This is a genomic window from Vibrio sp. T20 (assembly GCF_007858795.1).
GTDB classification, from domain to species: Bacteria; Pseudomonadota; Gammaproteobacteria; order Enterobacterales; family Vibrionaceae; genus Vibrio; species Vibrio satsumensis.
In genome coordinates this window covers 115,343-173,013 of the sequence record NZ_VFEB01000138.1, presented here as the reverse complement: position 1 = coordinate 173,013, position 57,671 = coordinate 115,343, and the positions used below count along the sequence as shown (strand labels likewise).

The following is a 57,671-nucleotide window of genomic DNA, read 5'->3' as shown; positions in this document are numbered from 1 at the left end:
ACGTTTTACGGATATCATTACATTGAAGAAAATTACTCATAACGGAGGGCCTCAGCAGGTTTCACAGACGATGCACGATAAGAAGGGAATACAGTGGCAATCAGGCTAAGTGCAATAGCCAAAACCACAACAACAGCGATTTGAATCGGATTAATCAAAATTGGTAGCTGGCCACCAAATGAGAACAGAGCAACCCCCATCGCCTCTAAAATAGTATTCAAGTTCATGGCTAATACAACGCCTAACACGCCACCCGATAGCGCGCCAATCACGCCGCTACTTGCACCTTGAACCATAAAGATCCCCATCACTTGACCATCGGTCATGCCTTGGGTCTTAAGAATCGCGACTTCAGATTGCTTCTCCATCACCACCATGATAAGCGCGGAAATAATATTGAAAGCAGCAACACCGATAATAAGCCCAAGCATTAAGCCCATCATGTTTTTTTCCATACGAACGGCTTGGAATAGCTCACCACGTTGGTCTCGCCAATCACTCCACAACCAACCTTCAGGTAATGGTTGAGTCGATAACTCCGCGACTTCAAACGGGTCTTCAAAAAACAGTCTCCAGCCTGAAATAGTGTCTGATTTGTAGCGCATCAAACGCCCAGCATCTTTAATATCGGTCACCATCAATTGAGCATCGATATCAGAGCCCGTATTGAAAATACCAGCAACGGTGAAATTTCGTTGGCTTGGAATACGTCCGAGCGGTGTGTATTGGCTAGCGCTGGTCACCATCAGGCGAACTTTATCCCCCATAGATACCTTTAGGTTTCTCGCCAAGGTATGACCGAGGAACAACTGGTATTGCCCCGCTTTAAGTGAAGACAATCGACCTGCAATTAGATGGTCTTGAAGAGGGTCATCAGAATTAGGTTCAATACCGATTAACAGCCCTGCAGATAACTGGGCAGGACTTTGAATTACCGCCTCACTGCGGACAATCGGTTCAACGTGGCCATTAAGCGAGATTTGCTCTGCAAAATTAGGCGCTTGAGCAGAAAGAGAGGTGGTACCGCCCTGTTCATAAACCACCGCTTGAGGAAGAACACCAAGAATTCGGTCTTTTAACTGCGCTTCGAATCCATTCATTACCGATAAAACAGTAACCAAAGACAAAACGCCAATGGTGATACCTGCCGTCGACATATAAGAAACAAAACGGCTAAAGCGATCACCTGAACGGCCTTTCAAATAACGTAGGCCAACAAACAACGAAATAGGATGAAACATACTTTGAACCATCTAAAAGGGATGCGGGTTAATGTAACGGGTATTGCTGTTACTGTGTAGGGGGTAATTGAAAATATAGAGTGAATTAACTCAATTAGTTAGGCTTGAAAAACAGAACCTTGTCAAATAGCCAAATTTCAAACAACTATTTGAGACTTTCAATTAACTGACCTTGATTACTGCGGCCACATAGCGATAATCAATAGATCACTTCAAGGAACTAACGCATGACAGAACAAGAGTTTTTCACCGTTCACCACAGCCTTACCGCGAATATTGAACCAATGGACAGCGGCTTCAGTTTACCTTCTCAAATTCAATTCGAATCTGAGATCCCAGCCCCGTTTGTAGTGGCAAGTGAATTTAGCCAATTGGATCTGCTAGCTGACAGTGCTCGTGCTGAACTGAAAAACAGCGACTTGAAGAATGTCACCAGTTTATTGGATGCACAGAACTCCAAATTAAACCTGCTGTTGAGCTTTATGTTATCGCAGCAAGATGATGAGAAGTTTCGAACTCACACCTACTCCTTCGGTGCGAGCCAATTTTCCTGTTTTTCTAAGACAGACATCGAGCCGGGTCGCTTAGTAAAAGCTAAGCTGTTCTTGGAGCATCCTGCCGCAGCGATTTACTGCTACGCGGAAGTGTTTGCAACCCAGCCTAAAGATTCAGGTTTCGAAATTAACTTCAAATACGCTCATCTTCGCGATACCGACCAAGACCTGCTGATCAAAGCGGCGCTTCATCAACAACAGAAACTTTTGCGTCAACGCTCTCTAGACCGAGATAACAAGTAAATTAACATGACCAAACAATCTATTTTTACCCTACCAACCCTCAAAGGAGCCGGTGACAAAAAGCACATTGGTAACCTTGTTGGTTCGTCTCTCGCTCTTGCTATCGCTAAACTCGCAGAGCAACACAACAGTCATACTGTACTTGCTGTGCCAGATCCACAAATCGCACTCAAGCTGCAATCTGAAATTGAACAGTTTACGGCGAGTGAAGTTGCACTATTCCCAGACTGGGAAACTTTGCCTTACGACAGCTTCTCACCACACCAAGAGATCATTTCTGATCGTATCGCGCGCCTTTATGCCTTGCCGACCTTAAAAGACGGCATCACGATCGTGCCGATCAGCACGCTACTCCAGCGCCAATCACCACGTGACTTCTTGCTACAGCACACTCTAATGGTGAAAACTGGTGATCTTTACTCACTAGAGAAACTGCGCCTGCAGCTTGAAAAATCTGGCTATCGTTACGTTGATCAGGTATTTGGCCCGGGCGAGTACGCAAGCCGAGGTTCGATTCTTGACCTGTTCCCGATGGGCAGTAAAGACCCATATCGTATCGACTTCTTCGATGATGAGATCGATACCATTCGTACCTTCGATCCTGAAAACCAACGTTCTATCGAAGATATCTCTGAGATCCGCCTGTTACCTGCTCACGAATTTCCAACCTCGGAAACGGCAATTGAAGATTTCCGTATTCGTTGGCGCCAACAGTTTGATGCCCGCCGCGAACCAGAATCGGTTTACATGCAGGTATCTAAAGGCACATGGCCGGCTGGTATTGAGTATTGGCAACCGCTATTCTTCGATCACACAGAAACGCTTTTTGACTATGTTGCCGATGAAGCGCAACTCTTGGTTCTTGGTGACGTAGAAACCGCTGTTGATTCGTTCCTTGCTGATGTCGCTCACCGATACGAGCAACGTGGCGTTGACCCACTACGACCACTACTGACACCTGAACAACTTTGGTTGAAAAAAGACGAGCTGTTCGCTCACTTCAAACAGAAGCCACAGGTCAACCTAAGCCTAGATTCGATTGAAGAGAAAGCAGGCCGCACTAACTTACCTGTCGTGTCATTACCTGACCTAAGCGTTCAGCATCAAAATAAAGAACCACTCGCAAACCTAAGAAAGTTCACAGAGGCCTTCGATGGCAAAGTGGTATTTTCGGTTGAATCAGAAGGTCGTCGTGAAGCATTGAGTGAACTGCTTCGTGGTATTAAAGTACGACCAAGCGAAGTTGAAAACCTCGATGCGGCCATTAAAGCGAAAGACAAGTTCAGCCTGATTCTCGGTTCCGCTGAACATGGTTTTATCCACGAAGAACAAAACATCACCCTTATCTGTGAAAGCGATCTATTAGGCGATCGTGTTATTCAACGCCGTAAGAAAGATAAGAAAAGCGTAAACAGCGATACTGTAATCCGTCACTTAGCGGAGCTTAAACCGGGTCAACCTGTTGTTCACATTGACCATGGTATTGGTCGCTACATCGGCCTGCAAACACTTGAAGCGGGTGGCATGAAAACCGAATACGTAACGCTTGAGTATCAAAATGATGCCAAGTTATACGTACCTGTTGCTTCTCTGAACTTAATCGGGCGCTACTCTGGCGGCGCTGAAGATTCTGCACCACTGCATAAGTTAGGTGGTGAAGCATGGCAGAAAGCTCGTAAGCGTGCCGCAGAGAAAGTCCGTGACGTTGCAGCCGAGCTGCTTGATGTTTACGCTAAACGTGAGCTTAAGCCTGGCTACAAGTTTGTATTGGATCGAGGCCAATACGCAACCTTCAAATCTGGCTTCCCTTTTGAAGAAACCGACGACCAAGCGATGGCAATCAATGCTGTTATGTCGGATATGTGCCAAGCAAAAGCCATGGATCGCTTAGTGTGTGGTGACGTTGGTTTTGGTAAAACCGAAGTCGCGATGCGCGCGGCATTCGTATGTACCGACAACAGCAAACAAGTGGCTGTGTTAGTACCAACGACGCTACTTGCTCAGCAACACTTTGAAAACTTCCGAGACCGTTTCGCGAACCAACCGATACGTGTCGAAGTTCTGTCGCGATTTAAATCAGCTAAAGAACAGAAATTGATCATGCAAGATGTCGCTGACGGTAAAGTCGATATCTTGGTGGGTACTCATAAGCTGCTTTCGAGTGAAATCAAATTCCAAGACCTTGGCTTGCTGGTTGTCGATGAGGAACACCGCTTTGGTGTACGTCAGAAAGAGAAAGTGAAAGCGATGCGTGCCGATGTGGATATCCTCACGCTAACCGCAACGCCTATCCCACGAACGCTGAATATGGCGATGAGTGGCATGCGTGATTTGTCTATCATCGCAACTCCACCAGCACGACGCTTGGCAATTAAAACCTTCGTTCGCGAGAGTGATGATGCGATCGTCAGAGAAGCGGTGCTGCGTGAAATTATGCGTGGTGGTCAGGTTTACTTCCTGCACAACCAAGTCGACACGATTGAGAAAACAGCAGAGTCACTACAGAAGCTGATTCCAGAAGCGCGCGTTACCGTGGCTCATGGCCAAATGCGAGAGCGCGAACTGGAACGCATCATGAATGACTTCTACCACCAGCGTTTTAACTTGCTAGTGTGTACAACCATCATCGAAACCGGTATCGACGTACCCACAGCCAATACCATCTTAATGGACAGAGCCGATAACCTTGGTTTAGCACAGTTGCACCAATTGCGTGGGCGTGTGGGGCGATCTCACCACCAAGCTTATGCCTACTTGCTAACACCTCCCCCGAAAGCAATGACAAAAGATGCCGTCAAGCGATTAGACGCGATAGCTTCACTTGAAGACTTAGGTGCAGGCTTTACGCTAGCAACCCATGACTTAGAGATTCGTGGTGCAGGTGAGCTGTTAGGCGATGAGCAAAGTGGTCAAATCCAGTCGGTTGGCTTCACCTTGTACATGGAAATGCTTGAACAAGCGGTTGAAGCATTGAAGGAAGGTCGAGAGCCATCACTTGATGACCTACTGCGTGAACAAACTGAAATTGAGATGCGCCTGCCTGCACTGTTGCCTGATGACTACATCCCAGACATCAATACACGTTTGTCTACCTATAAGCGTATTGCGAGTGTGAGTGACACCGACGAATTGGCCGAGTTGAAAGTCGAGCTGATTGATCGCTTCGGCCTTCTGCCTGATGCAACCAAGAACTTGTTGTCAGTTTCTGAGCTAAAATTAGCCGCGGCGTCAATCAAAGCGAAGAAAATTGAAGCGCACGATAAGGGTGGATTCTTAGAATTCTACCCAGATGCTGACATAAACCCGGCCTACCTTGTTAAACTGTTGCAATCTCAACCGCAAAAGTTTTCAATGGAAGGACCAACAAAGTTCAAGTTTACGATACCATTGGTCGACAGACGGAAACGAATTCAATTTGTTAGTGATTTATTGGGCGAATTCAAACAAAACTTGCTGCCTTCAGCATAAGACCCAATCCACTGCACATATAAATTATCCGGCCGGTAGTTCGGCTGGAAGACGGAGTAAAAATGAAAAGACTGATCCCACTGCTACTATTGTTCGTCTCACTGCCAAGTTTGGCGCAGAGACAATTTGATATAGAAGTGATCATTTTCAAGCGCGCAGTTGATGCAGAGAAAGTGAATGAGTCTTGGCCAAATACACAGCCAAAGATTTCGCTTGAACGCGTTGGTTCATTTCAAGACACCCAATACCGAGCAAAGAAAGGCGTAAAAATGCTTCCTTACTCGGAATACAAGTTAACACCTCAGAAAGACAAGCTACGTAAACACGCAGGCTTTGAAGTCCTGATGCATACGGCTTGGCGTCAAGGTGACCAAGGTAAGAGCTCAGCACCTGTTTTCCACATTCAAGCAGGTAAAGACTTCTCTAAACAGTTTAATGCTGACGGTTCTGAGAAAGGTGCAGTAACTACAGAAAATGCCGATGGCTTCCAAGAAGAGACTATTGATAAGCCACTCTACGAATTAGACGGTAAGCTGCAAATCTACGTACAGCACTACCTATATGCTGAAACGACCCTAGATTTAAAAGCACCAAGCGTTCGTGAAGTCACTCTACAAGAACAACAAATCGAGCTAGACTCACCAGTAAGCGGTGCCGAAAGCAATGTCCAGGTGGGTAATCTAACCGAAATATCTCCAACCGTTGAAGTGGAAGAGTTCCTTAAGAGCTACCGCATGGACCAAAAACGTCGTATGCGCAGTACAGAAACTCACTACCTTGACCACCCGCTTCTTGGCATGGTGATTCAAGTTCGTCGCGTCGCTCAGTAACCAGCCCAGAGATATAGCGACTGAACCAGTTACTCTGTTGGCGCCCAAGCTATACTCATATTAATCATTCAAAACGCCCTCCATTGTGAGGGCGTTTTATTAAGTGCTGGCTACTTTCAGCAGGTACTTATAAATTTAATTGGTACACCCTATGAGCCCTGAATTTCAGATCAACACACAAAACCTCAGTCTGAAGATTATTGAAGCTTCCGATGCTCAAAAGTTTTCACAGCTCATCAAGTCCTCCCCTAGCTTGCTGCCATGGGTCGACTGGTGCCACGATGAGTTTTCTATCGTCGAAGCAGAAAAATTCATTCTGGCAACTCGTTTAAATTGGGTCAAAGCCGACGCGTTTGGCTTTGGTATCTTTGAGCGAGAAAGCGATAAACTTGTCGGCATGGTGGCGATCAATGAGCTTTACCACACCTTTAATATGGCGAGTTTAGGTTATTGGGTTGGTGATGAATTTCAAAGAAAAGGGATCGCCAAAGAAGCGATGCTAGCCCTATTCGAATTTTGCTTCGCACAACTGAAGTTAACGCGTTTAGAGATTGTCTGTGATACCGAGAACTTACCCAGCCAAAAGCTGATAGAGAAGTGTGGAGCCGAAAGAGAAACCATTGCCAAGAATCGATTTCTGTTTAACGGTAAGCCAAAAGATGGCGTGGTTTATTCTGTGCTACCTCCAACCTCTTAACGCTTTAGTTAGTTTGCAACCAGCGATAGCACGTAATCGACACGATCAAAAAAGAGCTCCGAAGAGCTCTTTTTTATTATCAGCGTAAGCCCCTTAGAGGGCTTACCTGATTAGTGAAGCTTTAGGTTTGGACGAAGTACACGGTTAATACGACCAACCAACATCATCAGTGATGTTTTGATTAAGCCGTGAAGCGCCATCTGGTGCATGCGGTACAAAGAGATGTAAACCACACGAGCAATACGACCTTCAACCATCATCGAACCTTTGGTCAGGTTACCCATCAAGCTACCTACTGTAGAGAAACGGCTTAGTGAAACCAGCGAGCCTTTGTCTTTGTAGATGTAGTCTTTCAGGTCACGACCATTCAACTTAGCAATGATGTTGCTGAATGCACAACTTGCCATTTGGTGAGCCGCTTGTGCACGTGGTGGTACAAATGAACCATCAGCTTGGGTACATTGTGCCAAGTCACCGATAGCAAAAATGTTGTCATCCAGTGTCGTTTGCAGCGTATTTTTCACAACCAGTTGGTTGATACGGTTAGTCTCAAGACCACCGATATCTTTCATGAAGTCCGGCGCTTTAATGCCTGCCGCCCATACCATGATTTGAGCAGGGATCTTATCACCGTCTTTGGTTGTTAGACCATCAGCATCAGCTTGAGTCACCATAGTATTAGTACGAACGTTCACACCAAGCTTTGTTAGCTCAGAATGTGCAGCACTTGAAATTCGAGGAGGTAGCGCTGGAAGAATACGCTCACCTGCTTCAACAAGGTTAACATTCAGCTTGCTTGAATCTAGATCACCGAAGCCGTAGGTGCGAAGCTCTTTAACTGCGTTGTGTAGCTCTGCAGAAAGCTCAACACCTGTCGCACCTGCACCAACAATCGCGATGTCTACCGTACCTTGACCGTTCTTAGCATGAAGCTTTAAGAACTGGTTGTTCATTTCAGTACGGAAACGGTGCGCTTGTTCTGGGCTATCAAGGAAAATACAGTTGTCACGAACACCTGGAGTGTTGAAGTCGTTCGACGTTGAACCTAGCGCCATAACAAGAATATCGTATTCAAGTTCACGGCTTGGCATCAGCAGTTCACCGTGCTCGTCGGTCAACTCACTCAATGCAATCACTTTACGATCACGATCGATGTCGTTCAGGCTGCCCATTTGGAAATCGAAGTAATGGTTTTTTGCGTGCGCGCGGTAGCTTAATGCATCAACACCTTCATCCAGTGAGCCAGTTGCTACTTCATGAAGTAATGGCTTCCATAGGTGGCTTGCTTTACGGTCTACCAGAGTGATCTGGGCACGTTTCTTACGACCTAAAGTGCGGCCTAGCTTAGTTGCTAGTTCTAAACCACCAGCACCGCCGCCTACTACGATAATTTTTGTCACAATGACAATCCTCTACAAAATGAATAAATGGGGTTCGGTCCGATTACTCCAACCGATAAATTCTATGTATCTACTCGGCCTTGTTGATAAGGCTGTGACATATTGGATAACCGCGAAAAAGAATAACGACAGCTCACCGAGTAGTTAGAGGGATTACAAACAACAAACATTCGTTTGTCGCTTTGCTCACATGGATAAAAAAGGCGTCTAGCTGAGAGATAGAGCGCAAATAATGGGCAAGTTTTTCACTCGCTCTCAATTTTTTTTGATATTTGTCAAAATATTTTGCTTGGGAACATTATATATAGCAAAAAGATGACCGCAACAAAAATCCTTATCCACAATGAGGATTCGCCACAAAATAGTTAACGTTTGCGCAAGCTCGCTAACATAGCGGCTACGATAGCATCATCAATAGTAACCTTTGTTATCCAGATACAAAAAAGCAGCACCCAAATGAGTGCTGCTTTTATAAAATAACCAGAATAATTTAAGCGTTTTTAAATGCTTTCATTGCCTGAAGATGTTGAGAGATCTTTTTGAATTTATGACTCTCTTTATCGTCCCAGATTACGTCGTAGTAATCTTCTAGCGCTGCAGCCGTTTTGGAGTTATCGTGAATTTCGTCTTCACGAGAAAGCACCACTAGGCAACGACCTTTGTTTTTCATACGGTACTGCTCAACACACTTGGTCGCAATATCTTCGTACTCTTCAGGACGGTCAATTCGACCTACCATGTTGTTTTCAGGTTGCAAGTTTGGATTGAAAATCACCTGCTTAATACCACACAAGAAACCAATGCGCTCAGACCAAAAGCCACCTAAGCCTACACCACAAATAATTGGATGCGGATCGTCGGATTGCTCTATCACTTTATGCACTTCTTTAAGCAAATGTTGCATATCGTGTTTTGGATGCAAAGTACTGTAGTTGATGAAACGAACGTCATCATCAATGAATTGCAACTGCAGTATTTTTTCGTGATTGCCCGGGCTTGTTGAGTCGAAGCCATGTAGATAGATAATCATTGTACCTCCCCCATTGAATATTGGTACGTTTTGATCAATCTAACACGAAAAACAAGGTTTTAAAGGGAAGACCACCGAAATTATATTTTTCACTTCCTAAACGTGATCCTAGCTACATAAAGTGTGACTTAGAGCCTCTGCTTCCTGCAAATAACTTTCATCGCCCCAAAGCTGATGAGCAAGTAAATACCAAAGCATTGCCATCATTTGGCTTCTCGGTAACCACGCTTCTACACCATCTAGCCAAGGCTGAACATCATGGATGCCTCGCAGCTGGCAGTACTTCTCAACCGCTTCATTGGCCTGCACTCCAGTAACCGCAATGGTCAGGGTTAAGTCGAGCCTAGGGTCGGCTAGCGCGGCGTATTCCCAGTCGATAATCTTAATACCGTCACTGTTTCTCACTAGGTTATAACCACCTAAATCAAAATGGCACAAAGACAGGTCGACATTGGTAACACTCGGGGCCACGCGCCACTCTTGATAAATCTTAGTGCAGGTTTCGGTCTTATGAATCGCATCAAGCTGAAGCCAATAGTGGTCGACTCGCGCTGTGAAACTGAAAGGTTGCAGTGGCAATCGCGCAGTGTTAACCAGATGCACTGAGATCAACGTTTTCAACAGGTCTTCAATGTCTAACCCTTCATAAAGAGTCTCACCATCAATCCATTCAACCAATAACCCTTGCTCATTCACCACCATCGGGCTTGGGCCAATACCAAGACGCTCAATCGTCGAGAGCACTTGATACTCTTCATGACGAGAGATGAAGAACGCTTTGGTGATAGGTGTGGTTGGCCGCCAAACGTAAGCAGTGCCATCGGCAGCTACTAGCTTCCAACATCGATTGGTCAATCCACCAGTTAGTGTCTGCGCTCTGGCTGGAGGCTCAGAAAAGTAACCATCAAGCGAACTCAAACTGGTATCAAGAAGCTTAGCCTCAGACCAAGAAAAAATTGCCATTGTTTATTCCCTATAAACGTCTTCACTTCCCTACAAAAAAGACACTGACCAAAAGCCAGTGTCTCTTAATAAACAGCGCATCATGTACTGCATTGGCGTACGACCAACCTATATGCAGCCAAGATTGAACACTGTCAAGCTCATGGTCAGCCAAGACTAGACGCTGTCAAAACTGGCTGCGCATAGTTGGCGAGTAAGCGAGATTAAAGACCCAGTAGGCTCTTAGATTGTTGCTTACGGATTTCGGTCTCGTCAGCCCATTCAATCAAGCCAGACTCAAGATCCATTAGACGCATGGTCATTTTGTAGTATACGTCTTCATCGCTACCCGCTTTCTTAACAATGCTTGATAGATTGCCGTACAACATGTACTGAGCACCAACCATTTTACCAAACTGAATAGCTGAGCTTTGGTTCACTAGCTCATCGTTGTTTTGGAAATTCAATTGGTCACGAACAGACTCAACACGATCCATATCAACGAAACGGAACTTACCAGAATTCAGCATTTTAGTACTGATTGTGTCTGTGATTGACTCAGTATCGATGTGCTCGCTTGTTTTGTTCTTGATACGCTCAACGAACACGATTGGACGCTGTTCACGAGTAATGTAAGCCACTGAACCAGACGCCATCATGCTATCGACCATTTCACCCGCAATCGTTTGAAGGTCAGTTGAACCGAAATCGATTGTCGTGGTTTCTACTGCTTGTGCATCACCGTAGCTTACCTTGTTCGAACAACCGCCTAAAATAACCGCTAAACCTAGTAGCGCAATGACACTCTTTTTCATTTTGTTTCCTCAACTTATCACTGAGTGGGGTTACCCACACTCTTAAATTCTTGTATTTACGAATCATTAGACCCGTTTAATCTAACTTACTGCTCTCGGAACTGGACTCTGAACTGAGTCGCTTTTGGGTTTACCGACACTTCCGACAACGAAATACTTTCAAAACCACGAACAATCGCTTGCTTCCAAGGGCCTTGCTTTAGGTTGACCTCAAGCCCGGCATCGTCGTACCAGTAAAAACGATAAAGGATATGTTGATCGCCCTTATAGTTACTGTTTAAACGAACGATTCCTCGCGTATGACCGTCGACCAGATCAGTGCGGATATCTTCAACCTGTAAACGGCTGCCCAATACCTTGTCACCAAAGAAAACGTTCTGAGTCAGGCTATCGACCCTTACGCCAGCTGTATTATCTGCACAACCAGCCAGAGCCATCACCGCTGCTAAGCTCACTAACCACTTTTTCATTACAGCCTCCCTAGCTGTTTATGCCACATTGTTGCGTTGTTTCCTTGTCGAGAAATCCACACCAAGGTGGTTTGCCCTTCTCGAATATCAAAGTCATACGTTTTAGCGCCCGCTTCCAACGTATATTGACCGTTGTTTGCTACAAACGTGCTGCTCTTAATCTCTGCAGGTAATGATTGCCAACTACGTGTGTCTGGTTGCTCTGTCAGTGTGTTCCACACGTTGAACAAAATATTGCCGACATCATCGCCTTTGGTGGCTTCTTTACGAATGCGATCTTTCGCGACTACGCGTAGCGCTTGGCGAATAACAATGCTCGTCATACGCTCGGATAAATCATTCTGCGCCATTGCATTTACGTCAGTGATCAAGTGCTCTTGTAGCGGTTGCCCACTGATTCGCAACGCAGAAAAACGCTCTACGTTTTGGCTTGGGTAATATGGCAGCGCAAGAGAGTATATTGCTCCCTGATCGCGACTGTCATAAACAGGTAAATCTAGTCGCCAACTGTCCATAGCTTGCACAGCGCTCTGCTCTTGGAGAACAATTACTCGCCCTTCACCTGCACCAAGCTTAGATGATTGCTTGTAACGCTTTTCCAATGTCGCTAAATCTTGTCGCATCCCTAAACGAGCGGCTGTTGCCATGGTTCTATCTATAATTTCTTGGTTGTTTGGCATCACAGCCAAAGCACGACGATAGTCAACATAAGCGCTGTTTAGATCATTCGAAGCTTCATAAAGCAGACCAGACAAGAACATCAGATACGCATTTTGTACCGACTGCAGTTTTTTACCCGCATCAGGATAATTAGAAAGGATGCTACCCACATTGGCAGACAAACCCTGCTTCTTCGCATCGTTGGCTGCGCGATCTAACTCGGCTTCACGTTGCTTCTTTGCTTGTTCTTGAACTTGATTGGCGCGACGCATTTCGATCACCGCACCTTCTAAATCATTTTTCTTAAGGTAATTTAATCCGAGATATAGATGAAGAAAGCCCAACTCATAATCGGCTGGCACATACTCGGTAATATTGTCATTCACTGCCAACGCACCAACACTGGTTGCGCTGTCTGAGATTGAGATCACCGCTTTTCGTTGCTGCTCGGTTACTGCTTGATCAGCCACTTCAAACGAAGACTTACTCTCAGGGTATTTTTGATCCAGCAGATTAATTCTGCCTCTTTCAAAATTATCAAGGATGTCGCCTGCCGTGTAATCTGGTAGATCTTGCTGAGCCTTTGAATAATCTCCAGACTTAACGGCTTGGTAGATCGCTTTGTTTTGCGCACTGTAATGACTGAACAGGCTTCCTGCAGACATACTCGCACAACCCGCGGTCAACGCCGATAACAGGGCAATGGAAGCGAATCTAAACTGTTGCTTCACTTATCGTCTCCGTGCATGTTTAAAATGCCAACTTTGTTAGGGTCTGTTGACCCTAGTCTCATTATCAAAACGAAACGTGTTGTAAAAAGGATCTCAAGCCAGTTGAAACCCTACCGATTTAGCCTCGGCCTAGGCGATGCCGACATTCAGACAACAGATAGAACTTAAAGTTGGCATACAAACTACAAATTTTCCAACTAACTACTTGCGTTAGCCCGCTAATGAGCTCGCTTAAACTAGCTCATTAGCTTTCATTAACTCGTTAGCTTTTTATTAGCTCATTAATAGGGGACCAAGTGGACGACCACCAACCAAGTGCATGTGAATATGGTAAACCTCTTGGCCACCGTGAGAGTTACAGTTTACGATAAGACGATAGCCATCTTCTGCGATGCCTTCTTCTTTTGCTAACTTGCGTGCAACGGTAAACATACGCCCCATCATCGCTTCATCTTCTACTTCAACATCGTTAGTTGTTGGAATCAGCTTATTAGGAATAATTAGGATATGGCTTGGCGCGCGAGGGTTAATATCACGAAAGGCCGTTACTAAATCGTCTTGGTATAATAAATCTGCTGGAATTTCTTTATTGATGATCTTACTAAAAATGGTTTCTTCAGCCATGTTTCTCTCCGATAAAACATTTATTTTTTAATGCTTTGAGTATGCGCTATGCCGCATCAAACCACAATAAATCTGCTTTAAAGCATAATAAAAAACACCGTTCAAATCAAAGAAAACCAGTGTTAGCTCTCAAGAATGGCATGTTGGTTATAACTGAGGGTTATTTTTGACGTGTGCGTCATAAAATGCGTAAGCCGAGCTCAATAGAATGCTGATAATTTTGTTAGTTTTACTTTGACCTGACATTAGGTCTGCATTTTTATTTAGGGAGAAAGCCATGAAGGGATCTGTGATCAAGCGTATGTACGCTGGTTTCGCACTGATCATCATCATGTTCGCAGTCACGATAACCATCATGATGAACAGCATGAATCAGATACACAGCAATTTTGAGAGTGTCTCAGAAACCTCATTACCACTTGTCGCGCTTTCAAATCAAACAAGTGTTCAATTGCTTTCTGCCGATAAGTCATTCAAAGATTTCTTAACCACACAAAACGCTGAACGCATGTCTGCAATGCGTACAGAGTTTGCTGCATCACAAAACTCGTTTTCTGAAGTGCTAGGTAACTTAGAAGCAGCGAGCCAAGACAATGTTTCGCTCACCGAACGTATCGCGCAATTAAGAGCGATGGAAGAGCGCTACTTCGCCGAAGCAGACGAAGCGATGAACAACTACGTCGCAATGTTTGAAGCACAAGAGCAGGTACAAAAAGCCTCTCGTGACTTCCAACGTCTGCATTCAGAATTAACTGTTGGCATGAAAGAGTACGTTGCTGATCAAAAAAGCATCTCTGTAAAAGTGATGGCAAAGAGCTACTTCATTAAACTGCAAGACGCAGAAGTCATTACCTCTGATGCGCTTGCTAGCTCTGATGTTGCCTTCGTTCAGAAAGCCGTTAACCAAAACAAAAAGGCCGTTACTCACCTTAACTACGCTTATCGCGGTCTATCCACACAGCTACCGGCGCTTAAAAATGTCTTCGATGAGTCGGTTCAGAAATTCACCAAAGACGTCGGCCAAAAAGGCGGCGTGTTAGACAAACACAACAACTACCTACAAGCCAAGCAAGCGCTGTACGTGAACATCGCCAACCTAGCCGTAGAAGTTGACCAAGCGATGGCCGTTTTAGACTCATTCAACGTGACCGCTGAAGAGCAACTCAACTCGTCGTTAGCTGACGCAAGCAGCATCTACGACAAAGGCCTATTCAACGCAATCGCAATTGGCATCATTGTGACCGTATTCGCTGCAGCGATTGGTTACCACATTGCACATAGTGTAAGAGAACCACTAACTCGCATTCTCGGGACATTAGAAGGCCTGACTCAAGGCGATATGACTCAACGTATCGATATTCGATACGACAACGAATTCAGCCGTGTGAGCCGTCACATCAATACCTTGGCTGACAATTTGCACAATATTCTCGTGAAGCTAAATGACGCTTCAGATGACCTAACCAAGACCGCAAGCGTAAACCAGAAGACTTCTTCTGAAACGCAAGCTCAGCTGAACAGCCAACGTGAACAAACCGCTACCGTTGCGACCGCAATGACAGAGATGTCTCATTCTGTACAAGAAGTGGCAAACAGCGCGCAAAGCTCACTAACTATGGTTCAACAAGTAGAATCGGCTTCTGAATCTGGTCGTCAGATCATGAACACCAACATTAGCACCATTAATCAGCTTGAGGTTCGCCTTACTGAATCAGTGGGTGCGGTGGGCGAGCTACAGCAAATGAGTAGTCAGATTGGTTCAATCCTTGACGTTATTCGTGGCATTGCTGAACAGACCAACCTACTTGCACTCAATGCGGCAATCGAAGCAGCGCGTGCTGGCGAACAAGGTCGTGGCTTTGCAGTTGTTGCCGATGAAGTACGAGTGCTAGCGCAAAAAACTACTCAATCAACCTCTGAAATCGAGACCATGATCAGCAATCTGCAGTCAAGTTCGAAAACCGCAAGCAACGTAATTGAAAGTTGTATGAGCGATATGGACATGTCGGTTCAACAAGCTTCGAGTGCAAACAGTGCGATGGAAGAGATCCAAGCCTTGATTCTAGAGATCAGCCACATGAGCACGCACATCTCTCAAGCAGCCGCAGAGCAGAGTGAAACGTCTGGTGATATCGCACGTAATATCGAAGACATCAACCACATCGCAGATAAGAGTTACCAAGCGATGTCTTCAATTGCGGAAGCAAGCCAAAACCTAACAATTCTGGCAAATCAGCAAGGTGATTTAGTACATCAGTTCAAACTATAGATAAATAAAGAATCGATAGATATTTAGTGAGATTCTTGAGACTTCATACCCAATAGTGGTAACTAATTGAGCTAGGGCAACTTTTATCAAGGGTTGCCCTTGTTTTTTATGAGCTTTGTCATTATATGATTATTAAGGCTTGCTGCTTCCCGTTTTTTCTTTCACCTTTATGAGCGAGCCGCTATTAAGGAACTTATATGGCTGTTCATGTTGGCATTATCGATCAAGACCCCATTCGCTTGCTCACCCCTTTACTTGATAACCGAACGGTCAGCACTCATATAGTGTTTATCGGCGACAAAAATCAAGTCAGTATGTACAAACGTTTAGACAGCGTTTTGCAGAAGCGCGACATTACCAGTGAGTTTTTCGAAATTCCGACCATCGTAAATACGTCCGTCATTAAAGAATCTATCCAAACCCTTGCCGAAGACCTGAAAGCACGCGGTCAAGAAGTGAAACTCAACGCGAGTTGTGGCCTTCGTCATCGTCTACTTTCCGTCTACGAAGTATTCCGTACTTATCACTGGCCAATCTTTGTTGTCGAACCAAACAGTGACAAGCTGTGCTGGTTGTATCCAAATGGCAAAGAAGACGCACAAGTTCAAGACCGCATTACTATCGACGACTACCTAACGGTATTTGGTGCTCGTGGTGAATTCAGCGATGTACAACTATCGCCGCAACTTGATCAGAAGCTTTATGAGTTAGGTGAGCGCTGGGCAAGTAACGCACTCGAATTAGGCCCTGGCCTTGCGACATTGAACTACCTTGCAACGACCTGTCGTAAAGAACAGAAGCTTGATGTTGAGCTCTCTGAGAAGCAACAAGGCTATCGCGAACTGAACATGCTGCTGAGCGATTTGGTTGAAGCTAAGATTGCGACTTACAACAATGGTATTTTAACCTTTACCAATGAAGACGCGCGACGCTTCTCAAACGGTGAATGGCTTGAAACATTAGTTCACAGCACAGTTAAGCAGATCCAAGATGACATGCCGACCATTCAAGACCGTTCTTTGAATGTTCAGGTGTACCGTCAACTCGGTGAGCGTGAGGTTCGAAACGAGCTTGATGTTGCATCTGTGGTGAACAATAAGCTGCACATCATCGAATGTAAGACCAAAGGCATGCGTGACGATGGTGATGACACCTTATACAAATTAGAATCGCTGAGAGACCTGCTAGGTGGCCTACAAGCGCGTGCAATGTTGGTGAGCTTCCGCCCTCTTCGCCATAACGATATCACTCGAGCAGAAGATCTTGGTCTTGCACTGATTGGCCCTGACGAACTAAAAGACCTTAAAACACACCTAACGGCATGGTTTACAGCTGCTGGCGGTAATGAAGATCTAGAGTACTAAAAACAAATAAACTCATGAGAGCTAAACGCTCTAAAGCAGATTATAAAAAAGGCGAATGACCATTAAGTCACTCGCCTTTTTCTTGTCTATTCTCTCTATCGATTACTTTAAGACGACATAAAAAAATGGCCACATCATTCGATGCGGCCATTTTCAAAATTTGAAGTCAGTTTAAGGCTTAATGCTCTCTACTACTCAGAGCACTTTAAGACTTAAAGCATTTTACGAGCAGCTTCTACAACCACTTTGATTGAACGAGCTTCTGTTACTTTTAGTGTGTCGTGGTCTGGAATCTCTTTTTGAGTACGGTTGATGATTACACCAGCAACACAACCCGCTTTAAGGCCAGAGCTTGCACACATTGTTAACAGCGTTGCAGATTCCATTTCGAAGTTCAGAACACCCATGTCTTGCCATTCTTGCATAGAACCTTGGAAGCGCTTAACTACGCGACCAGAGAACGTGTCGTAACGCTCTTGACCTGGGTAGAAAGTGTCACTTGAAGCTGTTACGCCCATGTGAACTGCTGCACCTGATTCTTCAACTGCCGCTTTCATTGCTGTTGCCACTTCGAAGTCAGCAACTGCTGGGAACTCCATTGGAGCAAAGTGCAGGCTAGCGCCGTCTAGACGAACAGAACCAGTAGAAACAATCATGTCACCCACGTTTACGTGAGGTTGGATAGCACCCGTAGTACCAACACGCAGGAAAGTGCGAACACCCAGTTGAGCTAGCTCTTCTACAGCGATAGAAGTCGATGGACCACCGATACCTGTTGAACATACAACAACTGGCTTACCGTCTAGTTCTGCGCGGTAAAGTGTGTATTCACGATGGCTAGCAAGAAATACTGGATTCTCCATCTCTTCTGCAATTTTTTGTACACGAGCAGGATCACCAGGGATGATCGCAAGAGTAGCACCGTTAAGATCTGCTTCAGTAACACCTAAATGGAAAACAGCTTGAGACATAGTTCGCTCCTTTTGGCTTATTGGGCTTTTTACCCTTATTTAAGCTCATAGTAAATTCGTGGGGTACGAACACACTCTAACCAAGCTAACCACAAAATGAAGTGATACTCGTCACATGAATGATCGCAACAAGATTTCAAGTTTCACGAAAAACCGATTGGCATCACAAAAATAAGCAATCCATACGCCTGTGTTGCATACTAATGAGACAAAAAGCGCCTTTACCGTATTACCGCTAAAGGCGCTTTTTATATTAAGAATGCTCTATGTCGGTGAGCTCGATTTAATCCGCTTTAGATTTGAATCGAAGCAGGCGCAGTGCGTTTAATGTCACCAAAGCTGTCGCACCACTATCGGCTAACACAGCAACCCATAAACCGGTAATACCAAGCAAACTGGTCACCAAGAATACACCTTTCAAACCGAGCGCTAGAGCAACATTTTGACGGATGTTGTTCATAGTTGCTTGCGATAGCTCAATCATCGCTGGCAATTCTGTTAAGCGGTTATGGGTTAGTGCTGAATCCGCCGTTTCCAAGGCGACATCAGTCCCTCCGCCCATTGCGATGCCGACATTCGCCGTTTTCATTGCTGGCGCATCATTGATGCCATCACCAACCATTGCAACGTGCGACTGTTGAGATAACTCCTCAACGTAAGATACCTTGTCGCTTGGTAATAGACTTGCCTTGTACTGCATACCAATCTTGCTACTGATCGCTGCGGCACTGCGTGGGTTATCGCCAGTCAGCATGATAGATTGAATGCCCAAGTCATTAAGTCGCTCAATCGCAAGCTTAGCGTCACTGCGTAACGTATCTTGCCAAGCAATCAAACCAATCACTGCCGTTGCGTGTTCTGTTGATTCTTCTTGATCTTTAAGCTCAAGAGCAACCACAACCGTCTTACCTTCGCCTTCTAATGCTTCAACCTGAGAAACCACATCGACACCAAGTTCGAACGTGACTTTAGACGGCGACAGAACCTGATACTTAACACCATCAACATCACCTTCAACACCACTGCCAATCAGCGCTTTCTTGTTGTGTGATTCAGGAATCTCAATATTCAGATCTTTTACTTTAGCGACAAGTGACTGCGCCAACGGGTGAGTAGAGCCAACTTCAATCGCCCCAACCACACGCAGCATCGCATCTTGTTGCCAACCCGATAGAGGCTGAATGTCCGTAACCTGGGGCTTACCTTCGGTCAGTGTGCCCGTCTTATCGAAGGCAATAGTTTGGATTTTGCCAAGCTGCTCCAGTGCTGCACCGCCTTTAATTAGTGCACCACGTTTCGCTGCTGCCGCTAAACCAGAAGTAATCGCTGCTGGCGTCGAGATAACCAAGGCACACGGACAAGCAATCAACAATAGCGCTAGGCCACGGTATACCCATGTTTCCCAAGGTTGAGCGAACAACAGTGGTGGCGTGATAATAACGAGCAAAGCCACCACCATCATCAATGGCGTGTACCAACGGCTGAACTTATCAAGGAAACGTTCCAGTGGTGCTTTACGAGACTCTGCTTCTTCAATCAGGTGAAGAATACGGTCGATTGCGTTTTCACCTTGTTTTGAAGTGATGGTTATACGAACCACTTTGTCCACGACGACGGCACCAGCCATAATGCTGTTACCTTCGGCGTGTTCAACAGGAACAGATTCACCGGTTAACGCACTTTCATCAAAGCTTGCCGCGTCTGTAATCAATTTGCCATCAGCAGGCAAGCGAGAACCTGCTGCGACTTCAATGATATCACCAGGAACAAGCTCACTTACTGCCACTTCAACACGTTCACCGTTGATAATCTTGGTCGCGTTCTCTGGCACTAATGCCATTAGCGCTTGAACGCCACTTCTTGCTCTAGATGAAGCAAACGCTTCTAAGCGCTCACCAATCAAGAACAATAATAGAACCATCGCCGCTTCCGCGGTTTCACCCAGGTACAAAGCACCCAGCGCGGCAACACTCATTAAGGTTTCAATAGCAAACGGTGTACCTGAACGTGCCAACTGAACCGCTTTCTTCGCCACCGGATATAAACCAAGCAGACAAGTTACCGTAAACAAGCCTTCACTTAATTGAGGAGAGGTACTTTTCAGAAGCGCAGCAAACAGCATTGCCGCTGCAATCGCGATAATCTGTAAATTAGGTTGGATATGAGCTTGCCAAAAAGTCTCAGGCTGTTGTTTTTCTTTCTTAGAACCAACTTCCGTTAATGGGAAGCCAGTTTTGATAGAGACCTGTTCAATAGTGTTGGCAAGGCTTTCATTATCGAATTTCACAACCAGCTTTTCGGTAGCAAAGAGAACCTTCGCTTGAATAACACCGTCAATATTGCTGATCGCGTTTTCTATTTTTCTTGCACAAGCTGGGCAGTCCATTCCGGCAACCAACCAACTTTTGGAAAATTGGGCGTCGAGAGATAAGGTTGAGGACTGACTGTCTTCTTCTCCACTATCCGACGAACTACAACAATCATCTCCAGACGGTGACGGAGCAGCAGAAGAGCTACAACAACCAGATGAGGTACCTGCTGCTGTGATACTTGAAATTTTAGGGCTAGAGCAACTTGCTCCTGCCGCTTGAGGTTGAACGTCCACTTTTGCTGAGCGGCACGCTGCATGTTTTGCGCACATAATGTATCTCCTTAATACTCAAAAGCCTTGAGGTTGTTGCTAACTCACGAGCAACAGAACCTTAAGTTCACCAAAAGTATAAACCTTGGAGGCTACTCCAAGGTCAAGAAGAAGTTATCGAGAAAACAAAAATATTATGCCAGCGCCAATGGCTTACGGAGATTTACGCTCCGCACACTCTTCACGATTCGCCGATACATCATCAATAAGAACCGCATCGTGTGAACAAAACGGCTGTGTGTTCAAGCTGACAATAGACACATCGTCTTCAACTGGATCAACTTGAGAACCTTGCATCAGCTCAGTAATATGATGTCGAAGTACCAAAATACCTAAAATCCCGAACAGAACATTACCTAACGCTTGTCCGTACAAAACCCCCAAAGCGCCATACCACTGAGAACCTAGATAGACGAATGGTAGAGTACCTAACGTCGCTTTGCCCAAATTCAACGCCGTTGAGTAAAGCGGTTTACCTAGATTATTAAAGGAGGTATTGGCAACAAATAGCGCGCCGTTAAAGGTGAAGGTTAACGCCACATAGGTACAGAAAGCCGCCACAATGATTGCCGCATCACCTTGTAAGCTAAAGCCTTGAATGACATAACCTTGAACGAGGTACAACAGAATACAAACGGCAATGGTATAAAGTGTCGTTACCAGCAATGAGTTATTAAGTGTTTCTTTAACTCTGTCCATGCGTTCTGCACCAAAGTTCTGACCAATGATTGGTCCCACAGCGCCAGACAAGGCAAAGATAACCGCAAAACAAACTGGTGTTAGACGACCGATCACGGCAAAACCCGCGACAAAATCCTCACCATATTGTGCGATACCTGTCGTCACAATCGCATTACCGATAGGCGTTGCGGTATTGGTGATAATCGCAGGCAGCGCAATCGCCAATATTGGTCGAATATTAAGGCGCCATTGCACAAACGAAGGTGGAGCCACCAGCTGATGGCTGCGAATCAAAGGATAAAGTGAGAAGAACAGCACCGAGAAGCGAGCAACAACCGAAGCGATAGCTGCCCCTTCGATATTCCAACCAAAACCAAAAATAAACAGAGGATCGAGAATCGCGTTAACAATACCGCCCGACAAAGTCGCCCACATCGAGCGTTTCGCATCTCCTGCCGCTCTTAAGCCCGCACCCGCCGCCATCGCTAACGCCAAAAATGGACCACTCGGTAGCAAAATCTGTAGATACGCTTGAGCACGCTCAGCAGCAATCCCTTTTGCGCCTATCGCGGCTAACAGCTCTGGAATATAAGCGAACATGATTGCAGTTACGGTGGAACTGATAACAAACGCAGTCAGCATGATGCTGGTGCTTAGATTTCGAGCGTGTTCTTGATTCTTTGAGCCAATAGCTTTGGAGACTAATGCGCCCATGGCAATCGAAGTACCAATCGAAACAGAGGTAGAGAAAAAAGTCAGCGTACCTGCAAAGCCCACTGCCGCGGCCAATTCAACCTGCCCGAGCATACTGATGAACAGCATGTCGAGTAAATCTACGACAAATAACGCCATCAAACCGACAGAGCCAGCCCCCGACATCACCAATATATGGCGCATCGTTGAACCTTCAACAAACTTTGCCGTTTGATTTGACATGAAACCTCCAAAAGTTGGCATACCGCAAACTAAAGCTTAATAAACTAGTCAACCACAAGTTGGGGATCCACAAAGAAAGGATCTATCTAGAAAAGCTCTATACAGAAAAAAGGCGCTAGTGCGCCTTTTGTCAATTATGGGTATTGATAAAAATAATCGTTCTTAACACCTTACTATACAGGATGTTTGAAACATTCATCTAAGTTCTTGCCGATTGCTCTCAAAACATCGGTTCGGGTGATCATACCGACCAGCTTCCCGTTATCAATTACTGGGTATGCCTTAGGTTTACCAACTTGCATCATGTCCGCCAGCTCAATAATAGATAATTCAGGTGAGACAGACAGTACTTCTTGATACATGCAGTCACCCACAATGTGTGTGTCTTGGCAGAAATAGCTCACCTTCACCAGCTTCTCGAGTAAATCTTGCTCAGAAAGGAAACCAATCACTTGCTCATTATCGTCAATTACGGGTCCACCCATATGGTGGCTACGCATCACTTTGTCTAACGCTAGACTTAACGGCATATCAGGAGTAAATGTCACAACCTGTTGCGTCATATAATCTTTCACTTTAATAGAATGCATTGCGTTCTCCCTAAATACTTTGCGTTATATATTTTTCTATCTTGTTAAGTTAATTGTTGTCTAAAATCTTGATTTTACTAAATGGATTTCAACAATTTTATTGATAGGCAAAACCTAACAAGACAACAAAGCGAGACAAACAAAGGCTTGAGCACGTTTTAGACCACCAGAAAAAAGGGGGAAAAGAGCCCTTACAAAGCCTTACTTTTCCTTGCTTAACCTTACTTAGCCGAACTAGCCTGAGTAGATAAACCCTGTAATCTTCACCGCACTAATAATTAGAAATCCGGATTTAGGAAGTTTATGCAACACGACAACAACATGTACGCGTATGTTTATGCAGGTAACGACGGCACAGAAAACACACTCATCGCCACTATCGATAATCAAGAAAAACCGCTTATTTCAAGCTGCGTTGATGAGATAAAACGCATGTCGTGCTTAGCCATTGACTTAGCAGCAAAACACGACCTAAGAGTGAAGCTGGTGAAATACCAAAGAGAACAAGAGATTGACTTCGGCTTGTTCGTTAAATAGCAGACTCATCACACATGTCTTGACAGTCAAGCTCAACAAGCATTGTCAGCGACACATGAATACCGTATTTTGTGGCAAGTTCTTGAGTAGGTAATCACATTGACGATGATTACCTGCTTTAACCGATAAGCGCTCGAATTGGACACATCCGTCGCACCGCTTTTCATTGTCTAAACGGTTCACTATGACTTTGCTTCGTTCTCCTCAAACTGTTCTATCTCACTTTATACCTAAGCTAAAAAGCTACTTTAGAGAATTGTTAGATTTCCAATCACGTATTTGGGTGGTTCATATCTTTGAAGACTCCTTCACCGATCAGTCCTTTGTGATTAATGAAGATGGCTTTAAAGAGCCGTTAGAGTGGATGAAGAAGCGAGCCTATCAAGCAGCAATGCTTGAACGAGTTGAGAAAATGAAAATTTCACAAGTCATTGAGATTCAATTTGAAGGCAAGATGCATCGATTGATGCGAGTAAAGTAACTCTTATTGCTTGAGCATTCACGAAAGCCCTTTGCTAGAAATCAAGCACAAAAAAGGCCAGCACACGCTGACCTTCTCTCATTGGTTAAAAACCATCATCTAACTCGCACAATACTCATGCCACAGGCGCACCGCTTTCTGGTATGCCTCAGTTTTATCGTGCGTTTCTGCAAAGAGAATAGCTGTCATGCTGTCAACAACGGTATTCGCCATTAACGCCATCTCTTCAGCCGGTGTACCAAGTACACATTGACTAGGAAGTGGCAGCTCTAGGTTCATCATCTCTTCCCAGTAGAACGATTCAACTTTGTCAGGAGAGCTCATCCAAACCGTTTGGCTAACTTTAGGGTTATATTCCGACTCACCATTCATCCCTTTGAATGAAATCACCGAGTGGGATTTATTGCCAATGACATGCTCAACTTCCGCATGAAGCTGTGGGAAGCCAGGATGGAAACTGCCACGCAGACCTAAACGGCCACCACCTGGGTTCAATGCTCGAACCACAGTGTTGATTGGTGTGCGCAAACCGTAACGGTGTTTCCAGCCGATCATGGTCTGAGCTTCTGGTGCAAAGTTGGCAAGCGGTAAATAGGCGATACCATCAGATTCAAGGATCTGCTTCGCGTCTTGTGGATCTTTCGCACTACGCACACCGACACACTCAAGGTGAGTCTCTACGTGCGTGCGGCCACTTGGTTTATCCATATAGCCATGCATCAATACCTTATAACCGTCGTCAGCCAATATCTTCGCAGCAAGCAAATTCCACGGCTTACCACTGGCAGTATCATTACGTTTACCGGCGTAACACGGCCAGTCAATATCTGCGCCTAAGTCTGGCACTCGTGACTGAAAGGCTTTTACAAAGCCAGCAATCTCTTCATTGGTTTCATTCTGCACACGAATCAACATCAGTAGCATCGCCATTTGGTCGTCACCGACCTCTCCGCTTAAATACTCATCCATGATGCGGTAGGCTTGTTCGAACGACAAAGGCTTACGCCCTCTTTCTCCTCGTCCAACTGTACGAATACACTCTAAAATACTACTCATTGATTGTTTATTCTCTTCCGTTGATATCAATAAAATTCGAATACGTTTTCGATTCTATGATACCCGCAGTCCATTGCAAAGCGATTCAACAGCTGCTCCCTAATTATCAATACACGGATTGAGGTAAAATTAACGTATGCAGCGCACCTTGATAGGTCAAACAAAAATAGAACCCTGGCAAGTTTCATCGGGTTTGATTAGAGATGCTGAAACAAGTCGTGTATTATCGGAACGTTTGCACTTTACCTATTTTACGGTTAGCGGTTGCACAATTTTATTCGCACCAACACACGTTCATATACCAAGACTAAGAATTGATGCCAAAGTTGATTAACAAAATTTGGGTACACGCTTTCATGCTCTTCGCTATGCTAATGGCCACCATTAGTGTGGACAGCATCGCGAGCAGCAATGCTCTGCAAGCCCCTCAAGCTCAATCAACTTCCGCCAATAGCTTCTCTTTCTCTGCTTCTAACATCAGTTCTGTAGAAAGCGCCCCAACACCTTTTCCCAACGCACAACCCAACGTTGAACACCATTGCTGTGGATCAGTCTGTCTACTGAAAATGCCACCACTTATCGTTTCTGAATCTTTCGATACGCAGATTGAATCGCTGGCATTGATAGAAAAAGAGCCTTCACACAAAGCGATCATTGCACCACAAGCGCCATATCGCCCTCCTATTTCTTAATCGTTTGTCCCTATTTGGCAATATCTGCCGCCAAGATATAACAGCGCATTTGCTGTATCTAATGACATCCGAATTTAGGAAATGAACACATGAAAAAACTATTTAGCCTCTTTGCCGCTCTTATCTTGAGCGCTTCAGTAAACGCCGCACAATTTGAAGAAGGCACGCACTACAAAATCCTTGATGTAGCGAAGGCTGACAAGCCTGTCGTAACCGAATTTTTCTCTTTCTATTGCCCACACTGTTACAAATTTGAAGGGGTGATTAAGTATCTAAAAGAAGACTTACCAAAGTCAGCAAGCTTCCAAAAAGTACATGTCGCTTTTATGGGTAACAACATGGCCGTGCCAATGGCAAAAGCTTACGCGACCATGATTGCTCTAGACGCTGAAGAAAGTATGGTTCCTGCGATGTTTGCTCAAATCCATGAGAAGCAACAAACACCAAAAAATGAAGTAGAGCTGCGTGAAGTTTTCATTGATAACGGTATCGATGCGAAGAAGTTTGATGCGGCATACAACAGCTTTGCAGTGAACTCGATGCAAAAACGTTTCGATAAAGAGTTTGAACAAAGCACACTAACAGGTGTTCCTGGAGTTCTGGTTAACAACAAATACATCGTGAAACCGGACCAAATTAAGAGCTACGAAGAGTACAACCAACTAGTGAATTACCTGCTAACTCTTTAGCAATAACTAGGGCCTATTTTAGATATCTCAAAGTCAGCGATTTCATCGCTGGCTTTCTTATATATGATGTTTCCTAGCCACTCACCAATCCCATCAATACGCTTGGGAAGTATTGTTAACTGGCATCCTCCATAATTTTTCATATACTGCACTCAATTAAGCTATCCACTGTGCTGTAGCATTCCAAATAATAGCACTCAAATATTGGGACCTTTATGATCATTCTGACCACTAACTTTGGCGACATTGAAATTGAACTGAACCTTGAAAAAGCGCCAGTAACGTCGAAAAACTTCCTTAAATACTGCCAAGATGGCTTCTACGAAGGCACGACATTTCATCGTGTTATTGAAGGTTTCATGATTCAAGGTGGTGGGCACACTATCGACATGACAGAAAAACCAACTCGCGCACCCATCGTCAATGAAGCAAACCGTGGCTTAAAAAACGTGATCGGCTCTGTCGCTATGGCTCGTACCGACGCCCCACATTCTGCAACAGCGCAGTTCTTCATCAACCTTGATGACAACGACTTCCTAGATCATACCTCAACGACGAATGCTGGTTGGGGTTACGCGGTATTCGCTAAAGTTTCAGCAGGTATGGACGTGGTAAACAAAATCGCTGTAGCGCCAACAACCACTCGCTGGGGACACGAAGATGTGCCTTGCGAAGATATTGTGATCACCAAGGTTACGATTCGCGATTAATTCAAAATTAGCAGTCAATTCGCTTTTTCATCAAATAGAAAAGTATTGTTGATGCTAATTGCGTTCATATTAGTTACGATGACAATAGTTGTAATGTCATCGTAAGAATTAGGTACAAGCAGATGTCAGTAGAATTTGATAGACAAAATAGCTTTGGATGGATGATCAATGTAATCGCCAACAAAGCGAGTAAAGATTTCGACCTAGAGCTGAAGAAGCACGGCCTAACCATCGCATTGTGGCCAACATTGATGTGTCTATGGGAAGAGGAAGGTATTACTCAGCGTGATATCGCGGCAAAATCCAAGGTCGAAAATTCAACTACGACACGCACACTAGACAAGTTAGAGAAGCTAGAGTTGGTTGAGCGTAGAGCCGATCCAAATAGCCGTCGCTCTTTCCGAATCTACTTAACTGAAAAAGGAAAAGCTCTCGAAGAACAACTCATCTCTATCCCTGCTCGTTTAAACAAAGAGTTAATGAGCGAGTTGGACGAGCAAGAGCAACAACAAATACTCAAGCTACTTCAGAAAATGGTCGCGGCGATTTAAGCGTACATTAGAGAACAAGCAACACTCGGTCTCGCACCGAGTGTTTTATTGTCGTCTCGACCACTTAATATAGCAGAACAGTGAAGCAATAATCACAGCTCCACCTAGCAGCTTTTGCATCTCTACACTTTCGCCTAACACACTCACACTCAGTAACAGCGTCCATACTGGCTCAAGAATCATGATCAATGCCGCTACTTCCATGTTGACAGAGTGTTGGCCGACGGTTTGAAGCAAGTAACGAATAGAAGTCGCAATAACCGCAGAAACTATAAACCAGAAAACTAAGGTTTTGGTTATCTCGAACTCCGGCTGAGCGGTCATAGAAGCAAAGGCTAAACCACTCACACCCACCACAAACAACTGCACACAGATTGATGCGATAGGTTTGATATTAGTAATCACGCGCTTGTTCATCACAAAATGAACGGACAACAACATCGATGCTAGCAGAAAGTAAATCTGACTCTGCTCGACATGCCAGCCGTTACCCAAAGTCAGCAACAGCATGCCGATAATCGCGATAGGGAACGACATCCAAAACGCACGATTAGGCTTAACTCGAAACAAAATCCAAGACACAAACGGTGCAATGATCATCGCGAGGCTCATGATGAACGCCCCTTCCGACAAGCTTTCTGTCACCGATACCGCAAACACCCATACCTGCAATGAGGCGGACAGCAACAAACCCACTCCGCAAAGAGAAAGTATCTGCTTAAACGAAAGCTTACGAATATGATGAATACAAAACGGAAGTAAAATCAGGCTTGCCACAACAAACCGCACACCAATGAACACTGGTCCTGGCATTTCTAATACCACCAGCTTAGATGCAATCCATCCAACCCCGGCTAACAGGGTGGCAAATAGGAGATAAAGTTCCCCACGCATCGCTTTCACGTTCATCATTTTATTCGGTCCAATAACGAAAAAAGCAACCTGGCTCTGCTAGGTTGCTTTTTATAAACATTCAACAGGATCAAGATACTATCTCAATACTCTGCTTCAGGCAGCTGTTTTTAGCCTGCGTATTCTGGGTAATCCGTTAAACCTTTTTCAGCACCACCGAACAATGTGTTTGGATCGTGCGCCGCAAGTGGGTAACCATTTTGAATACGAGCAGGTAAGTCTGGGTTAGCAACGAACGGACGACCAAAACCAACCATGTCAGTTACGCCTTCAGCAACCGCTTTTTCGCCACGCTCGCTATCGTATTTACCCGCATAAATCAGAACACCTTGATAAGCATTACGTACTGCTGATTTAAAGGTTTTTGGTGTTTCAGGTGCATCGTCCCAATCGACTTCTGCAATGTGCAGGTAAACAATTTTGTATAGATTAAGTAGTGCTGCCGCCGCTGTGTAAGTCTCTACTGGCGTAGCATCAACGGTACCATTCAACGATGTAAACGGAGCAAGACGCACACCAACGCGGTCAGCACCAATCGCTTCAACCATAGCCTCAACCACTTCACCTAGGAAACGTAAACGGTTTTCGATTGAACCACCGTATTCGTCAGTGCGATTGTTTGCTTCAGAATCGATGAATTGGTTGATTAAGTAACCATTCGCGGCGTGAAGTTCAATACCATCAAAGCCCGCTTCAACCGCATTCAAAGCCGCTTGGCGATACTGTTCAACCACTTGTTTGATGTCTTGTTTCGTCATCTCACGAGGTTCAACCACATCTACAAAGCCCGGTTCATCAGTGCCGTTATCGATGAATACTTTTACGTTTTCTGCTTTAAGTGCAGAAGACGAGATTGGCTGTTCACCGCCGATGTTATCTGGGTGTGTTACACGGCCTACATGCCAAAGTTGAGCGAAGATAACACCCTCTTTGTCATGTACTGCATCGGTGACTTTTTTCCAACCAGCAATCTGCTCATCAGAATAGATACCCGGAGTCCAAGCATAGCCTTGACCCATAGGTGAAATTTGCGTGCCTTCAGCGATAATCAAACCTGCAGAAGCGCGTTGAGCGTAGTAAGCCGCCATCATGTCGTTTGCTGAATTACCAGGTTGCGTTGCACGAGAACGCGTCATTGGTGGCATAACAATACGGTTTTTAAGCTCGATATTACCAAGTTGAATTGGTTGAAATAATGCGTTTGTCATTGTTATATCCTCAATTAACCTAGTTGAATCAGTTCGATTTGGTAGCCGTCTGGGTCAGTAATAAAAGCGATGTGCGTTGAACCACCTTTCACTGGGCCGGCTTCGCGAGTAACGTTGCCACCTAGCGATTTGATCTTGTCGCATGCTGCGTAAATATCTTCTACACCCAATGCCAGATGACCGAACGCGCTGCCCATCTCGTACTCATTAGTATCCCAGTTGAACGTTAGCTCGATAGTCGTGCCGCCTTGCTCGTAGCCAACAAAAACCAATGTGTAGCGGTAGTCTTTATTTTCGTGGCGTTCAAGTTCCTTCATTCCCAATACCTTGGTGTAGAACTCGATAGACTTGTCTAAATCAGTAACTCGGATCATTGTGTGTAGGAATTTCATATTTCACCCTTATTAGCACCAAAAGCATGGCGCCGTTATTATTTTAAGTGGAGGTTATCCACTAATCTCTGAGTGAAATAATACGATTCTTCGGGGAATTAAGGAAATTATCAAAAATTCTCAATGTGATAATTTTTTGTTATGAACCTCATAACTAACACGAACTCAATGACACAAAAAAGGGAAGCCAATGCTTCCCTTCGGGTTAGATTCCAATTAAAACCGCAAGCGCCTATCTTTAAGCGCCTTCGACATTGCATCTGACGTACTGATGACTTGTTCTCTGAACCATTTATGAGCAGGGTCACTGTTCTGCTTCTTCAACCAAATCAGGTAGTGAGATATCGGCTGATATTCAAAGGGTGGTTTGAACAGCTGCAAACTTAACTTTTCTTGGAACTGCACGGCCATAGATAAAGGCACTACAGTAATGTAATCGGATTGGCTACACAGCAAGATATTACTGAACAGCGAGCGTCCATGAAACACGATTTTACGTTGGGATAAATCCAAAGACGTATAGTGATTCAAACTGCGAACTTTGCGTCGGGTTCTGTCTAGTACAGCATGTTTTTCACTGAGGAACTGCGCTTCGCTGATTTCCCCTTGAATTCGCGGGTGATCAGATCGACATACGATCACAAACTCCCCATCATACAAGGTTTCAGTGACGATACTTGGATGTTCAGGCACCACAATATCGATCATCGCATCAAACTCTTGAGTCAAAAGATCTTCGTAAATTCGCTCATCACTGTCTGGTTGATCAAAGACTTCTAGCGACAAGTTTTGATTAGGAAGCGCCGCGAAACTGTTGAGCAGAACCCACTGTAAGTGCTCAGGTGCAGAAATCACAAACTTACGCTCAGAGGATTGCTCATCAAAATTAGCCATCGACTGAAACACGCCATTGAGTTCATTGATCGGCGCTTTTATCTGTTCGTATAAGCTTTGGGCATAAGACGTAGGCGCAACACCTCTTCCTTTACGAACAAAAAGCTCTTGGCCGATCTCTTTTTTTAGGCGCGCTAATGCGGTACTGATGGTCGATTGATTGGTACTGAGTTGATCCGCAGCCTTACTCAAACTGCCCTGCTCCATCACCGCAGAAAACACGGCAAGTAGGTTGAAGTTGGGAATGTCATTGCTCATATATCATTACTCATTAGGCGACCATGAGCACTATGCTATCGTAAAAACGATTAAATAAAATAACAATCCCTCGTTTGACGTCGCAAATTGAGACAGTAGCACCCCTTCATATCGATCACTTTTGAAGAAGGGCCTCATCGATGAGTGATTCTCCAATAACAACGAAAAATGCACAATTGTCTCATTTGTCATGACACTGTGTTGAGTGTCATTGAGATATACATTTGAGTAACTAGCGCTACAATATTCAAATTGAATCTTCTACGAAGGGAGCTTATCTAAAAACTAAACCCATATATTTGACACATCATCGGTATAATTTTCTAACCTTTAGTGAATATTTTTCCGACAGGCAAAACTTATTATCAGTCATCTATAATTCATCATTCATATCCATCACTCCTTTTATTGTAAAAACTGTGTAAAAAGATAAATTTCGACAAATTACTTATTGATGCTTTTATTAATCATTTCATTGATCCAAGCCAATTTAACTCACAATGTTTTAAAGCCGAATTTGAGCGCTAGCAAATAATTCAACCTGCCAATTCAGAACCACAACAACTCATCGTAATTACGATATTATCAAATCGTATTTCTGGGTAGATACCGCTCAAAACTCTTCCTATTATCCTGCCAACAAATCAATTATTAACCCAAACAGAAAGCTGACGAATATTTTTACTGCAATGTGTCAACTGCCATGGAAGAGCCCCTCGATAATTGAGGTATTACACATAATAACGACAGCGGCTAATAAAACAGGTCGAATATATTTTCGATAGCCGAATAGCCATTCAGTTTACGTCTGCCAACAAGGATTGATTTGTAATGAAGCACATTAGCTTCTTGATACCGAGAATCCGTTGTCTGGACTGCGTAGTATCACTTTAAATACCATCTAATACTTTTGTTTATTATGCGCATCAATCAACCCACATAATAAACACCTACTTTTTAAGATGTTGTTAAAGTTAAACTTCTAGGCTGCAAATTCTCTCTTCTTATTTATGTAGGTTGAGATATGAACTTTATAAAAATCGTTTTCCAGAAAATCTGGGCCATTGTGATGGTCTTGATTAAATTCTGCCTGTTTATGGCAGTGATGTTTGCTGGCGCATGGGCTCTTGCACCATTAGGCACAATCCACTCTAAAGACATCGACATGTCTCAGTTCAACAACCACCCCAATGAAATGATGATGAACTTCTTCCAGATGGAGTACTTCTCTGGTTACTTGTTCTCAGTGACAATCGCTGTGGTATTAGCCGGTGTTTACGGTATGTGGCAGTTACATGAACTGGGGGTTCATAAAGCCAAAGAGCACAAAAGCGCTCACGTACAGATCGTGTTCGCACTGTCACTTTGCGGGCTTTTCATCAACAAAACATTCTGGGTTATTGCCTTGGTGATCGCATTGGCGAATTGGAAACATATTGGTCAATCACTGAGTGATGTTATCCGTCGAGGTGTACAGCCTAAACAAGACTCCACTGCAGAGACTGTCATCAATCAAACATCACCTGAGAAACCAACGACAGAGCAATCTGTAACAGAGCCATCTGCAGCAGAACAAGTGGCAACCAAACAGTCTTCAGTAGAACAGACTCCAACAGAACCAAACACTACAGCAAAAGAGGTCGCATAATGAAAGAGATGATGATTCCATACATCCTAATTGTATGGTCACTGTTTGCGACAGGCGCACTCAAGAAGAACTTTAAAAACTACACCTGGGCTGCGATAGGCGGTGTAACGATTCTTGCGGTATTAGCGGTTATCTCTCGCTTGTGGGCACCGGTTGATTTAACTAACTCAACCACAGTAAAAGCGCCACACGCGGTAATGTCACCAGTATTTGGCCAGCAGATTGATGAAATCCATGTTGACCATAACCAAATGGTGAAAGAGAACGATGTGCTTTACACACTCGTCGACATTAACTCTGCTGCTGACAAAGCGAAGATCGAATCCGAGATTGTTAAGAAAGAAGAGCAAATTAAACAGATGACGCGAGATCTTGAGCGTGCTGAAACATCACCAGAGATCTTCAATGCTCGTGATGTTGAGAAATACGACTCTGACTTGCGTGTAATGAACGCTGAACTGAATTCACTAGTTGCCGATCTTCAAAAAGTAAATTGGGCGCAAGAGAAAAAGACGATTCGTGCAGAGTTTGATGGCCAAGTCGCTATTGTGAACATTGCCGAAGGTTCAGTAATGGGCAACATGCACCTTTACAACACCAACAAGAAGTTTTTGGAAATGCGTGTTTCTGACCAAACCTACGGATATGTTCAGAAAGGTGATTTCGCTGAGTTCTTCGTTGATGCTTACCCAGGCCATGTTTTCCGAGCAAAAGTACACAGCTTCACGACAGGTACGGGCGAAGCAGCAATTTCACCATTCCAAGGGCCACAAAGCGTTGGCCAACACGTGGTAAGAAACGGTAATGGTTTAGGTCGTACTATCGTACTTGAGATCATCGAACCAGAAGGTTTCAACATCCCAATTGGTTCAACTGGCGCGGCTTGGATCTCGGCTGAGAAGCCACACCCGTTCTGGGGCTTCATTGATGTAATCGGTGCAGCAACGGTTCGTCTACAATCTTACAAGTCATACTTAGGTGCTTGGTAATACCTAGCCGCCTATTAATACTTAAGATCTTGATAAGAGCTTAAGCTCTTAGTAAACGATTAGCTCCTGGTAAACGACTAAGTACTCAATGATGTGACGGTTATTCGCTCGCATAACTGCCACTCATGAACCTGCGACTAATTTCAAAATAAATGCCCTGAATTTCAGGGCATTTTTGTATCTATACCAAGCTTTCGTGACTAATTGATTTAGATCAAATTAAATCGTTAATACAATCATTCATTAAATTAAACATCGTAAATTCGATATATCGAAATCATATTAGCGCGTAGATAACGACCTCTCCCACCTCTATCATTTGGCTCAAGAAATCCAATTCCTGTATCCAAATATAAGGTCACTACCATGACTAATACATTCAAAAAAATGGCACTCCCTGTCGCTATCGCGAGCGCTCTACTTGCTTCTGGCTTTGCATCTGCAACACCGGTTGTAGAAGCGACATCGAAAATAGGCCAAGAACTTCAGACATCAAATGCTGCGCAATACCAGAATATTGACCTTGATGCTCGCTACAAGAGCGAGGTTCTATTCGAGCACAAATCAAACATGTTCTGGGGCAAAGGCGAGCGTATCCAAGTTGTATCTAAAACTGGTAACTCTCTGGCTTACACAGAGGAATCTGACCACGTTCATCCAACTCTAACTAAGCATGGCCGAAAAATGGACCAAGCAATCATCAAAGTAGATGACAACATTTACCTTGGTTACGGTTTTGGTCTCGATACACCGGTCATGATTGAAGGCGCTGACGGTATCATCATTGTTGATCCAGGTGAGTCGGTTGAAATGGCTCAATCGGTTAAAGAGCAGTTCCGTCAAATCACAGACAAGCCTGTTAAAGCAATCATCTACTCTCACAACCACATCGACCATATCTCTGGTGTTCGTGCATGGGTTACTGACGAAGAAGTGGCATCAGGTGAAGTAAAAATCATCGCTGAAGAAGGCCTTACCGCGGCAGTGGCTAACTGGTCTTCAAACCTAGGTACTCTATTTGGTCACCGCACTTCTTACACTGGCGCTAAGCACGTAGAAGAAGGTGAGCACGGAACAGTAAACGATGGCCTTGGTCCACGCTTCATGCAAGGTGCTATCTCGTTCATTGAACCAAACCTGCTTGTACCAAGCCAAAGCCACATCGAAATCGAAATTGCTGGCGTTAAAATGCACATTGAGAACGTGCCTTCTGAAACCAAAGATGAGCTAGTGGTTTACTTCCCAGAGCAAAAAATCCTGCACGCGGCTGAAGTACTTCAAGGCGAGAACTTCCCTAACCTTCACACAATCCGTGGTACTAAATTCCGTGACCCATCAATGTGGTTCAAAGGCATCGACGTAATGCGTAAGTTTGATACTGAGATCATGATTAACTCTCACGGTCGTCCTGTTGAAGGCAAAGAAGCGGTATCTGACGTATTAACGGCTTACCGTGATGCGATTCAATACACGCATGACCAAACTATCCGTTACATGAACAAAGGTATGACGCCAGATGAGCTAGTTGAAGTCGTTAAACTTCCGAAGCACCTTGCAGAACACCCGTGGTTAGGTGAGCACTACGGCACTGTTGCACACGCCGTGCGTCAGATTTACGTAGGTTACAACGGTTTCTTCGAAGGTGACCCATGGCAGCTAGAGCCAATGGCTTACGAGCAACGCGCTAAAGCCTTCGTAGAGGTCATGGGCGGTCGTGACAACATCCTTACGACTGCACAAGCAGCAATTAAGGCAGAAAATTACACATTTGCAGCAGAAATTCTTTCTTACCCGATCACGGTAAACAAGCAAGATATGGAAGCTCGCGAAATGAAAGCACAAGCTTACAAAGCATGGGCTGCTGACCAAGTGAACATCAACTGGCGTAACTGGGCACTTAACGCTGCTGCTGAACTTGAGAACAAGCGTGACTTCTCTAATATGATCAGCTTCGCTTCTGTTGACGTTCTTACTGCGCTACCAAGCAAGCAGATCTTCGACATGATGACCTCAACGCTTATCGCAGAAAACTCGTTAGACGTAAACATGATGCTAACGTACAACTTCTCTGATACGAACGAAGCATTCACTATCGAAATCCGTAACGGTATTGCTCAGTTACACGAAGAAGCAGTGAAAGGTGCAGACGTTCAAATCGACACTACTCGTGCCGTACTGAACCAAATATTGATTGCGGGTCCAAACGCTCAACAAGTGATTGGTACTAACCTACAGTCTGGTGCATTCAAGTTCTCGAATGGCGACATCAAAGGCTTCGGTCAATTCATGAGCTACTTCGATAAGCCAATGACTCCAGAAGAGATCATGCTCATCGTTCGCTAATAATCAAAGGCTGCTAAGGATGGCGAGTCGATAACTTAGGGACCCATTGTGGTCCCTTTATCGTTTATTTATTGCAACCTTAACTCAACGATCTAGGTCTATTGTTGGAGTAAGGAAACTGCCCTGCTTCTTTTAAGGTTCACACATGCTAAAACGTTTTGTTCTTTTGCTTTCACTCAGTTCTTCTCTGGTATTAGCTTGCGGCTTACACCAAGAAACCGGATTTAGTTTAGTGACAGAGCCCGGTTCACTGGAGGTATTTGGCAATGTCATCACAGCAAGGCAATATGACGAGTTCGGAAACCTAGATAAACCGGATCATTTCAAACTGTTTTCGATAAAGTCAGCACTCGCAAAGGCGCATCCGAGTAAGATTGAATTCAACTTATTTGAAGCGATTAAAGGTCACTACAGCCAAATCAGCATTGAAAAAGGCGTGAACATTTCAGGAAGAGACACTTTGCCGACAGAGAACGATTTATTGCTTATTACAGAGCTCGACGTGTTCGATGCATTAGCGAACGGAACGATCTCTTGGGATCAAGCGACACTGAATGGATTAGTGGTAATCAATGGCCCTCAAGACAAACGAGAGCAGCTTGAAGATTGGCTTAGTGATATTTTTGAAGGGTAATAGCTTAAAGCGGGACAGATAAAAAGTCGTCAAACCCTCGGACTTCAGAACATTGAGGGTTCAACGACAAACTTAAATCAAAAAAGCGTAGGCAGCGGAATCAGTTCGAGCCCGAGTACGCCACTGATGCTCATCACCACCAGCAGAGAAACCTTGAAGACGGTCTTTGACCACTGAATGTAGTTGAGGCAATCGACCTTGCGGAACGTCACTTTGGTCCACATAAAGCAAACTGCCGCTGACACCGCTAGGTATTCATAACCCGCTTCTCCGAGCAAAAATAGCCCCAGAGCAACTGCGCCAAAAGCAACCACATACGCTTTCATGTGCTGATGTGCTTTGTCGACACCCTCTTTCACTGGTAACACAGGAATGCCTGCATCACGGTAGTCTTGAATGCGGAACATCGCGATCGCATACGAATGTGGCATCTGCCATAAACAGAACATGATGAACAACAGAACGGCTTCTAAGCTTAGGTAGTTCGTCACACCAAGGTAGCCAACGAGCGGTGGAACCGCGCCAGAAATACTGCCCACTAAGGTACCGTAAACCGAATTGCGCTTGTACCACATGGTGTAGAAAAAGACGTAGAACACATAGCCAAGCAACACCACTACCGCAGACATCGGATTAACGAATTGAAACAGCAGCGCCGTGCCTGCCAACAACATGACTAACGAATAGATAAATGCCACGTCTGTGTTGATGTTGCCCTGAACCAATTCACGGTTCTGGGTACGTTTCATTTTCTGGTCGATATCTCGGTCAAAGATGTTGTTCACCACACAACCTGATGCAATCACAAGCCCTACACCCGCTAATGTCGTCAGTAACAACATCGCACTGGCTGGTTCTGTTTTTGCAGCGAGGAAGAACCCCGCCGCAACAGAAATCAGGTTGCCGAAAATGATGCCCGGTTTGGTAATAGACAAATAACTTTTCAGCATACCCTTGCCTACAACTTCATGTTGACGTTCATGTTGTAGATGATCCATACCGAGCCAGCGATAAGGATCAATACAACAATGGCGGTAAACATCAATGACACCAAGTTCCAACGCCCATCGGACGATTTCGCTTCCATGTGCAAGAAGTACTTAAAGTGCACAAAGATCTGTACCAACGCACAACCGAACAAGATCACGTAAGTTTCAGTGCTTGGCAGCGCATGCGACCACACGATGTAGAACGGAATAATGGTTAGAATCAGTGACGCAATAAAGCCTTTCACGTAATCCGTTGCACCGCTATCTAGATGCTGTTCCATTACATCACCCCCATTAAGTACACGATGGTAAATACACAAATCCAAACAATATCAAGGAAGTGCCAGAACAAGCTCAAGCACTGGAAACGCATCGACATGTTGTCGTTCAAGCCTTTGGTTGAAAGCTGGTGATACGCCACCGCCATCCAGATAAGACCGAACGTTACGTGCAAACCGTGTGTACCAACCAAGGTAAAGAACGCAGAAAGGAACGCACTCTCTTGAGGACCATAGCTTTCTGCAATCAAGTGGTGGAATTCATACACTTCCATACAGATAAAGGCTAAGCCCAATACGAAAGTGACTTTTATCCATCGCTTCAGTCCGGTAACGTCTTTGCGCTTCATCGCAATCATGCCAAAGCCAAAGGTGATACTACTGAACAACAGCATCATGGTTTCGACAAACACGAACGGCAGTTCAAAGATGTCTTTGCCTGTAGGCCCTGCGATTGATCCACTCTCAAGCACGGCATAAGTCGCGAAAAGCGTGGCAAACAGGACACAGTCACTCATCAAGTAAACCCAGAAGCCAAACAACTTGTTGCCCGCAGCTTCGTGGTGATGATCATGCAAGAGTGCAAGATCATAAGTGTGTGACGGAGTATTAGCTTGCATACGTCGTCTCCAAATCATCTTTATTTTCGTTGTTATCACTGTCACCGTCAGCGCTGTTACCACGACCAGAATTGTCGCCTTTCACTGACTGTTTCTTCGCTTCTTCAAGCTGGGCACGTCGAGCCGCTTCAATCGCTTTGATCTCTTCAACTTCCACGTAGTAGTCCACATCGTCGTTGTAGCTGTGTTGAATACACGTCACCACGATGCCCACTAGGCTTGCCGCCGCTAGCCACCAGATGTACCAAATCATTGCGAAGCCAAATGCCAACGCCCATGCAGACACATAAATGCCTGTCGGTGTATTCTTCGGCATGTGAATACGTTCGTATTCTTCTTCCTGAGTTGGATCAAACTCACCACTTTGCTTTTGATACCAGAACGAATCGATCTCATCGCCCTTAGGAAGTTTTGCAAAGTTGTAGAACGGCGGTGGTGAAGACGTGGCCCATTCGAATGTACGTCCACCCCATGGGTCACCGGTTAGATCTCGGTTTTGGTCGCGGTCACGAACACTCACGTAAATCTGAACGAACTGACAAACAACACCCATCGCAATCACGCCCGTACCTGCAGCCGCAACCGCCAGTAGTGGGAAGAATTCAGGGTTGATGTCTTGGCTCAAACGACGCGTCATGCCCATAAAGCCCAGAGCGTAAAGCGGCAAGAACGCCATTAAGAAACCGATGATCCAGCAGTAGAATGCGCGTTTGCCCCAAAGCTCGTTCAGAGTGAAACCGGTCGTTTTCGGGAACCAGTAACCAATCGCAGCAAAACAACCGAAGACAACACCACCGATGATTACGTTGTGGAAGTGAGCAATCAGGAATACCGAGTTATGCAGAATGAAATCCGCCCCCGGAACCGCCATCAATACGCCCGTCATACCACCAACGGTAAAGGTGATTAGGAAGCCTACGGTCCACATCATTGGCGTGGTAAAGCGGATACGTCCTTTGTACATGGTGAATAGCCAGTTGAAGATCTTAACCCCGGTTGGGATAGAGATAATCATGGTCGCGATGCCGAAGAAGGCATTCACATTAGCGCCAGAACCCATGGTAAAGAAGTGATGCAGCCAAACCACAAACGCTAAAATAGTGATCACCACCGTCGCCCATACCAGCGAGGTATAACCAAACAGTTTTTTACGAGAGAAGGTTGCCGTCACTTCAGAAAACACACCAAAGATAGGCAAGATTAGGATGTACACTTCAGGGTGTCCCCAAGCCCAAATCAGGTTCACATACATCATCACGTTGCCACCGAGGTCGTTGGTGAAGAAGTGCGTGCCGATGTATCTATCCAACGTCAGTAGCGCGATGGTTACTGTTAGGATCGGGAAAGAGATGATGATCAGGATGTTGGCACACAGAGATGCCCACGTGAATACTGGCATCTTCATCATTGGCATAGACGGAGTACGCATGCGCAAAATGGTCGCAAAGAAGTTCACGCCCGTTAGCGTGGTACCTACACCGGATATTTGCAGTGCCCATATCCAATAGTCGACCCCCACTCCAGGGCTTGCCTCAATGCCGGAAAGCGGTGGATACGCCAACCAACCTGTACGGCCAAATTCACCTAAGCCCAGTGACATGTTGGTTAGGATAATACCCACCACAAACAGCCAGAAGCTCAGGTTATTCAGATAAGGGAATGCCACATCACGAGCACCGATTTGCAGTGGCACGATGATGTTCATCAAACCAATAACCAAAGGCATCGCGACGAAGAAAATCATGATCACGCCGTGAGCCGTGAAGATCTGATCGTAGTGATGTGGCGGTAAATAGCCCGTCTCACCGGCTGCAGAAAGCAATTGCTGGCTACGCATCATGACCGCATCGGCAAAGCCACGAACTAACATCACCATCGCTACAGCAATGTACATGAAGCCCAATTTTTTGTGGTCTACAGACGTAAACCATTCATTCCAAAGGTATTGCCACTTACCGGCTTTGGTTACCGCGTACACCACTAAGCTGCCCACTAGAGCGATCATGGTTAACGTGACCAAAATAATGGGTTCGTGGTAGGGAATTGAGTCTAGAGTTAATCTTCCAAACATGACGATTATCCTTGGGTTTCCGGCAAACAGTTCATTGAACCAGGGTGCTGGGTCACGACATCAGTGAATAAAAATGGTGGGATACTGGAGAACAAAGTCACAGGTTCAGCCACACTCGGCGCAGCCAATGAACGGAACTGCTCCCAATCTTCAATACGATCAGGACTTGCTTTCACTTTTTCCACCCAGTTTAAAAATGCCACTTGATCAGGCATAGCCGATGCGGTGAATTTCATCTGTGAGAACCCTTTGCCACTGTAGTTTGATGCAAAACCTTTGAAGTCACCTTCATGGTTAGCAATCAAGTTCAGCTTGGTCACCATTCCCGGCATCGCGTAGATCTGCGAACCAAGACGCGGGATAAAGAACGCGTTCATGATGTTGTCTGAAGTTAGCTTAAACGTCACCGGTACATCTTTCGGGAACGCAACATAGTTAACCGTCGCAATGTTTTGCTCCGGATAGATGAACAGCCATTTCCAGTCCAGAGAGACCACTTCGATCACCATAGGTTGCACATCACTTTCCAGAGGCTTTGAAGGCTCTAGTTCGTGTGTTGTTCGCCAAGTGATGGTGGCAAGAATCGCAATGATGATGATTGGAATCGTCCATACCACCACTTCGATCTTGGTTGAATGCGCCCAATCAGGTGCATACTCTTCTGTGGTATTACTTTCGCGGTATCGGTAAGCAAAGTAGATGGTCATCAGAATCACAGGGATGACAACAATCAGCATCAGCAAAAGAGCCGTGATAATCAGCTCTTTTTCCTGAACGCCAACGCTACCTTTTGGGTCGAGCAATGCGGAGTTACATCCTTCGAGCATCAGGACGGTTCCCACCAAACCAATCCTCGACAGATTTGCTCTCGATAAAATGCGTTTATATCTTGAAGCTTCCATTAACTTTCTCGATGGTTATCCAGCCTCAGAACGAACGCCCGAGTACTGGTTGTCATGGTCATTAGAATATTTATGTGTTGAGCATGTGAAACGACGCATCTCAAAGCGAAACTGAATTAGCCACGATTTTGAACAGTAGAACTGCCGAATTAAAACGACAGCACAGCGCAGCCGAAACATTGCCACACGGTTAAAACCACACAAAAAATATGACTTAATTGTTACACTTTGAAATACATTGTTACATTTGGCGCATTATGAGGAGTCGAAATTGAAAGCTCACCAAACAAACTTGGAAACTAACCTTCCAGTTATGAAAGTGAAACATGGGAAATAGATAGAAAACCAGCTGCACGACATAGGCGTGCTACACATGCAAAACCAACGCTGATAAGGGATGAGTAAGAATAGGGAGAGTCGGCGACCAACAATGAAGAAGCGAAGTGATGTTTGAGTACATTAGAAAGAGCGAATTAAACAAAGTGTGACGATTGTCAAATTTATGAATTCACATAGGATTTTAATGGTATTTAGAAAAGATATTGCTCCAATCAGAAACCCATTAGATATTCGAATGACACGCTGCTTATCATTGATAATAATGCCAGTTAGGTGCCGAAGAATAGTGGCAAAGATCGACCTGAAAAGCCGATTTGATGAGTATTTTGATCTGTTTCAAGTGGGTATTACTCCCCTCAAAGGAGAGGAGTAATGAACATTAAGAAGGGATTATGCTGTAGCTGTGACGACTTTCTTGCGCTGGTTTTTAGTCATTAAGTGATAAACCACAGGCACAAAGTAGAAAGAAATAAGCGTGGTTAATACCGTTCCGCCAACAATCGCGACCGCGAACGGGGGCCAAAAGCCACCACCAGCAATAATCAGTGGCATAAAGCCGCCAACCGTCGTAATCGTGGTTGAGCTAATATGCCGCGTACACGACATCACAGCTTCTACCACCGCATCCACATTACCGGATGAAGCTTGTTCATCGAGCTTTAATTCCGTCAGAATCACGATGGCAGCGTTAATCGCTAAGCCCGCGATCCCGAGCATGGCGATGATCACCGTAAAGCCAAATGGATACCCGAAGATCCACACCGAAAGCAACCCTAGGCCACCAGCTAACCCTGCCACCATGAAAATGATGCTACTCATTCGGAACGAGTTGAACGACATCACCACCACCAACACCATCAATACCACCACAACGGCGACATTCGAGATCAGGCTGTTGACTGAATTGTCACGCTCAGCCGACTCACCACCAAAACCAATCGTATAACCCGATGGCATCTCATAGCTTTCTAAGCGTTTCTGGAATTCATTAAGCACGGTTTGAGGTAAAACACCCGCTTCAATGTAACCTTCAATGGTGTTCACTCGTTGCCCGTTACGACGAGTAATCGCGCCGCGACTGGTCGTCAGTTCAAGCTCAGCCAGAGTCGAAACATTAATCCCCGTGGAATAGACATCAGAACTGATCGGCAAACGGATATTGCTTAAATGAGCTAAATTTTCACGCGCATCATCCGCAACACGAACACGGATTGGCACCGATTCACTGCCCTCAATCACTGAGCCACTTTCACGGCCTGTTAGCGTAGTTTGCAGCATGCCAGCAAACTGATTGAGTGAGATGCCGTTAAGTTTCGCGGTGTCTTCATCGACCTTCAACCATACCTTAGGCGTACCCGGCTGCAATGTTTCTCGTGTGTGAGTGACATGAGGAACACCTGCCAGAATCAGTCGAACATCTTCACCAATCGCTTTTAACGTATCGAGGTTTTCACCATACACACGCAGCTCAACCGGCGCAGTAAATGGAGGCCCTTGATTAAGCTTTCGTACCAAGATTTGTGCTTCCGGTACTTCGTTATCTAACACCTTTTGCAGCTCAGGAATCAGCGCATTGGCTTGATCAAAGTTCTCTGTTTTCACCATGGCTTGCGAGAAGTAAGGCGCGTTGTTTTGCCTTGCCTGCAAGTTGTAATAGAAAGATGGGAAATTAGCGCCCACTAGCCAATCAATGCGCTCCACTTCAGGGTAACGATGAATGATGTCATCGATTTTTTCAGAGGTATTTTTGGTCGCATAAATGCTCGCTTGCGGTGGCATGTAAACTTGAATCTCAAACATATCTCGGTCTGATGGCGGGAAGAATTGCTCAGTCAGTTGAGACATGCTCCAGTAGCCAGTAAACGGCACCAACAATACCAAAGCAATAGTGATGATTGGATGTGTGACACCAAAGCGAACAGAAGATGAGAACCAACGTGTTAATGCAGGAATTCTTAAGCCTGTCATATACCAGTGATGTTGCCCTTTCTTATCGACATCACTGAGTTGTTTCGGCAGTAACTTGGTCGCTAAACCTGCAATCAAGGTATGCGAAATCACATAAGAACCGATCAGTGAGAAAGACACAGTAATCGCGATACCACCGACAAACTCACCCGATGCACCCGGCATCAGAATGATCGGCGCAAACGCCAATACGGTGGTTAATGTTGAGCCCAGCAAAGGCACCCACAAGTGCTTCAAGGCATTCATGGTCGCTTCCGCTCTGTGCTGCCCTTTCAAACGATACGCCTGAATGGTATCAACCATTACCACCGCGTTATCCACCATGATCCCGAGCGCGACTATTAAGCCCGTCACCGACATCTGGTTGATTGGCACGCCGGTCATCTTCATAATCGACAGTGTAAGCAGCGAAGTCAGTGGCAGAGAAATCGCCACCAATATTGCAGCGCGCACACCTAAAGTCACGAACAGAACAATCAAGATCAAGCCAAAACCGATCATCAAGCTCTTGCCTAAATCGTCTAAACGAGTTTCGGTATAGCCTTGTTGATTAAACAACACGGTGACATCGATATTGCTTGGCAGCTCTTGTTGAAACTTCTCAATCAGAGCATTCGCTCGTGACGTCCAGTTATCGACTCGGAGATCAGGGTGCATTCTCGCCGCGACAATCACACCCGGCTCACCATCAATAATCGCAATCTGATCTTGTGGGGTTTTCTCGCCACGCCTCACCGATGCAATGTCTTCCATGCGGATGATGTGACCATTGCTGTCGGTCGCGATTGGGACTTGTTTAATGCGTTCAATCGAATCCAGTTCCGATTCAATCTCTAAACCAAAACGAGAATAAGCACTGACCAATTCACCCGCCGAGTTCTTAGCATCTGCCCCTTCTAGCGACTCTGCGATGTTTGAACTCGAGCGACCAAGCGCTGCAGCATCAGCCGTTCGTAGACTTATCTGGATTTCTTCTTGTGGCATCCCGTATTCATCTACGAATTCAGTGCCCGAAAGGGTTCGTAGCCGCTTAGCCAGTTCTTTGGCATAACGCCCGAGCGTTAATCGGTCAGGCTCGCCTGCACCAGACCAAGTCAGAGATGCGATGGTTGTAAAAGCGTAGGTATGGTCACTGTCGAGATCGGGAGAATGCGCACCCGCAGGTAAAATGGATTCGATGTCAGACAGTTTGTCACGCGCTTGCGACCAGACTGGTTCGGGCTCGGTAATGGTATCGTTAAGTTCAAGCGTGACAATTGATACGCTTGGCCTTGAAGTTGAGCTCACCAGCTTGACTTCACTCAGCTCACGTAGCTTGTTCTCAATCACCTCAGTAACTAAGGTTTCTACACGTTCGGCACTGGCACCGGGAAAGCTGGTTGTGATGTTTGCATAACGGTTAATGATCACTGGATCTTCTGCGCGTGGCAGCGTCATGAAGGCAGAAATACCACTCACCATGAGTAGCGCTGTCATCAAGATGAGCAATCGAGTATTGGAAATAGTCTCTATGATTTTCATACTATTTCCTATTCAGCAGTAACGCTGGCTGGCTTCACGGTTTGACCAGGAACCAAGCGATGTAAACCACTCGCGATCACGTGTTCGCCATCCTCGATTGCACCACTCACGTACGCTTGCTGATTATTGGCAAACAACACCTGAACACTGCGACGTTCAACCTTATTGTCTTCACCCACTACAAAGATGTTCCACACACCGCGCAGGCCATCAATCAAACCCGTTAATGGCACCCAATAACCTTGGTCGTCGATTTGCTCGTCAAACTTAAGATACGCAAGTTGACCTTCTAAAACAGTCGCTTGCTCAGGGAAAAGATAACGTAAAGCGACACTGCGAGATTGCGTGTCGACCATGGCACCCGGATTTAGCAGCGTCACTGCATAATCATCTCGCCCAACACGAATGCTTGGCGCAGAGAGTGAGGTCACTTTTTGCATTTGGTGAGCTGGAATACCGATAAAAGCTTCTTTGCCTTCAGAAGCGAGTAACGTAAGAGTTGGATTGCCAACATTGACCACATCACCGAGCGACACAAAACGGGTTGCGATGGTGCCCGAATACGGCGCAAGAATCGTCGATTTCACCAGTTTGAGATCGTTGCCTTTTACCGAGGCATCAATGCGCAGTAAGTTAGCTTGCAACACACGCTGCTCACTGGTTAACGAATCAATTTCCGCTTCGGCACTAAAACCTTTTGCTTTCAGTGAACGCTGACGTTTTAAGTTCGCCGCAACAAGGCTCAGTTGAGCTTTCACTTCTTCGGCTTGCGCCTTTAGTTGGCTCGATTCAGTCTGTAACAGTTGAGTGTCTAATCGAATCAGGGGCTGACCTTCGGTTACTGTGTCACCGACATCAACCAGAATCTCATTCACTTTACCCGCCAGTTCGAAACCTAAATTGGCTTGCTGACCCGCCTTAACCACACCAACATATTCACGCTGCACTGCATAAGAGGAAGACAGCGCTAAGGCCATCGTTTCTACAGTTAAAATGGTTTGGACGCTCGAAGCCGTTTGATTGGTTGAATCAACCGAATCTTGGGCTTGTTCCTTTTCGCCACATCCAACAAGAAAAGCCGATAGAGACAACGCCACCGCACTTCCCTTCATCAATTTATACATACTCACTGTTCCTATGCAGTACTCAATCATGTTCTTTTTTTAGACTAACCAAACCAAACTAGACTGTCTAGTTTGGTTATGTTAAAAATAAGTTTCATCGTTAATGATTGATAAAACCATCACAAAAAGCATAATGCTTAGCGCAGAACCCAGTGTATTAAGCTGAGCAACACCAAGTACCAAGCAAGTAACGAGAAGCAGCACGTGACTAAAATCATCAAGAGTGAACAGAAGAGATCGCAGATCTTAACCGCAGCAAGCCAGCTTTTCTCTGAACATGGCTTCAAGATCAATATGGATCAGATAGCCAAAGCGGCGAACGTTTCCAAGCAAACGGTCTACTCTCACTTTAAAAACAAAGACGAACTTTTCGAAACCTGCATGCAAACCAAGTGTGCAGAGCGCGAACTTAGCCCTGCAGCCTTTGATATGAATGCGGCGGTGGGTGATGAGTTGGTGAAATTTGGTGTGAAGTTTCAGGATTTGCTGCTTGATGAGCAGTCACGACAAACCTTTCAGAACGCGGTGAGTCAATCCAACACGCACCCAGAGATCGCCTCTATCTATTTAGAAAGTGGCCCTCAAAAAACGACCAAATTGCTCGCCGATTACCTGCAATCAAAAATAGATTCTGGTGACCTTACTCTGTCGACGTCTAGCTCACCGATCATTGCAGCTCGTCAACTGCTGCTGATGTTTCATGGCAAATCAGCCTATTGGTCGTTCTTCGGTCACGATAGCGGCGAGTCAGAAGAAGAAAGGCTCCACTACACCCGTGAATGTGTCGCGCTCTTCTTGAACGGCAACCAGCCTCGTTAATAGCTCATAGCTCATAGTTAAGTTTCTCATAGCACTTAGTCCGCATTCTGGGCTGATTCAAGAAGCAGTTCATAGAAACGTTTTGCGGCTGGGCCTGTCTTGGCACCTTTCGGCAGAGTCAGATGCAAAGGCACTTGATAGCCGCTGCCGTTTTCTACATTCAATACCGCAAGCTTGTCACTTCCTCGGCTATCGACAATATGTTTAGGTAGTCTGCAATACCCCACACCCTGCTCTACCGCACCAAAGGCATGGTCGAAATTATCGACCGTAATACGCTGACTCGACTTCAACCAACCCACATCCTTTTTCTCGCCCAGCTTTTTACTGCCTTGACTACCTTGAGCACCTAAATCTCTCACCACAATTTGTGGCAGCGACGACAGCTGATTGAGCGATATGGATGACACGTTAGCCAACGGGTGCGAGCTTGCTACAACGGGTTCCATTATAGTGAACCCAAAGGCTTCGGCCGAGTGGTTGGTAATTGGCAGATTAATGATGGCAACATCGGCTCGTTCTTGAGTCACCATTTCCGTCGTCTTCGACAGTGATGTTTCAACCACTTGTATCGACGTACTGTTGTTCTCTGCCATAAACGCAGCCATCGGCTTATAAAGACGCTCAAGACAGCACAAATGATCAACCGCAACCACGATTTCAGATTCGACTCCCTTTGCCAACTGCTCACTGATCAGCTCTAATTCTCGCGCTTGTTCCAGCATGCTGCTCGCCCTGCGCAATAAGGCTTTGCCGTCCTCCGAGAGCACAGCTCTACGTCCTTCAACCTGAATCAAAGACACACCCAACTGGTCTTCCAATTTTCTCAACGCATAGATCAGCGTGGTGTGACTCTTATTCAATTGCAATGCCGCCGCCTGAATGCTGCCAGCGCGGTCTATCTCATAGAGTGTTTGCCATTGGTCAAGGGTGGTCTTTAATCTCATTGGTCTAAAATCCTGACAGTTAATGACAATATTATGAACTTTTCTGTCTTTTTTTTACAGGTAATATAAATCTCAACAACAAACGAGAATGGCTTGTTTGTCTTAAACACCTATTTTTGAGCGGATTTTGTTAAACGGAATTTGCTAAACGGAGAAGCACCATGAAACTACTACAAGTTGATTTTGAATTTTCAGGCCCTTTCGGTGAAGAGATGTCGAACGCACTCGTTGAACTAGCCCGGTCCATCAACAATGAACCAGGCATGATCTGGAAAATCTGGACAGAAAACCAAGCCGAAAAACTGGGCGGTGGTATCTACCTTTTCGAAGACCAACTCAGTGCAGAAAATTACCTAACAATGCATGCCGCTCGCTTAAAAGAGATGGGCGTTGATGAAGTTCGCGGCGTGATTTTTGACGTCAATCAGCCATTAACTACCATTAACAAAGGCCCAATCAACGGCTAATGAAATGAATAAAGAATTAGCGAAAGGCACGAGATAGAGAGATAACAAATGAACAATAAAACGTTTTTAAGCCTACACGGCATCATTTACGCAGGGTTTGCCTTAGCGTTGTTTTTCCTACCAACGGTCATGTGGCCTATGTACGGCGTGGAAATTAATGACAAGTACGCTTATTTTCTCTCTCAACACACCAGTATCTTCCTTGGTGGTATTGCAGCGATAACATGGTTACTGCGAGATATTGAAGCAGGAATCAGTGCCAAAAAACTCATCCAAGGTTTGGTTGTCACCAATATGCTGGGTGCGATCATCACACTGTATGCTGCTTTTACGGGTATCTTTGTTGGCTTTGGTTGGAGCGACCCAGCGTTCTTCCTTTCACTATCAGTACTGAGCGTATTGCAAGTGCGTAAGCAAGACTAACTCTCAGATAATTAAAAAGGCACAGAGAAATTCATCCTCTGTGCCTTATCAATCACTCTCACCAATAACAGCGATCGGTTTATTGGGTATGTTCCACAACGATCAGCTCATCGGTATTGAACCCACGATCTTTCGACATCGCTTTAAACTTCTCCATCACTTCTGGTGCGACTTCAGGAGTTCTTGCTAGTAGCCATAAGTAATCAGTGTCTGGCCCAGAAACGAACGCGTATTGGTATCCTTCCTCTTCCAATTCAAACACCACATAGGCACCATAAAACGGACCGAAGAACGACACTTTTAAGTAACCTTGGTCGCTACCTTCAACAAAGTACGCTTTGCCTTCAGCCTCATTCCATTCGCCCTCTTCAGCCGAATAGCCGCGGTTAATCACTTTCACGCCGCCATCGTCGCGTAGGCTGTATTCAGCGCTCACATTACTTAAGCCGCGTTCAAACGAGTGGTCTAAGCGAGCCACTTCGTACCATTTCCCTAAATATCGATCCAATTCAAACTGCTGAACTGGCTTGACGGTTTCTGGCATGCCAACGCATCCGCCCAATAAAATCACACTCAGCAGCAAAAGTATTTTCTTCATCCTAACCTCGACTTGTTTTAATCGTAATACGAGTAAGTCATTTGAGTCTTAACTTACGTCCTTGTTAATACGTGAACCCCATTAGCATGGTTCATATAACATTAAATTATTCAGACGTTTATAGAAATCGTTTCGTTGGTGAATAAATCAAAGTCGCTTCATTGACTCTCGATATTGAGTAGGAGTCACCTGCTTATAAGATTTGAACTGGCGATTGAAGTTAGCTTGGTTGTCATAACCGACTTTTTCCATAATCAGATTCACAGGCAGAGGTGTATTTAGCAGTAAATCACACGCCACATTTAATCTAATTTTCTTCAACCGCTGACTGAAGCTCTCGTTGTAGTGCTTTTGAAACAGGCGCCTGACGCTACTTTCACTAACATACAAATGGCTAGCTAAGTCATTTACTGAAATATCGTGGATAAAATGATTCATCAGAAAGGCTTCGACCTTATCTAGTTTGTCGCTGACTTCGTCTTCTTCAACCGAGTTAAAAGTTGGGTTAATTAACTGCACGACTTCTTGGTCATCAATCAGCAAAGCAAACAGAGAGAATAGAGTCAGTAGCTGTTGATGAGGAGGCTGATCCATCACCTTATCTAGCAGTTTTGTTGCCCTCTCAGCGGTATTAAGGGAAAACTGCAATCCTTTCTTTGAGTCTTCTAGCAGTGTACGTAACGGTTCAAGTTCACGACAGCACGCAATCAACGGCTCAATCCAATCTTTACGAAACCAAATCACATGGGTTTCGCAAACACGTGAGTCATCAGTGCTCTCATCCGAATAAATGGCATGAGGCAAGTCTGGACCAACCAAAATCATATGGTTATGAAACACATCGCTTTGGTGGTGCCCAATAAAACTGTGCCCCGAGAAGTAACGATGAATCGCTATCTCATACTCTTCATGTCGGTGCCAACCATAGCTCTTACAGCCTTCTACTATTTTCTTATACCGCCATGACGCACCAATCCGCTGCGGCACCTTTTCTAAGTAACCTTTCATTACGACACTCAATGACCCTTTAATACTGAAAGTATACCCATCAAACCACTCAAATAAGCACTTTGACTGAAAAGTATTGGACATTGCGCTAACGATACTCATCCGGTGGTCACCGCTAAATATACTGCAGGTGAACTTAATCAGGAGAGCAACTATGGACACTTTATTATTAAAAATACGCTATATGATTCATGCAACACGTCAGCAGTGGATCGGAGAAATCACCTACAGCCACAATATTAAAGGTGATCACACGTGGAAACTCTATGGCTACAACTCTTATGACGAATACAAAAAAGATCTGCGTAAAAGCCTGAGGCAAGAGTCGTAATCAAAGGCTCATTCAAACGACAGCTTGTTGATTAAATACCGTTTTTATTTGTCATTCATGTAGAGTTTCCCACTGACCACCCGCTTTCTATACTTATTACACAGTGGAACATGGAAGACACAATAATGAACAACAAGCTCACCCTGCCACACACTGCATTGGCCATCTTAATCACAGGTCTAAGTGCTGTATCACCGGCTCTTGCACAAGCCAACGCAGCCAATCAAGACCAAGCGGCTGACCAAATCTTCACTAATGCCGATATATACGGGCATCGAGAGTCAGACTCGATCGTTACCCATAACGGCAAGATCATATTCATTGGCGACCACGAGCAGGCGCAGACTTTTAAAGGGCTGAATACCGATGTCATAGACTTGGAAAATGCCTTTGTACTACCGGGCTTCATTGACAATCATAACCATGTTTTTGAAGCCGCCTCTGAACTGGGTGGTAATTGCGAACTGGATTCGGAAGCCACACTCGAAGAGCAAATCCCTTACTTAGAAGCGTGTAAAATCAATGCCGAAACCAATGGTCGAGGTTGGCTGATGGGTTATGGCTTTTCTCTGGAGTCTACACTCGACAGCGATTCGGAATACACACCACTTGAGATCATCGATAGTGTCTTTCCCGACCGACCTGTCGTGATCATGGAGCAGACTTCACACTCAATGTGGGTTAACTCAAAAGCACTAAAAATCGCCCGAATTAGTCCGCAATCGTCAGATCCACAAGGCGGCGCCTATTTAAAAGACCAAGACAGCGGCAAGCTCAATGGCATCTTATTGGATAATGCTGGCGACCAAATTATGGAGATGGCGTGGAACAGCCAAAGCGAACTGTTTGAGCAAAGCTACCAAGGCTTAATGTACGGACTTGAAGAAGCGGCAGCACACGGTATCACCACCATAGGTGACGGTCGACTGTACTGGAAACGCGGTTGGTATGATGTTTGGCTCGAAGCGGAGCAAAACCAGGATTTGACTGCTCGCGTGTCATTACGCCCTTGGGTTTACCCATCAATGGCAATGCCCTCTCAATTAGAAGTGTTTGAGAAGATGTATTCCGATGACAAAAACCGTCTACTGCTGGTCGATCAAGTGAAAATGTACAGCGATGGCATCTTTATCAATGGCACGGCAAAAACGCTCGCTCCTTACTTAGATACTTACTTACCAAACTCTCCTAATGGCTTGAACTACATTCCACCAGCACAGATGAAACAGTGGTTAACGGCCCTAGAAAAAATCGGCTTTAGTGCCCACATACATGCCATTGGTGACGGCGCGGTTCGAGAGTCTTTAGATGCCATCGAGAGCGTACGTAAACAAGGTTCACAAAAGCCATACACGCTAACCCACGTTGAATTAATCAATGATGAGGACGTTCCACGCTTTAAACAACTCGATGTTTCGGCGGACTTCCAGGTCGGGTCAGACTACGTAGCACAGCACGATCACGAATGGGCTAATGCCTTCTTAGGTGCGAGACGCGCAAAAGCCATGATGAACCTCGACGCAATACTCAAAACCGATGCCAATATCACATTGAGCAGTGATTGGAATGTGCACGACATCAACCCACTGGTGGGCATTGCTAATAGCTTGATCATGGGCAAAACCGGTCTAACCGATATATACACAGCCATCGACGCTTACACGCTCAACGCAGCTAAAAGTCTAGGAATTCACGATATAACGGGAACGATTGAGGTAGGCAAGTCAGCGGACTTCGCCATTCTCGACCGTGACATCACCACTTTATCAGCAAGAGGCATTGCCAAAACGCAGGTGTTGATGACCATATTACGTGGAGATGTGGTTTACGATGTCTCTAACTAAAGAGGTAACGTAAAAATTTAAATATAATAATTTGTCAAAAGGGTTGGTATTTAGTACCAACCCTTTTTTCATTTAATACTAAATTAGAATAATCAAATGAATATGGGTCAGATTATTAATATAAAAATCCGCTCAAACTTTCACACGATTAAATAGTGTAAAAATTAACAAGTCGCTCACTGTAACCAAAGTTAGCGGGTGTGTGATTAATTTCCACTATAATATTCCCAGACAGTTCTCCATCTGTTTTATACACTGGACATGATGCAATATCGGATAAGTATGACTCTTCTGTTGGAGCGCTGAAGTAATAAATTTTTTGTAGATTACATTCACCTACCTTCATTCCCAACGCTTCAACTTCAGAACGCTGACGGTAGTAATGAGGACCGATATCAAGAAGATACTCAGGACTATGTGTATAGATCTCGCTAGTGTAGCGCTCGGTAAACTCACTCTCCGCAATAAAGTGTTCATTTTCCATGCTGTAAAGCACATTCAGGTGCCAGTAGATCAACTCAGATTCATCACTTGTTGATACTCCCGGCTTGGAGTAAACACACTGGATCTGGCTATGGGGAACTTCAAAGCTCTGATTAGATTGGACATTGTTACGAAGGGCCTTGATACCACAGCGATGCATCGTAAAGCCATCTTGCTTCATCGATTCAGCCACTTGATTCATCGATTGGTATTGAACGTAGACACCTTCAGGCGATTCACCGGTGATAACGTTACTATTATCAGCATAAGCAAACGGACTTAGGCAGGCAGTTACAGACACTAACGCTATTGTTTTTTTCATTATTATTTTTCCTTTTTGATTGGCGGCAGGAAAATAACCCAGAAACCAAGTGCGCAATAGGTTGTATATTAATATTTGTGATCTTGGTTGAAGCAATGATTGGTTTTGTGAATATTTCAATTTGTGGTTTTTATATGGAAGAACAAGAATCCCATAAATTAGCCATACTAATATAAAGGCCTTATAGTTAACAAAGACTAAATTATTGAGTATTCTGTTTAAATGGACATGTAGAACCAATTAACGAGAGGGGTACCCACTTACAAAGAGATATGCATGGATTAATTAATAGATTAATTTTACAATCCTGGATTACTCTAATGAGGAATATCGTGTACGTGGGTGGTATTTACCTATAAGTGTTCAGTAAATAGAATTGATAATATACCTCCTTTATACTAAATTAATATATCACCGATAACATAGTGTTATCGGTATCTAAAAGACAAAATGAGCTGGGGAAATACAATGAAAAAACTCGTACTAGCAATCATCTTGACATTATCATCAACAAGTACATTTGCAGATCAGAATACTCAAAATGATAAAGGTGGCTTTACCGGCCCAAGTGCAGTGAAAGTAAAGACTGTTGAGATGGCTTTAGAAGCAGAAAACGACACACCAGTAATATTAACAGGTCATATTGTTTCTTCATTGGGTGATGAAGAATACCAATTTAAAGACTTAACCGGCGAGATGGTTATTGAGATTGATCAACGTGATTGGAACGGTATTGAAGCAACACCCGACACAAAACTCATAATTCAAGGGGAAGTTGACAAAGACTGGGAAGATACCGCTATTGATGTGAACACGATTAAACTAGCAAAATAATTTTCAACCCTAGTGAAAAAGAAAGAGGTCAGAAGTAATTATCTGACCTTTTTTGTATAAACTAGGAACCAAAACCACATGACTCACGTTTCGGGAGCAATCTACCTAACTTCATTTTTAGATACTGATTGAGGTTTTGATAAAGAAAGAGATACACCAGAAAAACTTCGGAACGCATTGATCATGATGTAGAGATCTTCATCAGCTCTAGGCACCTCGCAAGTTTCAAAGTTGCCAGAGCGATAAGGTCGGCAATCGTAAGTACTTTTCGTTGGTTGCGCGCCAGAACGAATGTAGAGATCAGCATCCCCTACTCCAGACTTGATAACGATATTCACGTCCGTGGTGCGATTTGCTGCTTTAAGCACAAACAATTTCTGTTGTCCGGACGTCGCGGCAAGATCGGTAGTCACGCTTCCTAAAGTGACCTCAGGAATATCATTGTTCGGCTCACCGACTGAGCCATCTGGCAACGTATCACCAAAGTATGAAGACACGAGTGGCCAAATCTTACTCATTTTCACGCCTTGGTTTTCACAACCTCCAAAATGATGTAGCGCAATCGCTTTGTTATTGTCGGTGCGTAAAACGGGTGAACCGGATGAGCCACCAATGGTGTCACAGAAGTAGCCAGTGTCAGTATTGGTACCTCTACCACCAGTTGAAGCTACATCAATCTGACACATTCCGGAGCCATTTTGGTCACTTTCAATTGCCAGTTCTTTCGGTTTGCCTGCTCCGTGTTGAGGAATGTATATACCATCTCCAAAGATGGGTTCTTGAGCATCTAGGCCTAGATAACCAAACGACGCTATTTTGGCGAAATCATCAACGGTGAAAAGCGTGTAATCCAAATCATAATCGGTGCTGAGTATTTTGCTCCCCATCACTTTTACCATGGTGGCCATAGATCCATCACAAGTGCGACGCTGATAATTAAACCACACCTCTGTATTTCTCAATTCAGACTCAGATGCGACACAATGGTTATTGGTGAACATATGGTTATTAGGCCCAACGCGCCAGGCGGTACACAAACTACGCCCATTAATTAAAAGCCTTGCAACGGGTGTTGTCCAAGCCACTTTACCTGGATGAGAGTCTTCCCAGCAAGCAACGTCTTTGCGTTCATTCACACCACAGGTCGATAGCGTCGCTAAGGCCTCTTCGTCTGCACTTTTACCAGCCATGTAATAATTAATTTCAAACTGAACATGCTGCCCGTTTGAATTGGAGGTTGATTCAATAACGACAGAATCACTGGAAATCGATTGAGCGAACCAATCTATTTGGCTCTCACGATACTCCACAACCTCACCAGTAATGTTTGACTTAATACGTAACACGCTCCCTTTCGGTACAGTAACAGACTTGAAATGAAGCTTAATGAATGACGCACCAGCGTGTTCAAGTTGCAGTGTGTGTGTACCACCCGATGTCTCAACCAACTCTTGGTTCGACAACTGATGTTTCACTTCATCGGCAATAACCGGAAGATCTGGTTGAACGGGAGGATACGGTTGAACGGAAGGATACGGTTGAACGGAAGGGTGCGGTTGTGCATTAACGAGCGAAGAAAAGAACCATATTATCGCAAGCCCAAGGTTAGATAAGATTACTTTCATTGGATTTCCTTTATCGGTTTGTGGTGTTCCCTTCACAAACATATGTGTAAAAAACACATATGACACAAAATGCATATTAATTTTTGAGTAAAGAAATATCGACACCAATGACAATTGAGAGCATTCAATAACATAGCTCTCAACAGTACTTATTCGTACCTCTCTAGCTGTACAAATTGATGAGCAACTTGAAGACAAAAAGAATCATGGATAAGCAGCGAATTTTGCTATTCTGAAGATAGTTTCGGCAGAGCTATACTCTTCATATTGCCAATAGGGGAAGACTTTAACTGGCAAATAGAGCTGCGAGGATTAAATTCGTAAGAAGTAAATAAATGGAATGCAGATAAACAGAAACAAAAAAGGGCCAGCAAACCTGCTAACCCTTCTCAACCAAGAGTTCGTTTCAAACTCTCTACTTTACTTAGCTTCCGCTTAGGCTGTCTTTTCATTCAAGTTTGCGTCTGGCTTATCATCCAGAGCAAAGTAGATCTTCGATACAATCACTTCAGCAATCAGAATCGTAAATACCACGGCGAAGAACGCCACTACACCATTCCAAGGGCCTGTGAAGCTCACCTTGTCACCGAACATAAGGTTTATCGCTTCTAGCATAACGAATTTTGAGCCAACAAGAATAATGTATGTCGACAGTGCTCGATACACCTTAGGTGCCGTTCCAGATTTCTGTTTAAAGTAATCCGCTACCTTGTGCTCTAAGCCAATAGAGAGCTTCAACAATAACTGCAGTAACAACGCCGCTATCAAAGAAATAGTGAAAGATTCAATGTTGACGAAGTCCCAGTACTCATCGAAAAAGTTAAGCACTACTAAGTCCACCAGCACGGCTAACGTGTAACCTACGAATAGACGTTGTGGTGTGTTGAACCCGTAAACTTTGTCTGATTTAGTCATTCTGTCTCTCTCTCTAATTTGATAAGTAGCCTTGATTTGAAATACATCTTAGCGTTCGAATCGAAGCAAAACTTACCATTTGATGACACCAC

The 57,671-nt window shown here is 44.8% G+C and carries 53 protein-coding genes (1 of these 53 cut by a window edge); 22 read left to right on the top strand and 31 right to left on the bottom strand.

The window, feature by feature from the left end:
* Both lolD and lolC read right to left on the bottom strand, forming a co-directional pair.
* Positions 1-40: the beginning of a lipoprotein-releasing ABC transporter ATP-binding protein LolD gene (gene lolD, locus FTW16_RS16250; RefSeq protein ID WP_146491837.1), read on the bottom strand. It extends 653 nt beyond the left edge of the window; only the first 40 of its 693 coding nucleotides appear in the window; its start codon is at positions 38-40; the stop codon falls past the left edge of the window.
* Positions 33-1,241 carry a lipoprotein-releasing ABC transporter permease subunit LolC gene (gene lolC / locus FTW16_RS16245; RefSeq protein ID WP_186728083.1) on the bottom strand — a complete coding sequence of 403 codons (1,209 nt, stop codon included), beginning with the start codon at positions 1,239-1,241 and terminating at the stop codon, positions 33-35. Before lolC ends, lolD begins: the two co-directional genes overlap by 8 nt.
* Positions 1,242-1,468: 227 nt before the next feature.
* Here lolC and FTW16_RS16240 point away from each other — a divergent pair, with 227 nt between their 5' ends.
* The 4 genes from FTW16_RS16240 (at position 1,469) to FTW16_RS16225 (ending at position 7,033) form a co-directional block, all read left to right on the top strand.
* Entirely contained in the window at positions 1,469-2,038 is a 570-nt protein-coding gene (locus tag FTW16_RS16240) for a PilZ domain-containing protein (protein WP_146491835.1), read from the top strand.
* Between the two features lie 6 nt (positions 2,039-2,044).
* Positions 2,045-5,506: a transcription-repair coupling factor gene (gene mfd / locus FTW16_RS16235; protein WP_146491834.1), complete on the top strand. Its 3,462-nt coding sequence runs from the start codon at positions 2,045-2,047 to the stop codon at positions 5,504-5,506.
* Between the two features lie 62 nt (positions 5,507-5,568).
* The gene (locus tag FTW16_RS16230) at positions 5,569-6,336 is read left to right on the top strand and encodes a peptidoglycan binding protein CsiV (RefSeq protein WP_146491833.1); all 768 of its coding nucleotides are present in this window, start codon (positions 5,569-5,571) and stop codon (positions 6,334-6,336) included.
* 151 nt (positions 6,337-6,487) lie between these two features.
* Entirely contained in the window at positions 6,488-7,033 is a 546-nt protein-coding gene (locus tag FTW16_RS16225) for a GNAT family N-acetyltransferase (RefSeq protein WP_146491832.1), read from the top strand.
* Positions 7,034-7,143: 110 nt separating this feature from the next.
* On the opposite strand, the gene FTW16_RS16220 is transcribed toward FTW16_RS16225, so the two are convergent.
* The 7 genes from FTW16_RS16220 to hinT form a co-directional block, all read right to left on the bottom strand.
* Positions 7,144-8,433: an NAD(P)/FAD-dependent oxidoreductase gene (locus FTW16_RS16220; protein ID WP_060982856.1), complete on the bottom strand. Its 1,290-nt coding sequence runs from the start codon at positions 8,431-8,433 to the stop codon at positions 7,144-7,146.
* Between the two features lie 490 nt (positions 8,434-8,923).
* Entirely contained in the window at positions 8,924-9,463 is a 540-nt protein-coding gene (gene ycfP / locus FTW16_RS16215; RefSeq protein ID WP_060982857.1) for an alpha/beta hydrolase YcfP, read from the bottom strand.
* 108 nt (positions 9,464-9,571) lie between these two features.
* The gene (locus FTW16_RS16210) at positions 9,572-10,426 is read right to left on the bottom strand and encodes a phosphotransferase (protein ID WP_146491831.1); all 855 of its coding nucleotides are present in this window, start codon (positions 10,424-10,426) and stop codon (positions 9,572-9,574) included.
* 203 nt (positions 10,427-10,629) lie between these two features.
* Positions 10,630-11,220: a penicillin-binding protein activator LpoB gene (gene lpoB / locus FTW16_RS16205; RefSeq protein ID WP_048658277.1), complete on the bottom strand. Its 591-nt coding sequence runs from the start codon at positions 11,218-11,220 to the stop codon at positions 10,630-10,632.
* An 86-nt stretch (positions 11,221-11,306) separates the two neighbouring features.
* Positions 11,307-11,690 carry a YcfL family protein gene (locus tag FTW16_RS16200; protein WP_017060222.1) on the bottom strand — a complete coding sequence of 128 codons (384 nt, stop codon included), beginning with the start codon at positions 11,688-11,690 and terminating at the stop codon, positions 11,307-11,309.
* Positions 11,690-13,081, bottom strand: coding sequence for a COG3014 family protein (locus FTW16_RS16195; RefSeq protein WP_146491830.1), 1,392 nt, complete (start codon positions 13,079-13,081; stop codon positions 11,690-11,692). Before FTW16_RS16195 ends, FTW16_RS16200 begins: the two co-directional genes overlap by 1 nt.
* Positions 13,082-13,354: 273 nt before the next feature.
* The gene (hinT, locus tag FTW16_RS16190) at positions 13,355-13,705 is read right to left on the bottom strand and encodes a purine nucleoside phosphoramidase (RefSeq protein ID WP_004736268.1); all 351 of its coding nucleotides are present in this window, start codon (positions 13,703-13,705) and stop codon (positions 13,355-13,357) included.
* A gap of 277 nt (positions 13,706-13,982) precedes the next feature.
* On the opposite strand from hinT, the gene FTW16_RS16185 reads away from it, so the two are divergent.
* Together FTW16_RS16185 and FTW16_RS16180 are read left to right on the top strand one after the other, a co-directional pair.
* Positions 13,983-15,974 (top strand): methyl-accepting chemotaxis protein, encoded by a 1,992-nt coding sequence (locus FTW16_RS16185; RefSeq protein WP_146491829.1) that lies wholly within the window; start codon positions 13,983-13,985, stop codon positions 15,972-15,974.
* A 197-nt stretch (positions 15,975-16,171) separates the two neighbouring features.
* Positions 16,172-17,338 carry a DUF1887 family protein gene (locus FTW16_RS16180; protein WP_146491828.1) on the top strand — a complete coding sequence of 389 codons (1,167 nt, stop codon included), beginning with the start codon at positions 16,172-16,174 and terminating at the stop codon, positions 17,336-17,338.
* A gap of 212 nt (positions 17,339-17,550) precedes the next feature.
* Here FTW16_RS16180 and udp read toward each other — a convergent pair whose 3' ends face one another.
* The 4 genes from udp to FTW16_RS16160 form a co-directional block, all read right to left on the bottom strand.
* Positions 17,551-18,309 carry a uridine phosphorylase gene (gene udp, locus FTW16_RS16175; protein WP_061018938.1) on the bottom strand — a complete coding sequence of 253 codons (759 nt, stop codon included), beginning with the start codon at positions 18,307-18,309 and terminating at the stop codon, positions 17,551-17,553.
* A gap of 283 nt (positions 18,310-18,592) precedes the next feature.
* Positions 18,593-20,950, bottom strand: coding sequence for a zinc/cadmium/mercury/lead-transporting ATPase (locus FTW16_RS16170; RefSeq protein WP_146491827.1), 2,358 nt, complete (start codon positions 20,948-20,950; stop codon positions 18,593-18,595).
* 153 nt (positions 20,951-21,103) lie between these two features.
* The gene (locus tag FTW16_RS16165) at positions 21,104-22,567 is read right to left on the bottom strand and encodes an MATE family efflux transporter (RefSeq protein WP_146491826.1); all 1,464 of its coding nucleotides are present in this window, start codon (positions 22,565-22,567) and stop codon (positions 21,104-21,106) included.
* 173 nt (positions 22,568-22,740) lie between these two features.
* Positions 22,741-23,157: a CBS domain-containing protein gene (locus FTW16_RS16160; protein ID WP_060982864.1), complete on the bottom strand. Its 417-nt coding sequence runs from the start codon at positions 23,155-23,157 to the stop codon at positions 22,741-22,743.
* 303 nt (positions 23,158-23,460) lie between these two features.
* Here FTW16_RS16160 and FTW16_RS16155 point away from each other — a divergent pair, with 303 nt between their 5' ends.
* Both FTW16_RS16155 and FTW16_RS16150 read left to right on the top strand, forming a co-directional pair.
* Positions 23,461-23,694 (top strand): hypothetical protein, encoded by a 234-nt coding sequence (locus FTW16_RS16155; RefSeq protein WP_146491825.1) that lies wholly within the window; start codon positions 23,461-23,463, stop codon positions 23,692-23,694.
* Between the two features lie 184 nt (positions 23,695-23,878).
* The gene (locus FTW16_RS16150; protein ID WP_146491824.1) at positions 23,879-24,175 is read left to right on the top strand and encodes a hypothetical protein; all 297 of its coding nucleotides are present in this window, start codon (positions 23,879-23,881) and stop codon (positions 24,173-24,175) included.
* A 99-nt stretch (positions 24,176-24,274) separates the two neighbouring features.
* On the opposite strand, the gene FTW16_RS16145 is transcribed toward FTW16_RS16150, so the two are convergent.
* Positions 24,275-25,261, bottom strand: coding sequence for a glycosyl transferase family protein (locus FTW16_RS16145; RefSeq protein ID WP_146491823.1), 987 nt, complete (start codon positions 25,259-25,261; stop codon positions 24,275-24,277).
* 287 nt (positions 25,262-25,548) lie between these two features.
* Between FTW16_RS16145 and FTW16_RS16140 the strand changes: the two genes are divergently transcribed.
* The 4 genes from FTW16_RS16140 (at position 25,549) to FTW16_RS16120 (ending at position 27,873) form a co-directional block, all read left to right on the top strand.
* A complete protein-coding gene (locus FTW16_RS16140) occupies positions 25,549-25,923 on the top strand; it encodes a hypothetical protein (RefSeq protein WP_146491822.1) in 375 nt (124 codons plus the stop codon).
* A gap of 89 nt (positions 25,924-26,012) precedes the next feature.
* Positions 26,013-26,612: a thiol:disulfide interchange protein DsbA/DsbL gene (locus FTW16_RS16135; protein ID WP_146491821.1), complete on the top strand. Its 600-nt coding sequence runs from the start codon at positions 26,013-26,015 to the stop codon at positions 26,610-26,612.
* Between the two features lie 215 nt (positions 26,613-26,827).
* Positions 26,828-27,322 (top strand): peptidylprolyl isomerase, encoded by a 495-nt coding sequence (locus FTW16_RS16130; RefSeq protein ID WP_146491820.1) that lies wholly within the window; start codon positions 26,828-26,830, stop codon positions 27,320-27,322.
* 122 nt (positions 27,323-27,444) lie between these two features.
* Positions 27,445-27,873, top strand: coding sequence for a MarR family winged helix-turn-helix transcriptional regulator (locus FTW16_RS16120; RefSeq protein ID WP_052879847.1), 429 nt, complete (start codon positions 27,445-27,447; stop codon positions 27,871-27,873).
* Positions 27,874-27,918: 45 nt separating this feature from the next.
* Here the strand turns inward: FTW16_RS16120 and FTW16_RS16115 are convergent, their stop codons facing one another.
* The 4 genes from FTW16_RS16115 to FTW16_RS16100 all read right to left on the bottom strand — a co-directional run bounded on the left by FTW16_RS16115 (position 27,919) and on the right by FTW16_RS16100 (position 31,537).
* The gene (locus FTW16_RS16115) at positions 27,919-28,785 is read right to left on the bottom strand and encodes a DMT family transporter (RefSeq protein ID WP_060982872.1); all 867 of its coding nucleotides are present in this window, start codon (positions 28,783-28,785) and stop codon (positions 27,919-27,921) included.
* A 110-nt stretch (positions 28,786-28,895) separates the two neighbouring features.
* A complete protein-coding gene (locus FTW16_RS16110; RefSeq protein WP_146491819.1) occupies positions 28,896-29,993 on the bottom strand; it encodes an alkene reductase in 1,098 nt (365 codons plus the stop codon).
* Positions 29,994-30,007: 14 nt separating this feature from the next.
* Positions 30,008-30,385: a lactoylglutathione lyase gene (gene gloA, locus FTW16_RS16105; protein ID WP_086712238.1), complete on the bottom strand. Its 378-nt coding sequence runs from the start codon at positions 30,383-30,385 to the stop codon at positions 30,008-30,010.
* Between the two features lie 216 nt (positions 30,386-30,601).
* Positions 30,602-31,537 (bottom strand): LysR family transcriptional regulator, encoded by a 936-nt coding sequence (locus tag FTW16_RS16100; protein ID WP_146491818.1) that lies wholly within the window; start codon positions 31,535-31,537, stop codon positions 30,602-30,604.
* A 1,024-nt stretch (positions 31,538-32,561) separates the two neighbouring features.
* Here FTW16_RS16100 and FTW16_RS16095 point away from each other — a divergent pair.
* The 4 genes from FTW16_RS16095 to FTW16_RS16080 all read left to right on the top strand — a co-directional run bounded on the left by FTW16_RS16095 (position 32,562) and on the right by FTW16_RS16080 (position 37,151).
* Entirely contained in the window at positions 32,562-33,185 is a 624-nt protein-coding gene (locus tag FTW16_RS16095) for a magnesium transporter (RefSeq protein WP_146491817.1), read from the top strand.
* Complete coding sequence (locus tag FTW16_RS16090) at positions 33,185-34,174, top strand: efflux RND transporter periplasmic adaptor subunit (protein ID WP_086712242.1); 990 nt, start codon at positions 33,185-33,187, stop codon at positions 34,172-34,174. The genes FTW16_RS16095 and FTW16_RS16090 overlap by 1 nt, the downstream gene beginning before the upstream one ends.
* A gap of 366 nt (positions 34,175-34,540) precedes the next feature.
* Complete coding sequence (locus tag FTW16_RS16085; protein ID WP_146491816.1) at positions 34,541-36,517, top strand: alkyl sulfatase dimerization domain-containing protein; 1,977 nt, start codon at positions 34,541-34,543, stop codon at positions 36,515-36,517.
* 145 nt (positions 36,518-36,662) lie between these two features.
* Positions 36,663-37,151 (top strand): hypothetical protein, encoded by a 489-nt coding sequence (locus FTW16_RS16080; RefSeq protein WP_146491815.1) that lies wholly within the window; start codon positions 36,663-36,665, stop codon positions 37,149-37,151.
* 77 nt (positions 37,152-37,228) lie between these two features.
* On the opposite strand, the gene cyoE is transcribed toward FTW16_RS16080, so the two are convergent.
* The 7 genes from cyoE to FTW16_RS16045 all read right to left on the bottom strand — a co-directional run bounded on the left by cyoE (position 37,229) and on the right by FTW16_RS16045 (position 46,963).
* Positions 37,229-38,101 carry a heme o synthase gene (gene cyoE, locus FTW16_RS16075; RefSeq protein WP_145575656.1) on the bottom strand — a complete coding sequence of 291 codons (873 nt, stop codon included), beginning with the start codon at positions 38,099-38,101 and terminating at the stop codon, positions 37,229-37,231.
* Between the two features lie 8 nt (positions 38,102-38,109).
* Positions 38,110-38,421, bottom strand: a complete 312-nt coding sequence (cyoD, locus tag FTW16_RS16070) for a cytochrome o ubiquinol oxidase subunit IV (protein ID WP_010439794.1) — start codon at positions 38,419-38,421, stop codon at positions 38,110-38,112.
* Positions 38,421-39,038 (bottom strand): cytochrome o ubiquinol oxidase subunit III, encoded by a 618-nt coding sequence (gene cyoC, locus FTW16_RS16065; RefSeq protein ID WP_146491813.1) that lies wholly within the window; start codon positions 39,036-39,038, stop codon positions 38,421-38,423. Before cyoC ends, cyoD begins: the two co-directional genes overlap by 1 nt.
* Entirely contained in the window at positions 39,028-41,109 is a 2,082-nt protein-coding gene (gene cyoB, locus FTW16_RS16060) for a cytochrome o ubiquinol oxidase subunit I (protein ID WP_146491812.1), read from the bottom strand. Before cyoB ends, cyoC begins: the two co-directional genes overlap by 11 nt.
* 5 nt (positions 41,110-41,114) lie before the next feature.
* A complete protein-coding gene (cyoA, locus tag FTW16_RS16055) occupies positions 41,115-42,011 on the bottom strand; it encodes a ubiquinol oxidase subunit II (protein ID WP_080968015.1) in 897 nt (298 codons plus the stop codon).
* A 729-nt stretch (positions 42,012-42,740) separates the two neighbouring features.
* On the bottom strand, positions 42,741-45,839 hold the full coding sequence (locus FTW16_RS16050) for an efflux RND transporter permease subunit (protein ID WP_146491811.1): 3,099 nt from the start codon (positions 45,837-45,839) through the stop codon (positions 42,741-42,743).
* An 8-nt stretch (positions 45,840-45,847) separates the two neighbouring features.
* The gene (locus FTW16_RS16045; protein ID WP_146491810.1) at positions 45,848-46,963 is read right to left on the bottom strand and encodes an efflux RND transporter periplasmic adaptor subunit; all 1,116 of its coding nucleotides are present in this window, start codon (positions 46,961-46,963) and stop codon (positions 45,848-45,850) included.
* 204 nt (positions 46,964-47,167) lie between these two features.
* On the opposite strand from FTW16_RS16045, the gene FTW16_RS16040 reads away from it, so the two are divergent.
* The gene (locus FTW16_RS16040; protein ID WP_146491809.1) at positions 47,168-47,782 is read left to right on the top strand and encodes a TetR/AcrR family transcriptional regulator; all 615 of its coding nucleotides are present in this window, start codon (positions 47,168-47,170) and stop codon (positions 47,780-47,782) included.
* 35 nt (positions 47,783-47,817) lie between these two features.
* On the opposite strand, the gene FTW16_RS16035 is transcribed toward FTW16_RS16040, so the two are convergent.
* Positions 47,818-48,729, bottom strand: coding sequence for a LysR family transcriptional regulator (locus FTW16_RS16035; protein WP_146491808.1), 912 nt, complete (start codon positions 48,727-48,729; stop codon positions 47,818-47,820).
* Between the two features lie 161 nt (positions 48,730-48,890).
* Here FTW16_RS16035 and FTW16_RS16030 point away from each other — a divergent pair, with 161 nt between their 5' ends.
* Together FTW16_RS16030 and FTW16_RS16025 are read left to right on the top strand one after the other, a co-directional pair.
* On the top strand, positions 48,891-49,196 hold the full coding sequence (locus FTW16_RS16030; RefSeq protein ID WP_146491807.1) for a monooxygenase: 306 nt from the start codon (positions 48,891-48,893) through the stop codon (positions 49,194-49,196).
* 48 nt (positions 49,197-49,244) lie between these two features.
* On the top strand, positions 49,245-49,619 hold the full coding sequence (locus FTW16_RS16025) for a hypothetical protein (RefSeq protein WP_146491806.1): 375 nt from the start codon (positions 49,245-49,247) through the stop codon (positions 49,617-49,619).
* A 79-nt stretch (positions 49,620-49,698) separates the two neighbouring features.
* On the opposite strand, the gene FTW16_RS16020 is transcribed toward FTW16_RS16025, so the two are convergent.
* Positions 49,699-50,217, bottom strand: a complete 519-nt coding sequence (locus tag FTW16_RS16020) for a lipocalin family protein (protein ID WP_146491805.1) — start codon at positions 50,215-50,217, stop codon at positions 49,699-49,701.
* A gap of 147 nt (positions 50,218-50,364) precedes the next feature.
* Positions 50,365-51,327 carry a helix-turn-helix domain-containing protein gene (locus tag FTW16_RS16015; protein ID WP_146491804.1) on the bottom strand — a complete coding sequence of 321 codons (963 nt, stop codon included), beginning with the start codon at positions 51,325-51,327 and terminating at the stop codon, positions 50,365-50,367.
* Between the two features lie 52 nt (positions 51,328-51,379).
* On the opposite strand from FTW16_RS16015, the gene FTW16_RS24555 reads away from it, so the two are divergent.
* Positions 51,380-51,556 (top strand): hypothetical protein, encoded by a 177-nt coding sequence (locus FTW16_RS24555; RefSeq protein ID WP_186728082.1) that lies wholly within the window; start codon positions 51,380-51,382, stop codon positions 51,554-51,556.
* A 125-nt stretch (positions 51,557-51,681) separates the two neighbouring features.
* A complete protein-coding gene (locus FTW16_RS16010) occupies positions 51,682-53,400 on the top strand; it encodes an amidohydrolase (RefSeq protein WP_146491803.1) in 1,719 nt (572 codons plus the stop codon).
* Between the two features lie 148 nt (positions 53,401-53,548).
* Here FTW16_RS16010 and FTW16_RS16005 read toward each other — a convergent pair whose 3' ends face one another.
* Positions 53,549-54,205, bottom strand: a complete 657-nt coding sequence (locus FTW16_RS16005) for a hypothetical protein (RefSeq protein ID WP_146491802.1) — start codon at positions 54,203-54,205, stop codon at positions 53,549-53,551.
* A 468-nt stretch (positions 54,206-54,673) separates the two neighbouring features.
* On the opposite strand from FTW16_RS16005, the gene FTW16_RS16000 reads away from it, so the two are divergent.
* Positions 54,674-55,039, top strand: coding sequence for a YgiW/YdeI family stress tolerance OB fold protein (locus tag FTW16_RS16000; protein WP_146491801.1), 366 nt, complete (start codon positions 54,674-54,676; stop codon positions 55,037-55,039).
* Between the two features lie 101 nt (positions 55,040-55,140).
* Here the strand turns inward: FTW16_RS16000 and FTW16_RS15995 are convergent, their stop codons facing one another.
* The gene (locus FTW16_RS15995; RefSeq protein WP_146491800.1) at positions 55,141-56,664 is read right to left on the bottom strand and encodes a serine protease; all 1,524 of its coding nucleotides are present in this window, start codon (positions 56,662-56,664) and stop codon (positions 55,141-55,143) included.
* 435 nt (positions 56,665-57,099) lie between these two features.
* Positions 57,100-57,579 carry a hypothetical protein gene (locus tag FTW16_RS15990; protein WP_146491799.1) on the bottom strand — a complete coding sequence of 160 codons (480 nt, stop codon included), beginning with the start codon at positions 57,577-57,579 and terminating at the stop codon, positions 57,100-57,102.
* Positions 57,580-57,671: the final 92 nt, after the last annotated feature.

Bases quoted from the DNA above. Each gene is read 5' to 3' on its own strand.
- lolC (WP_186728083.1), bottom strand. From the start codon at position 1,241: ATGTTTCATCCTATTTCGTTGTTTGTTGGCCTACGTTATTTGAAAGGC.
- FTW16_RS16240 (WP_146491835.1), top strand. From the start codon at position 1,469: ATGACAGAACAAGAGTTTTTCACCGTTCACCACAGCCTTACCGCGAAT.
- mfd (WP_146491834.1), top strand. From the start codon at position 2,045: ATGACCAAACAATCTATTTTTACCCTACCAACCCTCAAAGGAGCCGGT.
- FTW16_RS16230 (WP_146491833.1), top strand. From the start codon at position 5,569: ATGAAAAGACTGATCCCACTGCTACTATTGTTCGTCTCACTGCCAAGT.
- FTW16_RS16225 (WP_146491832.1), top strand. From the start codon at position 6,488: ATGAGCCCTGAATTTCAGATCAACACACAAAACCTCAGTCTGAAGATT.
- ycfP (WP_060982857.1), bottom strand. From the start codon at position 9,463: ATGATTATCTATCTACATGGCTTCGACTCAACAAGCCCGGGCAATCAC.
- FTW16_RS16210 (WP_146491831.1), bottom strand. From the start codon at position 10,426: ATGGCAATTTTTTCTTGGTCTGAGGCTAAGCTTCTTGATACCAGTTTG.
- lpoB (WP_048658277.1), bottom strand. From the start codon at position 11,220: ATGAAAAAGAGTGTCATTGCGCTACTAGGTTTAGCGGTTATTTTAGGC.
- FTW16_RS16200 (WP_017060222.1), bottom strand. From the start codon at position 11,690: ATGAAAAAGTGGTTAGTGAGCTTAGCAGCGGTGATGGCTCTGGCTGGT.
- hinT (WP_004736268.1), bottom strand. From the start codon at position 13,705: ATGGCTGAAGAAACCATTTTTAGTAAGATCATCAATAAAGAAATTCCA.
- FTW16_RS16185 (WP_146491829.1), top strand. From the start codon at position 13,983: ATGAAGGGATCTGTGATCAAGCGTATGTACGCTGGTTTCGCACTGATC.
- FTW16_RS16180 (WP_146491828.1), top strand. From the start codon at position 16,172: ATGGCTGTTCATGTTGGCATTATCGATCAAGACCCCATTCGCTTGCTC.
- udp (WP_061018938.1), bottom strand. From the start codon at position 18,309: ATGTCTCAAGCTGTTTTCCATTTAGGTGTTACTGAAGCAGATCTTAAC.
- FTW16_RS16170 (WP_146491827.1), bottom strand. From the start codon at position 20,950: ATGTGCGCAAAACATGCAGCGTGCCGCTCAGCAAAAGTGGACGTTCAA.
- FTW16_RS16165 (WP_146491826.1), bottom strand. From the start codon at position 22,567: ATGTCAAATCAAACGGCAAAGTTTGTTGAAGGTTCAACGATGCGCCAT.
- FTW16_RS16160 (WP_060982864.1), bottom strand. From the start codon at position 23,157: ATGCATTCTATTAAAGTGAAAGATTATATGACGCAACAGGTTGTGACA.
- FTW16_RS16155 (WP_146491825.1), top strand. From the start codon at position 23,461: ATGCAACACGACAACAACATGTACGCGTATGTTTATGCAGGTAACGAC.
- FTW16_RS16150 (WP_146491824.1), top strand. From the start codon at position 23,879: ATGACTTTGCTTCGTTCTCCTCAAACTGTTCTATCTCACTTTATACCT.
- FTW16_RS16140 (WP_146491822.1), top strand. From the start codon at position 25,549: ATGCCAAAGTTGATTAACAAAATTTGGGTACACGCTTTCATGCTCTTC.
- FTW16_RS16135 (WP_146491821.1), top strand. From the start codon at position 26,013: ATGAAAAAACTATTTAGCCTCTTTGCCGCTCTTATCTTGAGCGCTTCA.
- FTW16_RS16130 (WP_146491820.1), top strand. From the start codon at position 26,828: ATGATCATTCTGACCACTAACTTTGGCGACATTGAAATTGAACTGAAC.
- FTW16_RS16120 (WP_052879847.1), top strand. From the start codon at position 27,445: ATGTCAGTAGAATTTGATAGACAAAATAGCTTTGGATGGATGATCAAT.
- FTW16_RS16115 (WP_060982872.1), bottom strand. From the start codon at position 28,785: ATGATGAACGTGAAAGCGATGCGTGGGGAACTTTATCTCCTATTTGCC.
- FTW16_RS16110 (WP_146491819.1), bottom strand. From the start codon at position 29,993: ATGACAAACGCATTATTTCAACCAATTCAACTTGGTAATATCGAGCTT.
- gloA (WP_086712238.1), bottom strand. From the start codon at position 30,385: ATGAAATTCCTACACACAATGATCCGAGTTACTGATTTAGACAAGTCT.
- FTW16_RS16100 (WP_146491818.1), bottom strand. From the start codon at position 31,537: ATGAGCAATGACATTCCCAACTTCAACCTACTTGCCGTGTTTTCTGCG.
- FTW16_RS16095 (WP_146491817.1), top strand. From the start codon at position 32,562: ATGAACTTTATAAAAATCGTTTTCCAGAAAATCTGGGCCATTGTGATG.
- FTW16_RS16090 (WP_086712242.1), top strand. From the start codon at position 33,185: ATGAAAGAGATGATGATTCCATACATCCTAATTGTATGGTCACTGTTT.
- FTW16_RS16085 (WP_146491816.1), top strand. From the start codon at position 34,541: ATGACTAATACATTCAAAAAAATGGCACTCCCTGTCGCTATCGCGAGC.
- FTW16_RS16080 (WP_146491815.1), top strand. From the start codon at position 36,663: ATGCTAAAACGTTTTGTTCTTTTGCTTTCACTCAGTTCTTCTCTGGTA.
- cyoE (WP_145575656.1), bottom strand. From the start codon at position 38,101: ATGCTGAAAAGTTATTTGTCTATTACCAAACCGGGCATCATTTTCGGC.
- cyoD (WP_010439794.1), bottom strand. From the start codon at position 38,421: ATGGAACAGCATCTAGATAGCGGTGCAACGGATTACGTGAAAGGCTTT.
- cyoC (WP_146491813.1), bottom strand. From the start codon at position 39,038: ATGCAAGCTAATACTCCGTCACACACTTATGATCTTGCACTCTTGCAT.
- cyoB (WP_146491812.1), bottom strand. From the start codon at position 41,109: ATGTTTGGAAGATTAACTCTAGACTCAATTCCCTACCACGAACCCATT.
- cyoA (WP_080968015.1), bottom strand. From the start codon at position 42,011: ATGGAAGCTTCAAGATATAAACGCATTTTATCGAGAGCAAATCTGTCG.
- FTW16_RS16050 (WP_146491811.1), bottom strand. From the start codon at position 45,839: ATGAAAATCATAGAGACTATTTCCAATACTCGATTGCTCATCTTGATG.
- FTW16_RS16045 (WP_146491810.1), bottom strand. From the start codon at position 46,963: ATGTATAAATTGATGAAGGGAAGTGCGGTGGCGTTGTCTCTATCGGCT.
- FTW16_RS16035 (WP_146491808.1), bottom strand. From the start codon at position 48,729: ATGAGATTAAAGACCACCCTTGACCAATGGCAAACACTCTATGAGATA.
- FTW16_RS16030 (WP_146491807.1), top strand. From the start codon at position 48,891: ATGAAACTACTACAAGTTGATTTTGAATTTTCAGGCCCTTTCGGTGAA.
- FTW16_RS16025 (WP_146491806.1), top strand. From the start codon at position 49,245: ATGAACAATAAAACGTTTTTAAGCCTACACGGCATCATTTACGCAGGG.
- FTW16_RS16020 (WP_146491805.1), bottom strand. From the start codon at position 50,217: ATGAAGAAAATACTTTTGCTGCTGAGTGTGATTTTATTGGGCGGATGC.
- FTW16_RS16015 (WP_146491804.1), bottom strand. From the start codon at position 51,327: ATGAGTATCGTTAGCGCAATGTCCAATACTTTTCAGTCAAAGTGCTTA.
- FTW16_RS24555 (WP_186728082.1), top strand. From the start codon at position 51,380: ATGGACACTTTATTATTAAAAATACGCTATATGATTCATGCAACACGT.
- FTW16_RS16010 (WP_146491803.1), top strand. From the start codon at position 51,682: ATGAACAACAAGCTCACCCTGCCACACACTGCATTGGCCATCTTAATC.
- FTW16_RS16005 (WP_146491802.1), bottom strand. From the start codon at position 54,205: ATGAAAAAAACAATAGCGTTAGTGTCTGTAACTGCCTGCCTAAGTCCG.
- FTW16_RS16000 (WP_146491801.1), top strand. From the start codon at position 54,674: ATGAAAAAACTCGTACTAGCAATCATCTTGACATTATCATCAACAAGT.
- FTW16_RS15995 (WP_146491800.1), bottom strand. From the start codon at position 56,664: ATGAAAGTAATCTTATCTAACCTTGGGCTTGCGATAATATGGTTCTTT.
- FTW16_RS15990 (WP_146491799.1), bottom strand. From the start codon at position 57,579: ATGACTAAATCAGACAAAGTTTACGGGTTCAACACACCACAACGTCTA.